This is a genomic window from Streptosporangium sp. NPDC023963 (assembly GCF_040639135.1).
Taxonomy (GTDB): domain Bacteria; phylum Actinomycetota; class Actinomycetes; order Streptosporangiales; family Streptosporangiaceae; genus Streptosporangium.
This window is the reverse complement of sequence record NZ_JBEZZK010000019.1, coordinates 57672-113583: the sequence shown is the minus strand read 5'-3', so window position 1 is coordinate 113583 and position 55912 is coordinate 57672. Positions and strand designations below refer to the sequence as shown.

Annotated in this window: 52 protein-coding genes, 5 tRNA genes and 1 pseudogene (2 of these 58 only partly in view); 24 read left to right on the top strand and 34 right to left on the bottom strand. The window is 69.3% G+C overall.

Annotated elements, in window-relative coordinates; genetic code table 11:
- On the top strand, positions 1–1189 hold the 3' portion of the coding sequence (locus AB0F88_RS37650) for a serine hydrolase domain-containing protein (RefSeq protein WP_362695634.1). Its footprint begins 41 nt before the window's first position; only the last 1189 of its 1230 coding nucleotides appear in the window; its start codon lies beyond the left edge, outside the window; the stop codon is at positions 1187–1189.
- Between the two features lie 73 nt (positions 1190–1262).
- Here AB0F88_RS37650 and AB0F88_RS37645 read toward each other — a convergent pair whose 3' ends face one another.
- The 3 genes from AB0F88_RS37645 to AB0F88_RS37635 form a co-directional block, all read right to left on the bottom strand.
- Positions 1263–2564 carry a ThuA domain-containing protein gene (locus AB0F88_RS37645; RefSeq protein ID WP_362695632.1) on the bottom strand — a complete coding sequence of 434 codons (1302 nt, stop codon included), beginning with the start codon at positions 2562–2564 and terminating at the stop codon, positions 1263–1265.
- A 192-nt stretch (positions 2565–2756) separates the two neighbouring features.
- Complete coding sequence (locus AB0F88_RS37640) at positions 2757–2909, bottom strand: hypothetical protein (protein ID WP_362695770.1); 153 nt, start codon at positions 2907–2909, stop codon at positions 2757–2759.
- 26 nt (positions 2910–2935) lie between these two features.
- On the bottom strand, positions 2936–5101 hold the full coding sequence (locus AB0F88_RS37635; RefSeq protein ID WP_362695630.1) for an ATP-dependent RecD-like DNA helicase: 2166 nt from the start codon (positions 5099–5101) through the stop codon (positions 2936–2938).
- Positions 5102–5750: 649 nt separating this feature from the next.
- On the opposite strand from AB0F88_RS37635, the gene AB0F88_RS37630 reads away from it, so the two are divergent.
- The 4 genes from AB0F88_RS37630 (at position 5751) to AB0F88_RS37615 (ending at position 10032) form a co-directional block, all read left to right on the top strand.
- Positions 5751–6176 (top strand): hypothetical protein, encoded by a 426-nt coding sequence (locus AB0F88_RS37630; protein WP_362695628.1) that lies wholly within the window; start codon positions 5751–5753, stop codon positions 6174–6176.
- 30 nt (positions 6177–6206) lie between these two features.
- On the top strand, positions 6207–7232 hold the full coding sequence (locus AB0F88_RS37625) for a LacI family DNA-binding transcriptional regulator (RefSeq protein WP_362695626.1): 1026 nt from the start codon (positions 6207–6209) through the stop codon (positions 7230–7232).
- Positions 7233–7466: 234 nt separating this feature from the next.
- The gene (locus AB0F88_RS37620; protein ID WP_362695624.1) at positions 7467–9353 is read left to right on the top strand and encodes a ricin-type beta-trefoil lectin domain protein; all 1887 of its coding nucleotides are present in this window, start codon (positions 7467–7469) and stop codon (positions 9351–9353) included.
- A gap of 211 nt (positions 9354–9564) precedes the next feature.
- Complete coding sequence (locus AB0F88_RS37615) at positions 9565–10032, top strand: hypothetical protein (RefSeq protein ID WP_362695622.1); 468 nt, start codon at positions 9565–9567, stop codon at positions 10030–10032.
- A gap of 161 nt (positions 10033–10193) precedes the next feature.
- Here AB0F88_RS37615 and AB0F88_RS37610 read toward each other — a convergent pair whose 3' ends face one another.
- Both AB0F88_RS37610 and AB0F88_RS37605 read right to left on the bottom strand, forming a co-directional pair.
- Positions 10194–10667 (bottom strand): hypothetical protein, encoded by a 474-nt coding sequence (locus AB0F88_RS37610; RefSeq protein ID WP_362695620.1) that lies wholly within the window; start codon positions 10665–10667, stop codon positions 10194–10196.
- Positions 10668–11093: 426 nt separating this feature from the next.
- Positions 11094–12611 carry an MDR family MFS transporter gene (locus tag AB0F88_RS37605; protein WP_362695618.1) on the bottom strand — a complete coding sequence of 506 codons (1518 nt, stop codon included), beginning with the start codon at positions 12609–12611 and terminating at the stop codon, positions 11094–11096.
- Positions 12612–13107: 496 nt separating this feature from the next.
- On the opposite strand from AB0F88_RS37605, the gene AB0F88_RS37600 reads away from it, so the two are divergent.
- Together AB0F88_RS37600 and AB0F88_RS37595 are read left to right on the top strand one after the other, a co-directional pair.
- The gene (locus AB0F88_RS37600; RefSeq protein WP_362695616.1) at positions 13108–15831 is read left to right on the top strand and encodes a LuxR family transcriptional regulator; all 2724 of its coding nucleotides are present in this window, start codon (positions 13108–13110) and stop codon (positions 15829–15831) included.
- A 110-nt stretch (positions 15832–15941) separates the two neighbouring features.
- On the top strand, positions 15942–16388 hold the full coding sequence (locus AB0F88_RS37595; RefSeq protein WP_362695614.1) for a VOC family protein: 447 nt from the start codon (positions 15942–15944) through the stop codon (positions 16386–16388).
- 169 nt (positions 16389–16557) lie between these two features.
- On the opposite strand, the gene AB0F88_RS37590 is transcribed toward AB0F88_RS37595, so the two are convergent.
- The 12 genes from AB0F88_RS37590 to AB0F88_RS37535 form a co-directional block, all read right to left on the bottom strand.
- A complete protein-coding gene (locus AB0F88_RS37590) occupies positions 16558–18165 on the bottom strand; it encodes a tannase/feruloyl esterase family alpha/beta hydrolase (RefSeq protein ID WP_362695612.1) in 1608 nt (535 codons plus the stop codon).
- A gap of 204 nt (positions 18166–18369) precedes the next feature.
- Positions 18370–19047, bottom strand: coding sequence for a response regulator transcription factor (locus AB0F88_RS37585; RefSeq protein ID WP_362695610.1), 678 nt, complete (start codon positions 19045–19047; stop codon positions 18370–18372).
- Positions 19044–20324: a sensor histidine kinase gene (locus AB0F88_RS37580; RefSeq protein ID WP_362695608.1), complete on the bottom strand. Its 1281-nt coding sequence runs from the start codon at positions 20322–20324 to the stop codon at positions 19044–19046. The genes AB0F88_RS37585 and AB0F88_RS37580 overlap by 4 nt, the downstream gene beginning before the upstream one ends.
- Before the next feature lie 74 nt (positions 20325–20398).
- A complete protein-coding gene (locus tag AB0F88_RS37575) occupies positions 20399–21184 on the bottom strand; it encodes an ABC transporter permease (RefSeq protein WP_362695606.1) in 786 nt (261 codons plus the stop codon).
- 58 nt (positions 21185–21242) lie between these two features.
- A complete protein-coding gene (locus AB0F88_RS37570) occupies positions 21243–22163 on the bottom strand; it encodes an ABC transporter ATP-binding protein (RefSeq protein ID WP_362695604.1) in 921 nt (306 codons plus the stop codon).
- Positions 22164–22728: 565 nt separating this feature from the next.
- Entirely contained in the window at positions 22729–24093 is a 1365-nt protein-coding gene (locus tag AB0F88_RS37565; RefSeq protein WP_362695602.1) for an acyltransferase, read from the bottom strand.
- A gap of 115 nt (positions 24094–24208) precedes the next feature.
- The gene (locus AB0F88_RS37560) at positions 24209–25822 is read right to left on the bottom strand and encodes an alpha/beta hydrolase (RefSeq protein ID WP_362695600.1); all 1614 of its coding nucleotides are present in this window, start codon (positions 25820–25822) and stop codon (positions 24209–24211) included.
- 101 nt (positions 25823–25923) lie between these two features.
- The gene (locus AB0F88_RS37555) at positions 25924–26301 is read right to left on the bottom strand and encodes a GntR family transcriptional regulator (RefSeq protein WP_362695598.1); all 378 of its coding nucleotides are present in this window, start codon (positions 26299–26301) and stop codon (positions 25924–25926) included.
- Positions 26301–27113 carry a hypothetical protein gene (locus AB0F88_RS37550; RefSeq protein WP_362695596.1) on the bottom strand — a complete coding sequence of 271 codons (813 nt, stop codon included), beginning with the start codon at positions 27111–27113 and terminating at the stop codon, positions 26301–26303. Before AB0F88_RS37550 ends, AB0F88_RS37555 begins: the two co-directional genes overlap by 1 nt.
- Positions 27114–27640: 527 nt before the next feature.
- A tRNA-Phe gene (locus AB0F88_RS37545) sits at positions 27641–27706 on the bottom strand.
- A gap of 301 nt (positions 27707–28007) precedes the next feature.
- Positions 28008–28415, bottom strand: coding sequence for a PIN domain-containing protein (locus AB0F88_RS37540; RefSeq protein WP_362695594.1), 408 nt, complete (start codon positions 28413–28415; stop codon positions 28008–28010).
- Positions 28400–28660: a type II toxin-antitoxin system prevent-host-death family antitoxin gene (locus AB0F88_RS37535; RefSeq protein ID WP_362695592.1), complete on the bottom strand. Its 261-nt coding sequence runs from the start codon at positions 28658–28660 to the stop codon at positions 28400–28402. Before AB0F88_RS37535 ends, AB0F88_RS37540 begins: the two co-directional genes overlap by 16 nt.
- A gap of 224 nt (positions 28661–28884) precedes the next feature.
- Here AB0F88_RS37535 and AB0F88_RS37530 point away from each other — a divergent pair, with 224 nt between their 5' ends.
- Positions 28885–29286 carry a PIN domain nuclease gene (locus AB0F88_RS37530; RefSeq protein WP_362695590.1) on the top strand — a complete coding sequence of 134 codons (402 nt, stop codon included), beginning with the start codon at positions 28885–28887 and terminating at the stop codon, positions 29284–29286.
- Positions 29287–29387: 101 nt separating this feature from the next.
- Here the strand turns inward: AB0F88_RS37530 and AB0F88_RS37525 are convergent, their stop codons facing one another.
- Positions 29388–30356 carry a helix-turn-helix domain-containing protein gene (locus AB0F88_RS37525; protein WP_362695588.1) on the bottom strand — a complete coding sequence of 323 codons (969 nt, stop codon included), beginning with the start codon at positions 30354–30356 and terminating at the stop codon, positions 29388–29390.
- Positions 30357–30635: 279 nt separating this feature from the next.
- Between AB0F88_RS37525 and AB0F88_RS37520 the strand changes: the two genes are divergently transcribed.
- Positions 30636–31079 carry a hypothetical protein gene (locus tag AB0F88_RS37520; RefSeq protein ID WP_362695586.1) on the top strand — a complete coding sequence of 148 codons (444 nt, stop codon included), beginning with the start codon at positions 30636–30638 and terminating at the stop codon, positions 31077–31079.
- Positions 31080–31233: 154 nt separating this feature from the next.
- Here AB0F88_RS37520 and AB0F88_RS37515 read toward each other — a convergent pair whose 3' ends face one another.
- Both AB0F88_RS37515 and AB0F88_RS37510 read right to left on the bottom strand, forming a co-directional pair.
- Entirely contained in the window at positions 31234–31437 is a 204-nt protein-coding gene (locus tag AB0F88_RS37515) for an ATP-binding protein (protein WP_362695584.1), read from the bottom strand.
- Positions 31438–31508: 71 nt separating this feature from the next.
- Positions 31509–32027 (bottom strand): annotated as a pseudogene (locus AB0F88_RS37510) (HAD family hydrolase); the annotation flags it as partial.
- Positions 32028–32100: 73 nt separating this feature from the next.
- Between AB0F88_RS37510 and AB0F88_RS37505 the strand changes: the two are divergent.
- The 6 genes from AB0F88_RS37505 (at position 32101) to AB0F88_RS37480 (ending at position 35305) form a co-directional block, all read left to right on the top strand.
- Entirely contained in the window at positions 32101–32511 is a 411-nt protein-coding gene (locus AB0F88_RS37505; protein WP_362695583.1) for a hypothetical protein, read from the top strand.
- 92 nt (positions 32512–32603) lie between these two features.
- The gene (locus tag AB0F88_RS37500) at positions 32604–33002 is read left to right on the top strand and encodes a hypothetical protein (RefSeq protein ID WP_362695582.1); all 399 of its coding nucleotides are present in this window, start codon (positions 32604–32606) and stop codon (positions 33000–33002) included.
- Positions 33002–33451, top strand: coding sequence for a nitroreductase/quinone reductase family protein (locus AB0F88_RS37495; protein ID WP_362695580.1), 450 nt, complete (start codon positions 33002–33004; stop codon positions 33449–33451). Before AB0F88_RS37500 ends, AB0F88_RS37495 begins: the two co-directional genes overlap by 1 nt.
- Positions 33448–34086: a TetR/AcrR family transcriptional regulator gene (locus AB0F88_RS37490; RefSeq protein ID WP_362695578.1), complete on the top strand. Its 639-nt coding sequence runs from the start codon at positions 33448–33450 to the stop codon at positions 34084–34086. Before AB0F88_RS37495 ends, AB0F88_RS37490 begins: the two co-directional genes overlap by 4 nt.
- Positions 34083–34523, top strand: coding sequence for a DUF1772 domain-containing protein (locus tag AB0F88_RS37485; RefSeq protein WP_362695576.1), 441 nt, complete (start codon positions 34083–34085; stop codon positions 34521–34523). The genes AB0F88_RS37490 and AB0F88_RS37485 overlap by 4 nt, the downstream gene beginning before the upstream one ends.
- A 104-nt stretch (positions 34524–34627) precedes the next feature.
- On the top strand, positions 34628–35305 hold the full coding sequence (locus AB0F88_RS37480; protein WP_362695575.1) for a hypothetical protein: 678 nt from the start codon (positions 34628–34630) through the stop codon (positions 35303–35305).
- A 365-nt stretch (positions 35306–35670) separates the two neighbouring features.
- On the opposite strand, the gene AB0F88_RS37475 is transcribed toward AB0F88_RS37480, so the two are convergent.
- The gene (locus tag AB0F88_RS37475) at positions 35671–35943 is read right to left on the bottom strand and encodes a hypothetical protein (protein WP_362695574.1); all 273 of its coding nucleotides are present in this window, start codon (positions 35941–35943) and stop codon (positions 35671–35673) included.
- A 210-nt stretch (positions 35944–36153) separates the two neighbouring features.
- Complete coding sequence (locus AB0F88_RS37470) at positions 36154–36558, bottom strand: ATP-binding protein (protein WP_362695573.1); 405 nt, start codon at positions 36556–36558, stop codon at positions 36154–36156.
- A 156-nt stretch (positions 36559–36714) separates the two neighbouring features.
- Here AB0F88_RS37470 and AB0F88_RS37465 point away from each other — a divergent pair, with 156 nt between their 5' ends.
- The 3 genes from AB0F88_RS37465 (at position 36715) to AB0F88_RS37455 (ending at position 38662) form a co-directional block, all read left to right on the top strand.
- On the top strand, positions 36715–37023 hold the full coding sequence (locus AB0F88_RS37465; protein ID WP_344920040.1) for an antibiotic biosynthesis monooxygenase: 309 nt from the start codon (positions 36715–36717) through the stop codon (positions 37021–37023).
- Positions 37020–38222, top strand: a complete 1203-nt coding sequence (locus AB0F88_RS37460; protein WP_362695570.1) for a helix-turn-helix domain-containing protein — start codon at positions 37020–37022, stop codon at positions 38220–38222. The genes AB0F88_RS37465 and AB0F88_RS37460 overlap by 4 nt, the downstream gene beginning before the upstream one ends.
- A gap of 158 nt (positions 38223–38380) precedes the next feature.
- A complete protein-coding gene (locus tag AB0F88_RS37455; RefSeq protein WP_362695568.1) occupies positions 38381–38662 on the top strand; it encodes a hypothetical protein in 282 nt (93 codons plus the stop codon).
- A gap of 111 nt (positions 38663–38773) precedes the next feature.
- Here the strand turns inward: AB0F88_RS37455 and AB0F88_RS37450 are convergent.
- The 4 genes from AB0F88_RS37450 to AB0F88_RS37435 form a co-directional block, all read right to left on the bottom strand.
- A tRNA-Phe gene (locus tag AB0F88_RS37450) sits at positions 38774–38847 on the bottom strand.
- 28 nt (positions 38848–38875) lie between these two features.
- Positions 38876–38950 (bottom strand) — tRNA-Asp (locus AB0F88_RS37445).
- Between the two features lie 103 nt (positions 38951–39053).
- Positions 39054–39126, bottom strand: a tRNA-Glu gene (locus tag AB0F88_RS37440).
- Positions 39127–39218: 92 nt separating this feature from the next.
- Entirely contained in the window at positions 39219–40721 is a 1503-nt protein-coding gene (locus tag AB0F88_RS37435) for a metallophosphoesterase (RefSeq protein WP_362695566.1), read from the bottom strand.
- Positions 40722–40755: 34 nt separating this feature from the next.
- On the opposite strand from AB0F88_RS37435, the gene AB0F88_RS37430 reads away from it, so the two are divergent.
- Both AB0F88_RS37430 and AB0F88_RS37425 read left to right on the top strand, forming a co-directional pair.
- Positions 40756–41106, top strand: a complete 351-nt coding sequence (locus tag AB0F88_RS37430) for a metallopeptidase family protein (protein WP_362695564.1) — start codon at positions 40756–40758, stop codon at positions 41104–41106.
- A gap of 168 nt (positions 41107–41274) precedes the next feature.
- Positions 41275–42570, top strand: a complete 1296-nt coding sequence (locus tag AB0F88_RS37425) for an MFS transporter (RefSeq protein ID WP_362695562.1) — start codon at positions 41275–41277, stop codon at positions 42568–42570.
- A gap of 1 nt (position 42571) precedes the next feature.
- On the opposite strand, the gene AB0F88_RS37420 is transcribed toward AB0F88_RS37425, so the two are convergent.
- Positions 42572–43030 carry a PspC domain-containing protein gene (locus AB0F88_RS37420; RefSeq protein ID WP_362695560.1) on the bottom strand — a complete coding sequence of 153 codons (459 nt, stop codon included), beginning with the start codon at positions 43028–43030 and terminating at the stop codon, positions 42572–42574.
- Positions 43031–43183: 153 nt separating this feature from the next.
- On the opposite strand from AB0F88_RS37420, the gene AB0F88_RS37415 reads away from it, so the two are divergent.
- Positions 43184–44341, top strand: coding sequence for an acyl-CoA dehydrogenase family protein (locus AB0F88_RS37415; protein ID WP_362695558.1), 1158 nt, complete (start codon positions 43184–43186; stop codon positions 44339–44341).
- Positions 44342–44349: 8 nt separating this feature from the next.
- Here the strand turns inward: AB0F88_RS37415 and AB0F88_RS37410 are convergent, their stop codons facing one another.
- Positions 44350–44973 (bottom strand): 3'-5' exonuclease, encoded by a 624-nt coding sequence (locus AB0F88_RS37410; protein ID WP_362695556.1) that lies wholly within the window; start codon positions 44971–44973, stop codon positions 44350–44352.
- Between the two features lie 116 nt (positions 44974–45089).
- Here AB0F88_RS37410 and AB0F88_RS37405 point away from each other — a divergent pair.
- Positions 45090–45162, top strand: a tRNA-Lys gene (locus AB0F88_RS37405).
- A 91-nt stretch (positions 45163–45253) separates the two neighbouring features.
- Here AB0F88_RS37405 and AB0F88_RS37400 read toward each other — a convergent pair.
- From AB0F88_RS37400 to AB0F88_RS37390, 3 genes are all read right to left on the bottom strand, one after another.
- Complete coding sequence (locus AB0F88_RS37400; RefSeq protein WP_362695768.1) at positions 45254–45613, bottom strand: tyrosine-type recombinase/integrase; 360 nt, start codon at positions 45611–45613, stop codon at positions 45254–45256.
- Positions 45613–46400, bottom strand: a protein-coding gene (locus AB0F88_RS37395) for an IS5 family transposase (protein ID WP_362695766.1) whose coding sequence is annotated in 2 segments (ribosomal slippage) — positions 45613–46067 and positions 46067–46400 — 789 coding nt in all. Because the reading frame shifts where the segments join, the coding sequence is not laid out codon by codon here. The genes AB0F88_RS37400 and AB0F88_RS37395 overlap by 1 nt, the downstream gene beginning before the upstream one ends.
- Before the next feature lie 254 nt (positions 46401–46654).
- Positions 46655–46912 carry a hypothetical protein gene (locus AB0F88_RS37390; protein WP_362695554.1) on the bottom strand — a complete coding sequence of 86 codons (258 nt, stop codon included), beginning with the start codon at positions 46910–46912 and terminating at the stop codon, positions 46655–46657.
- A gap of 494 nt (positions 46913–47406) precedes the next feature.
- Here AB0F88_RS37390 and AB0F88_RS37385 point away from each other — a divergent pair, with 494 nt between their 5' ends.
- Positions 47407–47763: an ATP-dependent metallopeptidase FtsH/Yme1/Tma family protein gene (locus AB0F88_RS37385; protein ID WP_362695552.1), complete on the top strand. Its 357-nt coding sequence runs from the start codon at positions 47407–47409 to the stop codon at positions 47761–47763.
- 257 nt (positions 47764–48020) lie between these two features.
- On the opposite strand, the gene AB0F88_RS37380 is transcribed toward AB0F88_RS37385, so the two are convergent.
- Positions 48021–48149 (bottom strand): hypothetical protein, encoded by a 129-nt coding sequence (locus AB0F88_RS37380; protein WP_362695550.1) that lies wholly within the window; start codon positions 48147–48149, stop codon positions 48021–48023.
- A gap of 238 nt (positions 48150–48387) precedes the next feature.
- On the opposite strand from AB0F88_RS37380, the gene AB0F88_RS37375 reads away from it, so the two are divergent.
- Positions 48388–48603: a hypothetical protein gene (locus tag AB0F88_RS37375; RefSeq protein ID WP_362695548.1), complete on the top strand. Its 216-nt coding sequence runs from the start codon at positions 48388–48390 to the stop codon at positions 48601–48603.
- Between the two features lie 74 nt (positions 48604–48677).
- Here AB0F88_RS37375 and AB0F88_RS37370 read toward each other — a convergent pair whose 3' ends face one another.
- Complete coding sequence (locus AB0F88_RS37370) at positions 48678–54899, bottom strand: RHS repeat-associated core domain-containing protein (protein WP_362695546.1); 6222 nt, start codon at positions 54897–54899, stop codon at positions 48678–48680.
- Positions 54900–54907: 8 nt separating this feature from the next.
- Positions 54908–55912, bottom strand: the 3' end of a protein-coding gene (locus AB0F88_RS37365) for a LamG domain-containing protein (protein ID WP_362695544.1). It continues 1647 nt past the right edge of the window; the window shows 1005 of its 2652 coding nt (coding positions 1648–2652); the start codon falls outside the window, past its right edge; it ends in the stop codon at positions 54908–54910.

The following is a 55912-nucleotide window of genomic DNA, read 5'->3' as shown; positions in this document are numbered from 1 at the left end:
CAGGCTGCGTGACGTGCTGGCGCGGCATGTCGAGTCCGGGAGGATTCCAGGGCTCGTCGCCCTGGTCGGCAGGGGCGGCGAGACCCACGTCGAGGCGATGGGGACGATGCGCCATGACGGTGGCGCGCCGATGCGCCGGGACACGATCTTCCGGATGGCCTCAACGTCGAAGCCGGTGGCGATGGCGGCGGCGATGGTCCTGCTCGACGAGTGCAGGTTGCGGCTGGACGACCTGGTGGAGCCGTGGCTGCCGGAACTCGCCGGCCGTCAGGTGCTGAAGCGGATCGACGGCCCGTTGGACGACACCGTGCCGGCGCGGCGGCCGATCACCGTACGGGACCTGCTGACCTCCACGTTCGGGCTCGGCATGGACATGACGGCGCTGGGCGCCCCGATCATGGGCGCGATCTTCGAGCAGGGGCTCACGCCCGATCTGCCCGAGCCGATGCCCGAGCCGGACGAGTGGATGCGCCGCCTCGGCACGCTCCCGCTGATGCACCAGCCCGGAGAGCGCTGGCAGTACCAGATCAGCCACGACGTGCTCGCCGTGCTCGTCGCCAGGGTCACGGGCCAGTCGTTCGAGACGTTCCTGCGTGAGCGCGTCTTCGATCCGCTGGGGATGAAGGACACCGGTTTCCACGTGCCCGCCCACAAGATCGGCCGGCTGCCGGACCTCTACGCCCCCGACCCTCGGACCGGAGAGTTCGTCGTGTGGGACGAGGCCGCGGGTGGACGATGGAGCCGGCCTCCGGCGTTCCAGGGCGGCGGCGGCGGGCTGGTCTCCACCGCCGACGACTACCACGCCTACTTCCGGATGCTGCTGAACGGCGGGACGCACGAAGGCGAACGGATCCTGTCCCGGTCCGCCGTCGAGCTGATGACCACCAACCGCCTCACGCCCGAGCAGCAGGCCGTCCGGCACGCCATGGCCGTCGACAACGTCCACGTGTCGTTCGGCCAGGGGCAGCACGGCGGCTGGGGCATGGGGATGGCGGTGCGCACCTACCGCGGCGACTACGCGCCCGTCGGCCAGTTCGGCTGGGACGGCGGAAGCGGCACCTCGACCTACGCCGACCCGCACAACCGGCTCACCGGAATCCTGCTCTCCCAGGTCGGGATGTCGGTCCCGGATCCGGCGCGGCTCATCCACGACTTCTGGACCACGCTCTACCAGGCGATCGACGACTGACAGCGAGCCCGCACCCCGTACGCCCGCCCCTCCCGACCGGCGGGAAGGGCGGGCGTACGGAACCTCGTGGCGGCTACGGCTGCTGGGAGATCCGGAACGACTGGGCGGCACCGCCGTTGCAGGTGCTCTGCACCAGCTGGACGCTGTCGGCCGTCGAGGAGCCTGGCACGCTCAGGCACTTGGCGCTGAGGCGGCTGACGAAGCGGTAGTGGCCGTCGCCCTCCGACACCGCCTGCCACTGCTGGTTGTTGCCCCCGCCGTACGCCCACAGCTGCAGGAGGGCGCCGTCGGCGCTGGAGACGTCCTTCACGTCGACGACCTGGGCGCTGTTGAGGCGGTTGTTGAGCCGCGCGAAGCCGCCGCTGGTCGGCTGGACCTGGAACTGCTGGGCGAGGGTTCCGTTGCAGGTGTACTGCTGGATCACGGTGCCGTTCGCCGAGGCGGCCGCGCGCGCGTCCACGCACTTGCCGCTGGCGCGGTTGGCGAGGCTGTACCACGCGGTCGGCGAGATGGTGTCCGTCGGGGGCGGGGTGCTCCCGCCGCCCAGCCACAGCAGGCCGTCGATGACGAACCGGTTCTGCACCTCGCTGGCGAACGTGGACGACAGCGGGGTGTTGTTGCTGTAGTTCATCGCGTTGTGGCCGAAGTTCGCGTACAGCATCTTGTAGTTCTTGTTGGTCCACATGAGCGGGTAGTAGCCGCTGTACCAGGTCTGGCTGGGGTCCGTGCCGACCGGGAAGCTCGACTGGTCGATGGACCCGAGGATCCTGATGTTCGGGTTGTTCCTCAGGTCGTTGGTCCAGCTGTACCACTCGCTGACCGACGAGGTGAAGGTGGCGGGCAGCCGCGCCGTGGAGGGGTGCGCCCCGCCCTCCGTGCGCATGGTCACCGAGGTGGGTCCCCAGGTGTTGGACCTGAACGCGCCGGTGCCGAGGAGCTCGTTGTGGTACCACGCCCAGCTCTGGGCGTCGGTGTTGAACGCGCTCACGTGGAAGCCCATCCACGCCCCGCCGTTACGCATGTACTGCTCGAACGCCGACCGCTGGGCGGCGTTCTGCGGCAGGTCGTCCAGGAAGAGCACCACCTGGTACTGCTGGAGGTTGCTCGCGTTCAGCTGGCTCCAGTTGTTGGTCGCCGTGTAGGAGAAGTTGTGCTGCGCGGCCAGCTGTGGGAACCAGCGGTTGGCCTCCTGGACGAAGTTGATGTGGGCCGCGTCCCACGTCCCGTTGTAGAAGGCGATCACTTTGAAACTCGGGGCGATCGACGCCCGCGCGTTTCCGCCGGCCGGAAGGGTGGTGAGGCCGAGCGCGAGAGCGAGCACGGCGAGTAACCGCACCCACGTCCGCGTCGAGTTGACCATGCTTTCCCTGGTCATGTGTGTTTCCTCTGTCTCGCGACGAACGACAAAGGCGAAGCCCGCCCCGCCCACGGGCATAACGGAGACCGGCGTTACCAACAACTTCGGCAAGCCGAGGACGGTTCTTGTCTGACTTAATTCAAGTTATGTGAAGAAAAAATGTCAAGAAGATCGCGGAGTCGGGAAACGCCCGTACGGGCGGCGTCCGCGTCAGCCGATGTCAGATGCGTCTCGCCGGTGTCCGCTCGACCGGCGCTCGCCATCGGTGTTCGATCGGCCGGTGTTCAGTCGGCCGGTGTTCAGTCGGCCGGTGTTCGATCGGCCGGTGTTCAGTCGGCCGGTGTTCGATCGGCCGGTGTTCAGTCGGCCGGTGTTCGATCGGCCGGTGTTCAGTCGGCGGCGGGGGCGGCCTCGTAGTGGAGGTCCGCGCCGAGGCTCAGCGCGAGCCTGCGGGCGAGCCCGGTGTTGCGGCGGTGGTCCAGCCTGCTGACGGCCATCTCCAGCGCCTTGCGCTCGCCGACGACGACCACCCACGACCGGGCCCGGGTGAGCAGGGTGTAGAGCAGCTTGCGGCGCAACATGACGCCCCCGGACTCGGTGACGAGCGGCGCGACCACGAAGGGATACTCGCTGCCCTGGGAGCGGTGGACGCTGATGGCGTACGTGTGGGTCAGCTCGTCGAGCTCGCCGAAGCCGTACTTCACGGTCTGCCCGTCGTCGGTGCGGATCTCGACGACCCGCTCCTCCGGGGTGATGGCGGTGACCGTACCGGTGTCGCCGTTGAAGACGCCCTTGTCGTAGTTGTTGCGGATCGGCATGACACGGTCGCCGACCCGGAACGCGGAGGCCCCCGACCAGTGCTCGGCGACCCCCTCGCGCGCCGGGTTGAGCCGCTCCTGGATCATGCGGCCGAGTTCGGCGGTTCCCGTCAGGCCCCTGCGCATCGGGCACAGGACCTGGACCTGGTCCGGGCTCACCCCCTGCTTGCGCGGGATCGCCACCGTCGCCAGGTGCATCACCCGCTCGGCGACCCGCTCGGGATCGTCGACCTCCTCGAACCAGAACCCTCCCCCGCCGGGGATCGCGGGCACCTCGCCCGCCCTGACCCGGCGGGCGGCCTGGATGATGCCGCTGCCCTCCGCCTGGCGGAAGACCTTGGTCAGGCGCATCCGCGCGATCGCCTCGACCCGCAGCAGGTCGGCCAGCACGCTGCCGGGGGCGATGCTGGGAAGCTGGTCGCTGTCGCCCACGATCAGCAGGTGGCTGCCGGGCGGGACGGCCGCGGTGAGCCGGGTGGCCAGGCTCAGGTCCAGCATGGACGCCTCGTCGACCACGATCAGGTCGGCCTGCGCGGGCGTCTGCTCGAACAGCGTGCCGCTGTCGGGATCAGGCTGGTGGGCCAGCATCCGGTGCACGGTCATCGCGGGCAGGCCGGTGAGCTCCGACAGGCGCTTGGCCGCCTTGCCGGTCGGCGCCGTGAGGGTCACCGTGCCGCCCATCGCCCGTACGGTCGCCGCGACGGTCTTGACGGTGTGGCTCTTCCCGCAGCCGGGACCGCCGGTGAGGATGGACACGGTGCTGGTCAGCGCCATGTTCACCGCCGCCCGCTGGTCCTCGTCCAGCCCGGGGTCCTCCTGGAACGGGCGCATGGGCAGCGTCGAGGCGGCCTCCCAGAGCCTGGTCAGCTGGGCGGTCAGCGTGAGCTCCCGGCTGTGCGTCTCCTTGAGATAGACCACGGCCGTTCCCCGGCCGTCCGGCGACGCCTCGACGACCACGCGGCGGTCGGCGACGAGCGCGTCGACCATCTGGCCGACGAGTTCGTGGTCCTGCTCGACGAGTTCCGCGGACTGGGCGATCAGCGCGACCAGCCGCACGTAGCAGTGCCCGTCGCGGCTCGCCGCCGTCTCCAGCCTGTCCAGGATCGCCGCCTTGACCCGCTGCGGGCTGTCCTCGGAGACCCCCGACCGCAGGGCGATCCTGTCGGCCGTGGCGAACGCGATGCCCCTGACCTTGCCGATGAGCCGGTACGGGTCGGAGGTGAGCACCTCTCCCGAGTCGGCACCGAAGACCTGGTAGATCTTCGCCGCGAGCAGCGGGCTGATCCCGAAGCCCTGCAGGACCACCATGAGCTCGGCGATCGCCTTCTGCTCCTCCCACGCGTCGGCGATCTGGGCCTGCCGCGCGGGGCCGATGTTGACGACCTCGGTGAGCCGTCGCGGCTCGGTGTCGATGACCGTCAGCGTCGCCTCGCCGAAGTGGCTCACGATGGCGTGGGCGAGCCTCGGCCCGATGCCGCGGATCAGGCCGGAGCCCAGATAGATGCGGATGGCCCGGACCGTGGCCGGCACCAGTCGCTCGCACGCGACGACCTCGAAGCGCCTGCCGTGACGCGGATGCTCGCCCCAGTCGCCGACGAGCCTGAGCGTCTCCCCCGGCTGGACCCCGCCCAGGGCCCGGCCGGAGGCGACGAAGCCGGGCATGCCCTCGGCGCTCATCCGCGCGATCGTGTACTCGTCCTCGCGGACGTACACCAGCTGCTCGACAGATGCCTCCACGGCAGAAAGCAACCCCTCCGTACTGGCCTCACCTCATCCTTCGCACATCAGACCAGCTCACCCGGTGTCCCCACAAGCCGTCGCGGCTCGCCCCCGGGCCGCCGTCGTGGCGTCCCGGGGGCGATGGGCGGTGCGGGCACACCGGGGTCGACGGATGTGACGTGCGGTCGGCGGCGCGGGCGAACCGCCGCCCGAGGTGCCGGCCGGGTCGCTACGCGCCCGGCCCGAGGTGCCTGCCGCCGTCGAGGCTCAGATCCCGCCGGCCGAGATACTCCCCATCTGGCCCGCCGGCCGCCAGGGCGGCCTGGGTCCCGGGCCGGGAGGCCGCGGACCCGGGTACGGAGGACGCACGCCCGGATACGGAGGACGCACGCCCGGATACGGGGGCCGCCAGCCCGGATACGGAGGACGCCAGCCCGGGTAACCACCTGGGTAGCCGCCCGGGTACGGAGGACGCCAGCCCGGGTACGGGGGCCGCCAGCCCGGATACGGGGGCCGCCAGCCCGGATACGGAGGATGCCACTGACCCGGGGGGTACGTGCCCGGGTAACCGCCGGGGTATCCGCCCGGATAGCCACCGGGGTAACCGCCCGGGTACCCCGACGCGGGCACGCAGTCGTACTGCGGGCACGGCGTGGTGAAGCACTGCTTGGGCGAGGGGACGCAGATGCGGCCCGGACCGCAGTTGACCGCCGCGCACGGCGATCCCGGGCTGCACGTACCGGCCGTCTGCGCGGCGGTGGCCGGCTGGGCCGCCGAAGCGGCCGGCGCCCTGTCCGCCCAGGCCGTGTTCGCGATGGCAGGCGACCCCGCCACCACGACCGCGGCCAGGACCGGGGCCAGTTTTCGAAGCATTTTTCCCCCAGATGTCATGATCGGTTCTGACTCTTCGACGATGCTTGCACCGGCCTTACCTGCTAACGGCAAACTGGATCCCAGCAAGTCGGATGGCTTGTCGAGAGTCGGTTGGCGACGCTGCCGCATCGATGGAATCGACAGTTTTCGCCCCTTTATGCGGCCCCCGATCCGGGGAGGACTCCTCGCCGCCGCCTCCTGCCGGCGCTGGTTATGCTGACGGCAGGGACACGGCTACCAGGGGGCGCACATGGCTCGGCCCGGGACGCGCGCGACCGTGCGCGACGTCGCGGCGGAGACGGGCCTGTCCATCGCCACCGTCTCGCGGGTCCTGAACGGGCAGGCCAATGTCGCCCCGCGCACCCGGGAGCTGGTGTTGCGGGCCATCGGCCGCCTCGGGGACCAGGCGCCCCGGCCGCGCGCCGGGCAGGAGGCGACGGCCGGCGGCACGATCTACGTGCGCTGCCCCTACCTGCTGACCGACTACTTCGGGCTCATCGTCTCCTCGGTCGGCGAGACCATCGAGCTGCACGGCGGCCAGATGATCCTGAGCACCGGGGAGTCCGCCCAGCACACCCCGGCGCTTTCCGGCCTGCCCGACCGCCCCGGCATCGCGGGCGCGATCCTGATCCTTCCCCCGGAGCCGGGCGAGGAGCTCGTACGGCTTCGCGACCGACGGTTCCCCTTCGTGGTGATCGACCCCAGGACACCGCCTCCCAAGGACATCGTGGCGGTGTCGGCCGCGCACTTCGCGGGCGCGCGCAGGCTGATGGCGCACGTGGTCGAGCTCGGTCACCGCCGGGTCGGCATCGTCGGCGGTCCGGTGAAGTGGCTGCCCAGCGAGGCCAGGCTGGCGGGATACACCGCGTCGCTGGCCGACGTCGGCGTCCTGCCGTCGGCCGAGCTGCTGCGCAGCGTGCGGGAACCCAACGCGGAGAACGGCTACCGCGCGGCCTGCGAGCTGCTGGACCTGCCCAAGCGGCCGACGGCGCTGGTCGCGTTCAACGACAAGATGGCGGTCGGCGCGCTGTGGGCGGCGGCCGAGCGCGGCCTGAACGTCCCCGGCGACCTGTCGGTCGCGGGGTTCGACGACCTCGACCTCGGCCGGGCGACCCTGCCGACGCTGACCACGGTGCGCCAGCCCCTGCAGGAGATGGGCCGGATGGCGGTCACGCTGCTGATGCGGCTGCTCAGCCGGCACACGCTGGAGGCCCTGCACGTCTCTCTGGGGACCGATGTGGTCGTCCGCGGCTCCACCGGTCCCGTCCCCCGTTGACGGCATTTGTTTCATTTGTTTCATAAATGGTGAGCCACCTGGATGCCGCACTAATCCCGGTATTCACAGACCTTGACAACCGATTTCCACGTGTGTTGTCCTGTCCTGCAACAGAAAAGTTTCTTATCTGTTACATCGGTTACAGCGACGGTTCCCGGGGCGACGCGTGTGCTCCGATGCGGACGTCCCGGTGCGTCGCGGGCCCAATCGCACCCCCCGAAAGGACCCCCTGCCGTGTTCCGACCACCTCGCCGGGCCCTCACCCTCGCCCTGGCCTGCGCCGCCGCCCTGTGGGCGACGGGACCCGTCGCCGCCACGCCCGCCCTGGCCGCCAACGAGCCCGTGAACATCTGGCTCACCACCACGTCCGACGCGGGCGGCCGGACCGTCACGCGGGGTCTTCAGCAGCAGTCCCCCATCGCCTTCGGCCCCGCAGGGGGCAGCGCCAACCACACCATCACCGTGAACGAGGGCACCACCTACCAGCAGTTCGAGGGCGGCGGAGCCTCGATCACCGACACCACCGCCTACCTGCTGCGCGGCGGCCCGATCAGCGCGGCCACCCGCGACGCCGTGATGCGCAGGCTCTTCCACCCCACCGACGGCATCGGCCTGTCGTTCGTACGCAACCCGATCGGCGCCTCCGACCTCTCGCGGCCCGGCAACGTCTCGCTCGACGACACCTGCTGCGACCTCAACGACTTCGGCGCAGGAGGGTACGACACCAACGTGCGCCTGCTCACCCAGCAGGCCAAGTCGCTCAACCCGGCCCTGCGCGTCAAGGGCGTGCCGTGGAGCGCCCCCGGCTGGATGAAGGACAACGGCCGGATGGACCAGATGGGCTGGCTCAAGTTCGAGCACTACCCCACGTACGCCCAGTACCTGGTGAAGTACGTCCAGAGCTACCAGAACGCCGGCGTCCCGGTCGACTACATCTCGGTGCAGAACGAGCCCAACTGCTGCCAGGCGGGCAACCCGACCGCGATGAACTATCCCGGCATGAGCTGGAACTCCTCCGGACTGGCCGAGTTCACCAAGAACCACGTCTACCCGGCCTTCCGCGCCGCCGGCATCACGACCAAGGTCCTCGTCCACGACTGGAACTACGGCGACTACGCCACCATGGGCGCCGGCGTGCTGAACGACGCGGCCGTGCGCAACGACCCCCTGTTCGGCGGCATCGCCTGGCACGGCTACTTCGGCGACCCTGCGGTCGGCACCCAGGTGCACAACCAGTATCCGGCCGTACGCCAGTTCAGCACCGAGCACTCGGGCGGCACCTGGATCGGCAACCAGCACAACGAGGACCTCGCCGACATCGTCAACTACGCCCGCAACTGGAGCGGCAGCCTCGTCAAGTGGAGCCTCGCCCTCAACCAGAACATGGGCCCGCACAACGGCGGCTGTGACGTCTGCACCGGCCTGGTCACCGTCCAGGAGGGCGGCCCCCGCGCCGGACAGGTCGACAACACCATCGAGTACTACACGACCGGCCACCTCACGAAGTTCGTCAGGCCCGGGGCGTTCCGGATCGACTCCACCGCCAACGCCACGATCCAGAACGTCGCCTGGCGCAACTCCGACGGCTCCAAGGCCCTGATCGCGCACAACCGCGGCACCTCGGCCCAGTCCGTCCGGGTCAACTGGGGCGGCCAGTCGTTCGTCTACTCGCTTCCGGCCCGCACCACCGCCACCTTCACCTGGTCCGGCACGCCGAGCGGCGACCCCGGCAACCCCGGTGGCGGCGCCATCACCGGCCTGGCCGGCAAGTGCATGGACGTCGCGGGCGCGAGCAGCGCCGACGGCACCGCCGTGCAGCTCTACTCCTGCAACGGCACCGCCGCCCAGCAGTGGACCCGCCCCGGCGACGGCACGCTCCGCGTGCTCGGCAAGTGCCTGGACGTCGTCGACAACGGCACGGCGAACGGCAGCCGGCTCCAGCTGTGGTCGTGCTTCGGCGGCCCCAACCAGCAGTGGACCTACAACCCCACCACCAGGGACCTGGTGAACCCCGCCGCGAACAAGTGCGTGGACGTCACGGGTAACACCAGCGCCGACGGCACCCGCCTCCAGCTGTGGGAATGCACCGGTGGCGCGAACCAGAAGTGGACGGTGTCCTGACCTGAGCGGAACACGGGCGCGAACCCTCCGGGCGGGGGTTCGCGCCCGTGGCCTTCCGGGGGCCTGCGAGCTCCGGACGCCCCCGGTTGCGGCGTTCTCGCCGCGGTGCGCCGACGCCGCCCCCTCGGCCTCCGCCGGCGGCCCACGACCCTTGACGTCAACTTTAAGCATCGCGGTGATTACCCACAGTGATTACGGTGCATGAGGTCACATGCCAATCAACCCTCAGCACCAACGGGAGCACCCCATGCACACCCGCACCACCGCAACGGCGCTGGCCGCCCTCGGCCTTCTCGCCGCCCTCACCACCGTCGGCGCGAGCACCGCCTCCGCCTCCACCTCCGCCCCGGCCCCCTGCGCGCGGGAGTATCTCGCGCTGATGAACGCCGAGGACGCCCTCACCAACGTCGAAGCCCTCCCCGAGGTCAAGGCCGCCCACGCGGCCCTGATGAAGGCCGGCGCCGCCGCCAACGTCGACCAGCTCTCCCAGAAGGCGGCTCTGCAGCAGCTCGGTGTCAAGGCACCGGGGCTGGACCCCGCCGCGAAGAAGATGGTGGAGGCCTACAACGCCGCCGGAGCCAAGTACGTGCAGGTGCGTGACGCGGCTCTCCTGAAGATCGCACCGCAGCGGCAGAACTCCAGGAACACGCTCAAGAAGTGCCTGAGCGCCCACTCCTGACCCTGGAGACGTGACGCGGCCGGAGTCCCCGATGCCACCGCCAGGACGGCACGCCTCCTGGTGATCGGGGACCCCGGCCGCGTCCGGCGCGGAGGACATCGCCGGCGCCTTCTCGGATTCACCTGTCGAACGCGGTGCGCGTCACGACGTCAGCGGGTGGTTCAGAAGGAGTCGTGGTGGTAGTTGCCCCAGTCGAAGGCGCCGGAGCGGCCTTCGCCGACGCGGACGCGGAAGCCGTCGAAGCCGCCCTTGGCGCTGTAGCTGAACTTCCACTCGTGGTGGCCGCCGGTGTTGAAGCGGCGATTGTGCCAGCCGCGGTCGTCGTGGTAGTAGAAATCGATGAAGGTGTTCTCCCGGTCGCGGTCGCGGTCCCAGGTCTTGATGTCGAAGTGGTAGCGGCCGTTGGAGTAGTACCAGTAGCCCTTGTAGTACGAGCGCTCGCCGCGCGACTCGCCACGGCCGAAGCTGGAGTAACCGGAGAACCAGTGCTTGGTGTACTGCGCCTGGGCGACCGAGGCCGCACCCGCCGTGCTCGCCGTGCTCGCGGTGGCGGCCTGGGCGGGGGCGGCGACGATACCGGCCGCCAGGGCGCCCGCCAGGGCCGTGCCGACAAGGATGCTGCGAAGCTTACGCATGAGGGATTTCCTTTGATCGAGGGTGTTCGGGAACAACCCGTGTGACCTGCGCCCGGTGCGCCTTTTCGGTGCCGCGCTCCGGACAGCACTGACATTAGGCAGAAGGAAAGTCCTGTTCTGCGTACAAACGCACACATAGCGCCGAGCGTGCACTACGACACACAAAAGCCCGGCTTCCCGCTGGATCGGGCACCTCGCCACAACCGGGCACCCTCCGGCGCACCGCCGCTCAGAGCCGCCGTTCAGAACCGGTGATCAGAGCCGCCGTTCAGAGCCGATGGTCAGAGCCGGTGGTCAGAGCCGGTGGTCGGGTGCGGTGAAGGTCAGGTGGGCGAGGTCAAGCGCCGCCGGGGTGGCCGTCACCGGAGAACTCTCCGGTGACGGCCACCCCGGCGAGGGAGGTCGCGGCGTCCCGTCCCACCGTCGTCAGACCGGCTGCTCCACCGGCCGGGTCTCCTCGGTCTGGTCGGTCTCGCCAGGCTTTCCGGCCTCGTCGGTCTCGTCGGTCTTGCCGGCGTTGTCCGCCCGGGCGGGCAGGAGCAGGGCGGCGACGACCACGGCCACGGACAGCGCCGCGCCGATGATGAAGGCCAGCCGCATGCCGTCGAGGTTGGCGAGCGTCTCCGTGACCCCCGCGGCTCTCAGGTTGTCGGTTCGCGCGCTCATCACGGTGATCACGAGAGCGATACCGACGGCCCCGGCGACCTGTTGCAGCGTGCTCAGGATCGAGCTGGCGTGGGAGTAGAGCGGCGGCGGGACCGCTCCGAGCCCGAGGGTGAACACCGGGGTGAAGACCGCGGCCAGCCCCACCATCAGCAACGCGTGCAGACCGAGAAGCTGCCAGAACGGCATGGTCATCGTGACCTGGGTGAAGCCGACGAGCGCGAGCGTGATCCCGATCGAGCCGGGGATGACCAGAACCCGGCCACCGAACCGGTCGAACAGGCGGCCGACGGTCGGACTGAGCAGCCCCATCGCGAGGCCGCCCGGCATCACGAGGAGCCCGGTCTGCAGGGCGCTGAGCCCGCGGACGTTCTGCAGATACAGCGGCAGCAGGATCATCGAGCCGAACATCGACATGAAGGCCACCGCCATCAGGATCAGCGCGACCGTGTAGGTGCGGTAGCGCAGGGTGCGCAGATCCAGCAGCGGCACGCCGCGCTTCTGCAGCGACAGCTGGCGGAAGACGAAGACGGCGATGGCGACCAGCCCGGCCACCACGATCGCGACGGCGACGCGGGCGTCACCGCTCTCGAACCGGCTCAGCCCGTAGACCAGGCCGCCGAAGCCGCCGCCCGCGGTCACCACGCTCAGCCAGTCGACGGTGCTGAACCGCGGCTCTCCGACGTTCTTGAGCTGCTTCAGGCCGCCCCAGGTGATCAGGGCGGCGATGGGGAGCACCACGGCGAACAGCATTCGCCAGGACCCGAACTGGAGGATCACCCCCGAGACCGCCGGGCCCATGGCGGGCGCGACCGAGATGGCCAGGGAGACGCTGCCCATCACCCGCCCTCGGTCGCCCTCGGGCACCACCTGCATCAGCGTGGTCATCAGCAGCGGCATCATCACGGCCGTCCCGGCCGCCTGGATGATGCGAGCGCCCAGCAGCACCCCGAACGACGGCGCGACGGCGGCCAGCAACGTACCGAGCAGGAACAGGCCCATCGCGGTGGTGTAAGCGCCGCGGGTGGAGACCCGCTGCAGGAACCACCCGGTGATCGGGATGACAACGGCCATGGTCAGCAGGAAGGCGGTCGAGAGCCACTGCGCGGTCTGCTCGGTGATGTGCAGCGCGCTCATCACCTGCGGGATCCCGTTGATCAGGATCGTCTCGTTGAGGATGACCACGAATGTGGCGAGCACCAGCAGCCGGATCACAGCCGGGGTGCGACCTGGGGCGGCTGTCGCGGGCTTGGCGGGTGAGTCGAGCTGTGGGCTGTGCACGGAACCTCGATCGGGTTGTCGGACGTGGTGCATGGTCATCGCCGGCGTTACGGCGTCGGGTCTCACGAGAAGTCGTGGTCTGCAAAGAATGACCGACACCACCGACAAAACTCATCGCCCGCCCTCAGCATTCCGGCGGGAGAAGTGAAATGTCACCCGGTTTTCACCGGGGACGACATCTCCAGATCACGCCCAGGAACACCCGAATTGCCCTGTGACCTGCGCGGACGCCTCGCGCACCGGCCGTCCCGAGGACCGGGCCATGGTGACGAACACCACGAACCGGAAAGGTCGTCGATCCCTGGTTCGTACGTCTCGGCGGAGCGCCGGCAGGGCTCGGCACGCCGCCCACATGATCGCCGAGACTCCGCGTCGCTGTCCGAACCTCCATGGTCCTCCGGCACGCCGGCCCGGTGTTTCGGCACGTCACGGAGTTCGGTGCCACTTGTCCGCCGCGGAATCAGGCGTGTTGTAGCCTCCCCGGCAGGGGGGTTACGTGCCGATCAACACCAGGACTTCCGCGCTGCGGGGGCGGCGACGCGAGCAGGAGGCGCTCGACCGGCTGCTGCGTGACGTCCGCGCCGGGCGGAGCCGGGTGCTGGTGCTGCGCGGCGAGGCCGGAGTGGGCAAGACCGCCCTGCTGGACTACCTCGCCGAGGCCGCGTCGGCCGGCCAGGTGGCCCGCGCGGCAGGGGTGGAGCAGGAGACCGAGATCGCCTACTCCGCGCTCCAGCAACTCTGCGCGCCGCTGCTGGGCCATCTCGACCGGCTGCCCGGGCCGCAGCGGGACGCGCTCGCCACCGGATTCGGCCTCAGCGCCGGTGATCCGCCGGACACGTTGCTCGTCGGGCTCGCCGTGCTCGGGCTGTTCGCCGAGGCCGCGTCGGAGCGGCCGCTGGTCTGCGCGGTGGACGACGTGCAGTGGATGGACCGGATGTCGGAGGTGATCCTCACCTTCGTCGCCCGCCGGCTGGACTCCGAGTCGGTCGCCCTGGTCTTCGCGGCGCGCGGCCCGGGCGACGAGCGGATCCTCGGAGGGCTGCCGGAACTGCGCGTCGAGGGTCTTCCCGACGCGGACGCGCGGGCGCTGCTGGACTCCGTACTGCCCGGGCCGGTCGACGCCCGCGTACGCGACCGGATCGTCGCCGAGACCCGCGGCAACCCGCTGGCCCTGCTCGAACTGCCGCGCGACCTCACGCCGGCGGAACTGGCGTTCGGGTTCGGCGGGCACAGCACGACGCCACTGGTGAGCCGGGTCGAGGAGGGCTTCCAGCGGCGCATCGCCGCGTTGCCGCCGGACACCCGCACGCTGCTGCTCACCGCCGCCGTCGAACCGGTCGGCGACGTGCCGCTGCTGTGGCGCGCGCTCGAACGGCTGGACGTCGGGACGGATGCCGCGGCACCCGCGGCGGCCGCGGGCCTGGTCGAGATCGGGACCCGGGTCCGGTTCCGGCATCCGCTGGTCCGCTCGGCCGGCCGGCGCTCCGCCGAGCCCGCCGAGCTGCGCGCGGTGCACCGGGCGCTCGCCGAGGTGACCGATCCCGAGCAGGAGCCCGACCGCCGTGCCTGGCACCGGGCGCACGCCGCGCTGGGACCGGACGAGGAGGTCGCCGGCGAGCTGGAGCGGTCGGCCGGCCGGGCGATGACCCGTGGCGGCCGGGCGGCGGCCGCGGCCTTCCTGGAGCGCGCGGCGGAGCTCACCCCCGATCCGGCGAGGCGCGCCGGGCGCGTCCTGGCCGCCGCGACGGCCCGGTTCGCCGCCGGAGCCCTCGCCGAGGTGCCGGACCTGCTGGCCGCCGCCGAACTCGGCCCGCTGGATCCGGTGCAGCGGGCCGGAGTGGAACGGCTGCGCGCCAGGGTCGCGTTCGCGCTCAACGCCGGGCGGGCGGCCGTGCCGCCGCTGCTCTCGGCCGCACGCCGCCTGGAGGCGCTGGACCCCGCCGCGGCCCGGGAGACCTACCTGGCGGCGATCGGCGCGGCCGTGAACGCGGGGTCGCTCGGCGGTGGCGACCTGCGCCGGGCGGCAGAGGCCGCCCGCGGCGTTCCCGCGGGCGAGGAGCCGGCCGGGCTGCTCCTCGCGGGGCTGACGGCGTGGATCCTGGAGGGGCACGCGGCGGCGGTGCCGCTGTTCACCCGCGTCCTGGCCGCCGGCATCCCGGCCAACGACCTGGACCTGGTCTGGCTGAACGGGATGGTCATGCACGAGGTGTGGGACGACGTGGCGTTTCTCACCGGGACCGAGCGGGCCGTCGGTCACGCCCGCGAGACCGGCGCGCTGTCCCTCCTGCCGAGCGCGCTGACCTTCCGCGCCACCGCGCTGATCTACGCCGGCCGCTTCACCGACGCGTCGGACCTGATCGACGAGGCCGAGGCCCTCGGGAACGCCACCGGCTCGTCCCCGCATCCGGCCACCGCGGTCATCCTGGCCGCGCACCGCGGACGCGAGGAGCCGGCGCTGGAACTCAACGAGGCGCTGGTCGGGAACGCCGAGGCGGGCGGCCTGGGATGGTTGCTCGCCGTCGCCGGATACAGCAGGGCGGTGCTGTTCAACGGGCTCGGCCAGTACCCGGCGGCGCTGAGGGCGGCCCTCGAGGCGGCTCGGCACGAAGACCCCGCCGTCCTGCAGTGGACGCTCGGCGAGCTGGTCGAGGCCGCCGCCCGCGCCGGGGCGGACGCCGTCGCGGTCGAGGCGCGTGACCGCCTCGCCGCCCGGACGCGTGCCGTCGACACGAACTGGGCACGCGGCGCCCAGGCTCTCGCGGACGCGCTCGCGGTCCCGGCCGGGCCGGTCGAGAAGCACTACCGGGAGGCGATCGAGCGTTTGGCCGCGACGCGGCTCGGCCTGCAGGCCGCCCGGGCCCGGCTGCTCTACGGTGAGTGGCTGCGGCGGGAGAACCGGCGGGCCGACGCCCGGACGCAGCTGCGGCTCGCCCACGAGGCGTTCACCACGATCGGTGCGGACGGTTTCGCCGAGCGGGCCGGCCGGGAACTGGCCGCCACCGGCGAGACGGTGCGCAAGCGGACCCCGGGCGCGCGGGAGGAGCTCACCCCCCAGGAGGCGCAGATCGCGCGTCTGGCCGTGGCGGGGCGCACCAACCCGGAGATCGGCGCCGTGCTGTTCCTCAGTCCGCGCACCGTCGAATGGCACCTGCGCAAAGTCTTCACCAAGCTCGGCATCGGCTCCCGCCGCGAGCTGGCCTCCGCCCTGCGCGACAGGTGATCCCAGGGCCGCCACCAGGGTGTCACCCTGGGGCGAACGCCCTGCTCCGCACATGATTGTGAATGCCGGATGCCGAACGGCACCGCCGTGACCGTGGAGGAGTGGGGACAATGGTGGACTACCAGCTTGAGGTGATCGTGCTGCCGGTGGCCGACGTCGGCCGGGCCAAGGAGTTCTACAGGCGGATCGGTTTCCGCGAGGACATCGACTACGTCGCCGATCAGGACTTCCGGGTCGTGCACTTCACCCCGCCGGGCTCCCACTGCTCGATCATCGTGGGCAAGGGCATCGGTACCGCGGCGCCCGGGTCGGTGGAGAACGTTCACCTGATCGTGCGTGACATCGAGGAGGCCCGGGCCGACCTGGTCGACCGCGGCGTCGAGGTCAGCGAGATCTTCCACGACGAGGGCGGCGTCTTCCACCACGCGGGCACCGAGAAGCGGGTTCCCGGTTTCTACCCCGGCCGCCCCTCGTACGGCTCGTTCGCCTCGTTCAGCGATCCCGACGGCAACGGCTTCCTGCTGCAGGAGGTCACCGAGCGCCTCCCCGGCCGCTGAGGCCGGGCCGTGGACGCGCCGGCCGGGTGACGGCGAGGGCCAGTCGACGCGCCGGGCCCTCCCCCGCCGGGCCGGGCGGCGTCGCCGCGGGCGTGGACGAGTCCGGTGGGCGGGTACAGGGCGGCGGCCCCGGCGGGAGTGCCGGGGCCGCCGCGTCGTTCGGACGAGGTCAGGCGGTGACGCAGCGGTAGTTCGCGGCCGAGGCCGTGTCACCGTGGCCGGTGTAGCGGGCCACCATCGGGTAGCGGCAGACGTCGCGCGTGACGGTCTCGCCGCCGGCGCCGGGGGCCGAGGCGGCGAGGGTGGCCGGAGCCTGACCCTTCTCCACCCAGTTGACCAGCGCGCCCAGGTCGTCGGTCGGGTACGGGCCGGGGCCGCCGAAGCAGTGGTTCACACCGGGCAGCAGGAACAGGCGGTAGAAGTCGTCGACCCGCCTGTCTCCGCCGAGGGCCCGGTTGACTCGCTCGCGGTAGGCGATCGTGCCCTGGGTGGGGACCAGCTCGTCGTTCTGGCCGTGCCAGCTCAGCAGCTTGCCTCCGGCCTTCGCGAACGCCGACAGGTTCGGGTCGTCGGTGCCGATGACGTCGTTGAACCGCAGCTGCGACGCGCGGAAGATCTGCTCGAACGACGCGTAGGTGAGCTTCGTGGTGTCGAACGACGGGTTCCGCTTCACGAAGTACTTGACCCAGCTGTCGGCGACGGTGAACGGCGTGCCGGGAGTGGCCAGGGCGTCGAGGCTCGCGCCCTTGTTCGGCCCGTACCAGAGCCTCCGGCCGGAGGAGGAGACCGGTCCGGCCCAGATCCTGCGCACCGCGTCGGCGGTGGCGCGGGAGATCGTGATCTCCTTCCCGTTACAGTCGATCTTGGTGCCGGCCAGCCGCCGGGCGTCCCAGTCGCATTTCCGCGGGTCGTCGATGATGCCGTCCTTGACCCCGTCGAGGGAGTCGCATGCCTTGACCGCTGCGGTGTTGAACGCCGTCAGTTCACACGGGGTCGGCGCGACCTTCTCCTCGTTGAAGACGGCCTGCGACCAGAGCGTGGCGACCGCGAACCGGTCCCAGCTGAGCGCCGGCGCCTTGGCCAGGATCCCGTCGAAGTCCGTCGGGTGGTCCTGGGCCTCCGCGTACCCCTGGCGGCCGCCGGTCGAGCAGCCGTTCCAGTACGAGTAACTCACGGACCGGTCGTAGAACCTCTTCGCCACGTCCTTGCCGATGACGGCCATGTCGTGCAGCGAGCGGGAGGCGAAGTTCTTCAGCAGCGGGGTGTCGACCTTACCGGCCGGGGTGAGCGCCCAGCCGCTGACGTCGAGCGGGTTCGCGCCGACACCGGCGTCGGTGGCCGCGGCGACGTACCCGGCCTTCACCGCGCCGGCCAGCGAAGAGCCGTTGAAGTCACCGGCGAGGTAGGCGCTGCCGCCGAGCGCCTGGAACCTCCCGGTCCAGTCCTTCCTGTCCTGGGGCAGCAGGATCTTGATGTTGACGTGGTCGTTCGCGCCCGGGTGGCTCACCGTGACGGTGACGTCACACCAGGCCGGCACGTCGGTGAGCGTCTCCTCCTGGGGGTGCAGCGGAGGAGCGGCGGGGAACGTGACGGTTCCGCCGGCGTTGGCGACCGCCTTCACCGACTCCACCTTGGTGCCGGAGGGCGCGGAGACGGGAACGGCGGCACAGGTCGCGGCCACGGGGCCGCTGTCGCGGGAGACGGCGTCGGCGGCCGTCGGCGCCAGCGCCGTCACCGCCGATACCGCCGCCATCAGGACGATCAAGCGTCGTTTCATGCCCGACACCCTCACGTGAGACCCGCGGGCCTCGCCCCAGGGAGACACCCTGGGGCGCCCCCTGGCCGGGACGCGAGGGGGAAACCGGCTATGAGCCTGGTCACATGGATGGGTCAGAGGTCGGCGTCCCTACCGCCGACGGGCTTGACGAAGCGGCTCACTCCTTCACCGTCGTCCTTCGGAGAGGGCTTCCAGCCATCCCTGTCAGAGCGGGTCCCGCGTTTCGGGGGTGAGCAGTCGCCGGTTGAACGCCTCGGTGACGGCGGCGGCGCGGTCCCCCACGCCGAGCTTGGCGTAGATGTTCAGCAGGTGGCTCTTGACCGTGGCCTCGGTGATGAACAGCCGGGCGGCCGCCTCACGGTTGGTGTTCCCGGCCGCCACGAGTTCGAGGACCTCGAGCTCCCGCCGGCTGAGCAGTTGCGGGGCGGGTGTCCTGACCCGGTTCATCAGCCGGGCGGCCACCGAGGGAGACAGGACGCTCTCACCCTTGGCGGCGGCCCGCGCACCGCGCAGCAGGTCCTCCCGGGGAGAGTCCTTGAGCAGGTAGCCGGTCGCGCCCGCCTCGATCGCCGGCAGTACGTGGGTGTCGGTGTCGTAGGTGGTCAGAACCAGCACGCGCGCGGTGACGCCGAGCCTGCTCAGCTCGGTGATCGCGGCCAGCCCGTCCATGCCCGGCATGCGCAGGTCCATCAGGATCACGTCGGGCCGGAGCTCCTTGGCGAGCCGCACGACCGCGGCGCCGTCCCCGGCCTCGCCCAGCACCTCGAATCCGGGCGCGGAGGCGAACATGCTGCTCAGCCCGTCCCTGACGATGGGATGGTCGTCCGCGATCAGCAGCCGGATCGGGGTCTCGGCTGCCGGCTCGGCCGTGCGATCGGTCATGTGTGGCTCCCGGCCGGCAGGATGGGGATGCAGGCCGAGATCCCGGTGCCGGCGCCGGGCTCGGACTCGATCCGCAGGCTCCCGGACAGCCCTTCGACGCGCTGCCGCATGATGGTCAGGCCGAACCCGCCACCGGGGGACGGCGGCCGCGGCGCGCCGTTCCCGACCGTGCCCGCTTCGAGACCCGAGGGTTCGAAGCCCCTGCCGTCGTCGCGCACGTCCAACGCCACCTCGTGTTCCAGGTAGGACAGCGTCACTCCGACCCTGGTCGCGCGCGCGTGCTTGGCCACGTTGGCCAGCGCCTCCTGTGCCGTGCGCAGCAGCGCGAACTCGGCCTCCGGTGTCATCGGCCGCACCGTTCCGGTCGTCGTGACCTGGACGGCGAGCCCGTGCAACCTCGACCACCGGTCGGCGACGTCGGCGAGCGCGTCGCTCAGGCGCGCGGTTTCCAGCGGCTCGGGCCGCAGCGCGTCGACCGAACGCCGGGCCTCGGCCAGGCTCTCCCTCGCCAGCGTCTTGACGGCGGAGAAGGGCCGGCGCCACGGCGCCGGGACCTCGTGCATCTGCTCGGCCGCCTGGAGCTGCGCGATGATGCCGGTGAGCCCCTGCGCCAGGGTGTCGTGGATCTCGCGGGCCATCCGCCGGCGCTCGTCGAGCACGCCCGCCTCCCTGGCCTGAGCGAGCAGCTGGGCGTGCAGGCCGGCGTTCTCGGCGAGCGACGCCTCCAGCAGCCGGTTCGTCCGGCTCAGCTCTTCGAGGGTCTGCTCGCGCCGCTCCTCCTCCTTCTCGGCGAGCCGCAGGACCCAGGCGCAGCCGCACATCATGGCGATGTTGAAGGCGACGATGGTCACGTGCATCGCCAGGCCGAGCGCGTCCGCCTTGGGGACGCCGGACGCCTGCGCCGTACCGGCCAGGACCGCCGTGGCGGCCACGCCCAGCAGCCGCCACGGCCAGCGCAGGACCGTGAAGGAGTAGATGTAGGCGGCAGGGGTGAAGAGCCCGAAAACGGGGTGACGGATCACCAGGACCGCGGTGATCACGAGCAGCCCCGCGATGAACACCCCCATGACCCGTGGCCGGTCCCACCAGCCGGGACGCAGGGTGAACATGCCGAGCATCCACGCGGCCGCCAGCCCGCACAGGCCGAGGTCGATGAGCGGGGAGCCGCCCGCCCAGTCCTCCACGATCATCAGGATCACGACGAGGAGCACCAGCAGCGCGTACGGCACCACGTTGACCAGAAGGAACGGCGGCTGTCGCGAAATCTTCCTGCTCAAGATTCTCTCTCCCCGCGAGATTCTATTCCCGGCGTCCATTGCGGGCATCCACTCCCGGCGTCTACTCCCGGCGTCTACTCCCAGCGGAACCAGCGGACCGCGACGAACGCGCACACCACCGCGTAGGCCGCCAGGGTCAACAGCGGCGCGGCGGACGGAAAGTGACCCAGGTACGCGTCCTGGAACGCCCCCATGCCCGCCCCGAGCGGGGTGTAGGGGGCGATGTCCCGCAGCAGCGGCGGCATCTGCGAGATCGGCACCCAGAGTCCGGCGAAGAACATCAGCGGGAAGAACAGGACCGTGCCGATCGCCGTGGCCGGGCCGCGCCCGGGCGCGAGCGCGGTGATCAGCAGGCCGATCGCGAGCAGCGCGGCCGCCGCGAGCAGCCAGGCGAGGGTGAAACCGGGAAGGTGCTCCGGCAGGCCGACGCCGAAGCCGAATTCGGCGACCGCGAGGAACAGGACCATCGCGACGACCGCGATGGCGAAGTTGGCCACGAGCTGGGCGGCGAGCACGCGGGCCGGGCCGACCGGCGTGGTCCGCATGCGCCGCAGCACGCCGTTCTCCCGGTACCCCGCGAGCGTGGTCGGCAGGGAGGCCGTGGCCAGGATGGCCAGATTGAACAGGATCAGAACAGGGACGTAGAGGTCGAAGTACGTCAGGCCGCCGCCGGCCTCCACGGGCTCCCGCAGATCGGAGACGCTGCCGAGGATGATCAATAGGACCAGCGGGAAGCCGATACCCCAGAGGGGGGCGACCTTGTCACGGACGCACAACGTGCTCTCGGCCTTGATGAGCCGCCACGTCGCGGAACCTCGCTCGGCGGTGACGGGGGATACGGCGGTGCGCGGGGATGGCATGGGTATGAGGTCCTCTCTCTGTGATTCGTTACCGGGGGCCGGGTCTCTCTGTGATCCGTTACCGGGGGCCGGATTCGAGGCGCTTGCCGGTCAGCTGGACGAACGCGTCCTCCAGGCTCGCCTGCTCGACGCGCAGCCGTTCGGCCACGATCTGGTTGCGGGCCAGTACGGCGGTGACGGCGTTGAGCGCGTCGCTGTTGCCGTTGACGATGACCAGCTCGCCCCGGCGGGTGACGCTGGAGACTTCGGGCAGGCTCGTCAGCAGCTCGTCGTCCATCTGCCTGGACGGGCGGAACTGGATCCGCTGCTCGATACGGGCCCGCTCGGCCAGGCCGGCCGGGGTGTCCACCATGACGACGCGGCCCGCGTCGATCAGCGCGAGCCGGTCGCACAGCCGCTCGGCCTCCTCCATGAAGTGGGTGACCAGCACGATCGTCACCCCGCGGGAGCGCACGTCCTCGATCAGATCCCAGGTGTCGCGCCGTGCCTGCGGGTCGAGACCGGTGGTGAGCTCGTCGAGGATCGCCATCTGAGGGCTGCCGACGAGTGCCAGCGCGATGGAAAGCCGCTGCTTCTGGCCGCCGGACAGCTTGGCGTACCTGGTCTTCGCCTTGTCCGCCAGGCCGAGACCGTCCAGCAGCGCGCGCCAGTCGGCGGGCTGGGGGTAGAAGGAGCTGTAGAGCTCCAGGGCCTCGGCGACCTGTAGCCGCTCGGGGAGGTGGCCGGCCTGCAACTGGACGCCGAGCCGCCGGGTCAGCTCGGCGTGGTCCCGGCGGGGATCGAGCCCGAGTACCTCGATCTCGCCCCGGTCCGGCACGCGGAGTCCCTCGATGCACTCCACGGTCGTCGTCTTGCCGGCACCGTTCGGGCCGAGGATTCCGAAGATCTCACCCTCCTGGACGGTGAGCGAGACGTCCTCGACGGCGACCTTGTCCTCATAGCGCTTGTGGAGGTTGCGTACCTCTATGACTGGCGGCATGTGCGTGTCCTCTCGGCCTCAGGTCCGTCAGCGGCTGGCTATGTCCACCCTTCTACGGCGGCACTCGTTCGAACATTGACCGGTGGACGGGACCTGGCCGCCGTTCGGCGGGGAGATCGGACCCACCGGGTGGTGGTCGCCATCCACCGATCGGCTGATCGCGACCCGGACGAGCGGAACGGGGACACCGGCGGGACCTGCCTCCCCGAAGGTGACGAAGGACCGGGATTCCTCATGCCGGCGGCGTCGGAGGACGGTCTTCTCCGGTCCACGGCGACGCGAATACGCTGGGTTCGTGCCGCCGTGTCTCGGCCTCAGCGTCGAGGCTCCGGACGACCTGTCGGAGACGCTCAGGCAGGCCGAACAGCTCGTGGAACGGCTACGGCAACAGTTCTCCGCCCCGGCCGGACTCGCGGGAGTAGAACTGCCTCCGGCCACAGACCGCTCCGAATGGCACGAAGAAGGCCTCGTGCTGCTTCGCACGGGTGAACTCCCCGCACCTTGATCCGGGCGACACCCACCATCCGATCGGCGGGGAGGGGCGGCTCCAGGATGCCCGCCCCGATCACTCCTGCGCCGGACGCGAATATCGCCGGCGGACGAGACCCAGGAGGGCGACACCGCCGAAGTAGGCGACCAGCACCCTCACGGGCAGGCCCACCGGCCCGTGGTAGCCCAGGCCGGCCAGAGCGAGGGCCAGAAGCCCGGCGAGCACGGCCCCGACCCCGGCGATCGTCAGTGCGGTGGGCCACACGCCTTTCACCGTACCCACGGGATCGGCCCGCGGCCCCGTACGATGCTCGAAACGCCCGAACACCGCGACGAGAAGGGCGAGAACCAGCGCCAGGCAGGCGAGCCATGGAACGCGCAGGAGCAACCAGAGCGCCGACCCGGGCGTGGCGTCGGGCATCACCGCCGTTCCGTGGAGCACCAGGACGCCGATCACGACGGCGGTCATGTGCCAGAGGAAAAGCGTCATGATCACCAGGTTGACCGCCACGACGACGGTCCACGGGCCCGGCCGTCGCAGCCACCGGTTCCCCCGGTCACGCGTCCACAGGGCGATTCCCGTCTGCGTGACGGCCAGAGCCAGAAGGGCCAGCGTAGGCGGGGAGGTGTTCCGTATCTCCTCCCCGCCGAACCCCACCATGCTGACCGGATAGGGGCCGACCACCGTGAGCAGCACGAGGGCGACGAACCCGGCCGCCGCCATCGGTAGAGCCACGCTCCGCCGGGACGGCAGGTGCCCGTCCTGCCAGGCGAAACCGAGTTGATGCACGGCCAGCCAGGCGAGCAGGAAATTCGCCTGGCCCACGTAGGGAACGGTCAGTACCAGACGGGCCAGGTCGCCCCCGCCGACCAGGACCGCCAGGATGATCGGCACGGCCAGGCCCGCACGCCGGTGCAAGGCGTACATCGGCGGGGTGAGGACCGTCACGGCGATGTAGGCGACCAGGAACCACAACGGGATCGAGGCCAGCCAGACCGCCACGCCGATCAGGTCGGGCTCGGCACCCAGAACCCCGGCCGTCAGAGCCGCCACCGCCAGCCCGCCCAGCAGCATCGTCGTCGGGCGCAGAAGCCGAGCGGTCCGGCCCAGCACCCAGCCCGTGGCATTGCCGCCTCGCCTGAGATGGGAGGTGAAGGACGTGGCGTTCGCGAAGCCGCCCACCAGGAAGAACAGCGGCATCACCTGGAACAGCCACGTCAGCGGATGGGTCCACGAGGCGAGCTGGAGGATGCTCGCGCCCTGGAAGCCCCTGCCGTCGCGGGTCACATAGATCGCCAGCCAGTGCCCGACGACGACCGCCGTGATCGCGACGGCGCGCAGCAGGTCGACATGGCGCTCCCGCTGCGGCGGTGTTCGCTCGGCCAGTTGCCGCACCTGCCGCGTCATCCGATGAACGACCCGGACAAGGTGCGCTGCCATGTCACCGACGCTCGACATGATGAGAACGTTCCTCCATCCACGTCATATCAAGCGGCTTCTCGTCCATGAGGATCGATGCGATCCACCGGCACACGCCAGTCCGCGGGCAACGGCCCTACAGCGGTCCCACGGAAGGGATGTACGGCGAGGGGGTGGAGCGGGCGTCGGCGCCGGCCGGTGACGGAGCCGGGCAGAGGCGGTCCCGCCCGGGCAGTGCCCCGGTGGCCAGGAAGACGACCATCGCCTCGTCGGCGCAGCTGCCCAGCCCGACGACGCCGTGGCCGCCCTGGTCGACCGTGATCATGACGGCTCGCCGTCCGAGCGCGGCGCGCAGGCCGCGGGCGCTCACCAGGGACGTGGAGGGATCACGGGTGTTCTGCAGGATCAGCACGTTGCGCGGCCCGTGACCGGTCACCGTCACCGGCGGCTCCACCGGCCGGCTGTGCCACGCCGCGCACGGCCAGAGGTTCGAGGGCATGCCCGCCGTCACCGGCCACGCCCGCCGGTCGGCCGTGACCTGCCGGGCGTGCAGCGCCACGCTGCGCGGCCAGGCCGCGTCATCGCAGACCACCGCGTAGAGCGCGGCGACGTGGTTGTCCGCCGGTACCTCCGCCGTCCCGGTGCCACCGCCGCCGGCCCTGCCGAAAGAGCCCGGCCGGTCCGGTCGCGCCAGGACGGCGGGGTCCAAAGGGGATCCCGAGGTGGCGGCCGCGATCTCCCGCCAGAATTCGGCGATGGAGGGGAAGAAGCCGTCGAAGTAGAGTCCCGATCGAGTGATCTCGCGCAGGGCGTTGCCGTCGAGCACGGGGTTGTCCGGGTATACCAGGGGCTTTCGGTCCAGGGCCACGATCAGCCGGTCGTAGGTGCGCCGCACCTCGTCCGGCGTCGCGCCGAGGTGGTAGACGGCGTCCCGCTCGGCCGCGAAGGCGAGAAGGTCGGGCAGACGCACCGCGACCGCCTCGTTCCAGGTCCGCCACATGTCCCGCCATGCCAGGCCCGGATCGACGGCGCTGTCCATCACGATCCGATCGCCCCGTCCGGGGAACAACGAGAGGTAGACGGCTCCCAGGTAGGTGCCGTAGGAGAGGCCGAAGTAGGACAGTTTCGGCTCACCGAGCGCGGCTCGGATGCGGTCCATGTCCCGGGCCGTGTTGGCCGTGGTGATGAACGGAAGCAGGTCGCCGGAATGCTCGGCGCACGCGGCCGCGGTGTCTCGCGCGAAGGCGACGTTGCGCTCGATGCCGCCGTCCGGCGCGGGGTAGGGCAGCAGCAGCGTGAACTGCTCCATGAGATCGAGGCCACAGGTGACCGGGGCGCTGTGGCCGATCCCCCGCGGATCGAAGCCGATCAGGTCGTACTGGTTCAGGACCTCGGGCGGCAGTACGACCGCCAGCCTGCTGGGCAGGTCCAGGCCGCTCCCGCCCGGGCCGCCCGGGTTGGACAGCAGGATCCCGCGACGCGACCCCGGTTGCGCCGTGCCGATCCGGGAGATCGCGATCTCGATGCTCCGCCCGCGCGGGGCGCGGTAGTCCAGCGGCACCCGCACGGTCGCGCACCGCTGGCGTGGGTCGCGCGTTATGCCGCCGGGCGCCGTCGGCGGGCACTCGCCCCAGGCCGGAGCCGCTGCCCCGGCTTCGGCCACCGCCGGCTCCGGCGTGCCGATCCGGGCCTCGGCCGACATGGGCGCGACTGCCGCCACGGTGGCCACCATCGCCGCGGCGATGAACACGGTCAGATGTGATCGCAGACTTAATCGCACTGGTACCCCTTTTTTCGATAGGAACAGACGCTTTCTCGATGACTGTGAAATCGGCACCGCCGGGTCCGCGGTCACGACGAGGCCGGTGCCGTTGCGCCGTATGTCAGAGCCGCCTGCACGATGCGGATCGCCTCGCCCGTGTCGATGCCGACGCTGGCGATCACGGCCGCGTAGTCGGCGGCGGCCCGGAGGGCCCGCTCCCGGCCCTCCTCGCCGGCGGCCGACACGAACGAGCCCGCCCGCCCGCGCGTCTCGATCAGCCCTGCCTCCTCCAGCTCCCGGTAGGCCCGGCCGACCGTGTTGACGGCCAGGCCGAGGTCGGCCGCGAGATGGCGGATGGTCGGCAGCCGGGCGCCCACGGCCAGCGTGCGGTCCTGGATCTGCCGGGCGAACTGGGCCCGCAGCTGCTCGAACGGCGGCACCGGCGAGGCCGCGTCGATGACGATCATCAGGCGTCCACGACCCGCCGGGCCACCGCCGCGCTCAACGGCGTCCTGGCACGGAGCATGATGCCCGCGACCGGGCACAGGATCAGGTAGGCGACCGCGGCGGCGCCCCACCAGCCGGGCGCGGAGCCGAACAGCAGCACCATGGGCAGCGACAGGTACACGCTCGGCATGGTGAGCTCGCGAGCGTCCTCGACGCGCATGATGACGTCAACGGTCAGCGACTCCTCGTCCTCCGCCACGACCGGGCGCCGCAGCAGGTGGCGCAGCTGCATGACGAGGATGGCCGTCGCGCCGAGCAGGCCGATCAGCAGGACGACGGCCAGCTGCCGCACGATGGGGTCGGGAACGGCCAGGGCGCTGCCGGCCAGCGCCATCGCACCGGCGAACATGGCGACCGCGAAGACGGCGTACGACCGGCCGAGCACCACCCGCCAGCCGGGCTGGATCGGATGGGCCACCCTGCGCGACAGCGTCGCGCCCGCCCGCTGGTCGACGCGTCGCACCCACCCGTCGAGCAGCGACTGTGCCAGCAGCAGCCCGGCCACCAGCGCGGCCAGGGCCAGCCGCGACGGTGAGTTGTGCGGCGGGACGTCGCCGAAGGCGGAAGCGGCGGCCAGCCCGCTCGCGATGATCAGCACGGTCGGGATGACATGAGCGACGAGGCGGGCGCGTCTCCGGACCGCCAGCCGCCTGGCCAGCAGCGGGGTCGGGCGGGCGTCGGCCAGGCCGTGCCGGGCCAGCCACTTGCCCGCCAGTCGCAGATCGGCCGCAGGCGCCGGCGGGTCGGCGTCCGGTAGCGGTTCGCGGGTCATAGCGCCTCCTTTGTCGCAAGCTTTGTATCAAGATGATGCGTCATACCTTGCGACAAAGTCAACGCCCCGTCGGCTCTCGTCGTCCCGGTGGTGCAAGCCCCGACTCGGCGACGGCCGTCGCCGCGGACCGAACCGCGCCGGGATCGCCGGAGGCTTTGACGTACCCCTGGTCCCGTAGAGGCGGTGGTCTGTCCCGAGCCTGGTGGAAGCGGTGACGTACCCCTGGTCCCGTAGAGGTGGTGGTCTGTCCCGAGCCTGGTGGAGGCGGTGATGTACTCCGGCTTTCGTGGAGTCGCTTTGTTGACGTGACGGGGCAGGATCCAGCTTTTTCCTGGACTGCCGGCCCGATCAGGGTCACCCCGCCGCGCCCGGTTGCGTCCACGGAGGTGGTGTACGAGTTTTCCCAGGTAGTGGGCATGGCGCCGTGAAATGAGGACGGCCATCGCGTGATCCTTCAGGTTGCTAAACCAAGATCGAAAAAGCCCCGAACGATAATCGCTCGGGGCGTTTGTGCTGCTCAGTCGCTGTGGTCAGGGGCGGGGTCGAACCGCCGACCCTCCGCTTTTCAGGCGGAGCGATCACCCTGCTCCGCTCGACGGACACGAGGTCAGAAGGCTGTGGACGGCTGTCGCCGTGTGCTCGCGGTGGCCGACGTTGTCGTCGGCCTTACATTCCTCAGCCGACGTCCGAGGCTTGAGGCATTCCGGGAATCCTCGATGTCGACACCGATCCCCGCCGCCGGCCATGGAAAAGGCCACGTCCACGCACAACCGTCGCCGACCCCGCGCCTTCCTCCTTCGCAACCCACACGGAGAAGCCGACGTTCCTACCACTGACGAGCTTGATGAGGCAGTTGACCACGGTGAACGTTACCGTCAAGATCGCCGTCGGCGTTCAGCGGGGAACGACCTGCGCCCGGACTCCGGGCAAGTCGTCGAACGCGGCGGACGAATCCATCGTGATCACGATTCTGGCGGTGGCGGCCGCCGTCGCGGCGATCAGCAAGTCGTACGCTCCCCGCGTCTTTCCCGACCGGCGCACATGCGCCATGAGACGAGCGTGGACCCTGGCGACGTCCGCCGTGTACTCCTCGACTGGAATCAACGCCAGAACCTCGTCCACAAAAGCCTGTCGCCCTGGGCGGCGCGCCTCATCCGCCAGCTCCACGCCGACGAGCAGCTCGGCCACGGTGATCGCGGCGACCGCCACATCGTCGGCATCCCCGATCACCGCGTCCACGGAGGCCTTGCCCCGCTCCGCCGCGATCAGTACGCCGGTGTCCAGGATCAGGCGTCGGGCCACGTATTCCTCATCTCGTCGTCGACGGCCTCCCGGGCCGCTGCGACATCGGCCTCGAAATCGGCGTCCAGCGTCCCCGCGGCCCTGGCCAGGAAGGCTTTGACCATACGTCCCGGCGCCGCGGGCGCGGGACCGATCACCGCGATCCGCTTACCCCCCCGAGTGACCACGATCGTCTCCCCTCGCTCCGCCTCATCCAGAACGACCGCGAAGCTTCGAGATGCCTCAGTGGCAGTCATCACCTTCATGAAATCAGACTATCTGATTTTCAACGGGGACTCGTTGATCGTTCTTACCGGCCATCGAGCCCCCTGAGTCACAGACGAAAAGATACGGTCAACGCCGCTCTACGAGAGATCGTTGATCGACGCAAGCGGGCGGCGGCCGTCGCTCGCATGCGGGAGATGGTGACTGAAGGTGAGATCGACTTCTCCGCCCTCGACAAGGGTGACAGTGCACACCAGGCTGTGGCGTGACAGAGCGCTATCTCATCGATACCAGCGCCTTGGTCCGCTTCTATCGCGGCCAGGTCGGAACAGAATGGGACCAGACGGTCTCTGCCGGGCTCGTCGGCATCTGTGAGCCGGTCAGGCAGGAATATCTCCGAGCCGTCGGCGACCGACCGGCCTTCTATGAAGCAGGAAATCTGCTCAATGAGACCTTCCCGTACTACGTCGTCCCCGAATCGGCCTGGGACGAGACGAGCGAGTTGCAACGCGAACTCGCCGACAAGGGGTGGCACCAGAGTGCCTCCCCGGTCGATCTCCTCATGGCCGTAACGGCTCGGCACCACAAGCTCACCGTGCTGCATGCCGACGCCGGCTTCGACACCGTCTCCCGCCTGACCGGACAACCGGTGCGCCGAATCAACTGACGCACCAACAGGAGATCTTCAGGGATTCTTGAGCACGTCTTGCCCGGTCAGGCCAATCGGCGCCGGCGACGTCGAACACCCGCAGGTGCCGCTTGCGACCATCACACAGAGGAGCGGGGGTGGTTCTGGTCGCGCCAGGCCCGAGGCGAGATTCCGTATGCCTGTTTGAACACCTTGCTGAAGTGGGTCGCGTCCACGAAGCCCCAACTCCGTCCTATTGCTGCGATTGTCCGCAGTCGGCCGTTCGGGCCAGCCAATTCTCGCCTGCATTCGGCCAAGCGGCGTGTGCGGATCCAGACTCCGAGGCTGATGCCCGAGCGGAACAACACAGCGTAGAGATGACGCACGGAGATGCCGTGTGCAGCGGCGATCCGTGCCGCCGACAGATCGGGATCAGCCAGGTGCGCCCGGACGTAATGAGTGATCCGCAGGCTGAGTGTCGCCTCCAACGGTGCTCTGGTCAGGCTGGAGTTACCGTGCTGGGACGCCAAGACGGCACGGAGCAGTTCGATGCTGGGTTCCACGACGGAGTCGGCGTGCACGCCCTGGCGCATTTCGTCGCTGGCGGCCAGTTGGGAGAAATATGTGAAGGCGAGGCGCGCAATGGGGTTGTCGGATCCCAGGGAGACCGCGGTGACGTCTCGTAACAACCGCTCGGGGAGCGCGAGTGCCGCGCGGGGGAAACGGAAGAAGTGGTGGTCGACTCCCTCATCGAAGAGAAGTGTGTAGGAAGCGGTCGATTCGTAGACGGCGAAGTCTCCCGGCCTCAACAGGCATTGGCGACCGTTCTGCACCACCAGGCTGGTGCCCGTCATCTGAAGACCGAGGAAGACGGCCGGCTCCTTGTCCTCCCGGGCCAGCCGCTCCGTCCGACGGACAGTGACCGCGGTCGCCCGCGCCGAACAGATCCTGAGGGGCCCGACGGCGCCAAGCCCTATACGAACGGAGATGTCCTCAGCCGGGGGACGGTGATCGATATCGACCGCCACCATGGATTCCCACACCGCGTGCCGGAGCACTTCCTCCCGGTCCTGCGCCGGCATGAACGCGGTGTCCAGGACCACGCTCATGAGGCAGACCTCCGTCTGCATCGATCGTGAAGCCGGCCTGACAACGCCTCGGCCCGTTCCCCCACAAGCCCCCCCTCGACACGGACGGTTCCTGACATCAGTTTGGCAGGATTCTCTCTCGCTGTGCTACGGCTTCGACGGGCATGCGCAGGGCTCTCTCCTGATGCGAAGGCGACTTGTGGCGGTGCAGTACTGACAAATCTCCCTGCACGAATGACAAAGCCCGAAGCCCACGATGACCCTAAGGTCCATGGGCGAGGCCAGAGAAAGAGGAGTCACATGTTCCGCACTACCGGCGTGTTGGTCGCCGCGGCGCTTTGCGCGTCGATCGCCATCACCCCGTCGCCCGCGTCCGCAGCAAGCGATTGGAAGTGCTACGGCACCCAGGTCAAGCGCTGCACCACCGTCTGGTGGGACCAGACCGCCGAGACCTTCCGAGCGCGGGCGAAAATCACCGACGTCGTCGGCGGCGGCAGCTATCAGGTCAAGGTCACCAACGTGAAGCTTCTGCGCACCAGCGGCAGTGATTGGGTGACGGTACGCTCCGCGCAGGATCGCGACGGCTGGCATGGCACCGAGGACTTGGCCGGCACGGCCACCGTCGGCACGTGTGACTTTCCACGGCAGAGTTACAGCGTGGTGGCGACTTTCAGTTGGAAGGGTGCGTCCTCCGGCGAGAAGACCTGGCGTCCCAACCAAGCGTGGGGCCATCTCTGCGACTGACCGCCGACGCGTCCGTCCCACACTGGCCGGCGCGAGCGGACACGCCGTTATCCAGTTGAGCGGCCAGGTTTCTCCTGGCCGATGGCTGTCGGAATTCCTGGTGTGGTCACCGGAAACCCCCGGTGCGCGGCCAGGCTGATTTCCTGGTGGACGGTCACGTAACCGGAATCACGCCGCGTCCGGACAGTGCCTCAGCGAGGCGGTGGGAGTCACTGCTGGTCTCGACCGGATGAGCGTGATGCATCAACCGGTCGGCGGTCTCGGTGGCCAGCGTCTTCGGCATGATCGTGTCGAACCCGGACGGATGAATGTCGCTGGTCACCGCGACCGACCGGCGCTCATATGCGGCATCGACCACCCGATAGAACGCCTACGCGGTCTCATGTCCGATCGGTTGCCGACGTGTGCTCGCGGTGGCCGATGTTGTCGTCATGCCTGTCCCCCGCTGATGTCGGCGACGAGGTTGTCACCGACCATCCACCCCCCGCCTTCGAGAGTCATACCGCAGCGTTGAGCCGCGACCTCGAACAGACCGATGTCGGGCTTACGGATGCCTTCCAGCCCTGAGAGCGCGTAAGCGTCAACGGCCTCGGCCAGTCCCGTCCGCTGGATCTTGCCGAGCTGGTTGTCCGCGGTGCCGTTGGTGACGATCGCCACCTTCCAGCCCGACGCGCGGAGCCGAGACAACCCGTCCATCACCTCGGGTCGACAGTGAACGAGGTACGGCATGTGTTGGCGGTAGCGATTCCACAACTCGTCGACCGGCTCGGGCAAGGTGAAGCGGTCACGGACCTTGGTGAAGAAAACCTCGCGGTGCGGGTAGCCGGCTCGATCCAGAGCGATCAGCCAATCAATCGCCTCACGGTCTAAGTCGTGTTCCTCGGCGAACTTTCCCGCCCATACCTGAAACGCCTCATCCAAGTTGACGAGCGTGTTGTCCAGGTCGAAGAGCGCGAGCCTCTGTCAGGTCTCATGATCTGCGTGACAGATCGTGCTCAGGACGTGTGTGACACTTCGCCGAGTGCTGGCGGAGTTGAGTGTGGTCGAGCAGCGGTATCGGGTCGTGCCGGCGGTGTTGGCCGGCGGTTCGGTGACCGAGGTCGCGCCCGGAGTGCCGGCGCGGGGCCACGAAGGCAGCGACGAGGGCGCGTGGGTGGCCGGGCGATCGACGATCACGGTGCAGCGCCGCACCAGTTCCTGCGGGGTGATCGTGGTCGCCCGCCAGAGCGTCTCGCTCGGTCGCCTGCGTGCCGGCCAGGTCGTCACCGTGCACGTCAGTGACAGCGCGCTCACCATCGACCTGGACGAAGGCCCGCGCACGGTGCATCGCACCACCGACCTACCGGCCTCCGGGGAGGATCGGACCGGGTTTTGGCGCCAGGAACGCGATCTTGACGATGATTCGGTGACGGCAGGCACTTGCCCTGGTTGAGGGCCATGGCCGACTCGGCCACGGGCCCGCGCTGCAGAAGTATGCTAACGTGCGTTACTATAACGATCGTTAACCTACTTGGAGGGGGAGCAGTGCTGGATCAACTGGGACGGGCGCTCGCCGCGGAGGACGCCACTGCCGTGTCCGTGGTGCTGGCCGAGGACGTCACCTTGCGGGTCGCGGTACACGACGAGCCGATCGAGGGGGTCGGTGCCGCGTCTCACGTCATCGGGGCTGTGCTCGACGGGGTGCTGCACGACATCGAGGTGTCGGCGACCATCGCCGGCGTCGGCGACACCTCGGTTCTGATGTTCAGCGCCCAGGTCGCGGGCCACCCCGGCCGGGCCGACGGGCTGCTCGTCGCCCGCCAGGACCGGGACGAGCGGATCTCGGATCTCACGGTATTCGTCCGGCCGCTCGCGGCGTTGCAAGCGCTGGCCGACGAGATGGGGCGGCGGCTGGGCGTGCCGCGCCCAGGGGGTGTCGTCTGATGGCCACCCCATCGCTGCGCAACTGGATCCCGGCCGCGATCCTGTCCTCGCCGCTGCACCCGGTGATGAGCCGGAGGAGTCTCCTGCTGAGCTTCACCGGGCGCCGCAGCGGCGTCCGCTACGCCACCCCCGTCAACTACCTCCAACGTGACCGCGAGCTGCTGATCACCACGAAGGGGGGGTGGTGGCGCAACTTCGACGGTGGGGCGCCGGTGGAGCTGCGGCTGCGGGGCCGCCGGGTCGCGGCGACGGCCGAGGCGGTGCGCGAGCCCGCTGTTGTGGCCGAGGCGCTCACCGCACTCGTGCGTGACCACCGCGCGTACGGGCGCTGGGCGCGGGTCCGGGTCGGCGCGGACGGCACCCCGGACACCGCGGACGTACACGCGGCTATCACGAGCGGCCGGGTTCTGATCCGCGTGCTGCTGGACGACGAGGCCGTCACCCCATGACCGCAACGCACCGCAGGCGCCGTGGCACCGGGCACGAGCTGCGTGAAGTGGTGGTCCGGGTGGCCGCCGACCTGCTGGCGCAGCTCGGCGACGCCGACGCGCTCACCATGCGGGCCGTCGCCGCCGCCGCAGGCGTCACCGCACCCTCGGTGTACCGGCACTTCCCGGACAAGGAGGCGTTGCTGCGTGTTGTCATCGCCGAGCGGTTCGCCGAGTTCACCGAGCAGCTCGAAAGCGCCGCCGTGTCCGCCGCCGGCGACCCCGTCGCGCGGCTCGAGGCGATCGCCAGGGCGTACGTCCGGAGCGGTCTGGAGCAGCCGGGGCATTACCGGGTGCTGTTCAGCGCCATGAACGCGGGCCCGGCCGGGCTGGGGCTCGAACCCGGCGCTGCGCATCCCGGCGCGGCCTCCTACAAGGTACTGGTCGACGCGGTCAGCGCGTGCCTGTCGCCCGCCCGCCACGGTGCGGCTTTCGTGCTGGCCACAGAGTTGTGGGCTTCCCTGCACGGCGCCATCGACCTGCGCATCACCAAACCCGACATGCCCTGGCCCGAGCCCGATGCGCTGATCGAGACGGCGTTGACCGCCGTGCGGGCCGCGTCGTCGCCCGGGCCCCTACCCGCGGAGTCGCCGTGAACCTGCTCGTCTTCGTCACGCTGGCCGTCACCGGTTTCGTCGCCTGTTCCGAGTTCGGCTCCTATGCCTTCGTCCATCCTGTGCTGCGCCACCTGCCCGGCACCGAACGCATCGCCGTCGAGAAGGGCCTGCTCAAGACGTTCGGGCGGGTCATGCCGGTCGGGATGACGCTGTGCGTGGTGCTCGCGGTGGCCGTCGCGATCGAGGGCAGCGGGCCCGGGTGGCTCGCCTGGTCCGCGGTGGTCGCGTTCGCCGTCGCGGTGGGGTTCACCGTCGCCGTCAACGTCCCGATCAACATCGCCACCGGACGCTGGGATCCGGCGAACCCGCCCGCCGGATGGGAACGGACCCGCCGCCGCTGGGAGTTCTTCCAGGGCGTGCGCTCCTGGCTGCTGCTGATCGGTTTCGTCCTGGTCTGCGCGGCAGGCACCGCCTGATCAGCGCGCGGCGGCTGCCAGCACCACAGCCCGTTGTCCCGACATGTGGCAATTCAGAGCATGCGCTCGTCCCTACCACGTCAAACGTGAATACGGAGTCAGTCATGCACTTCTCTCGAATCACCGGCATCGCCGCCCTCGGCTTCGCCATCACGATCGTCCTCGCCAACGCGATCATGGTGCCCGCCGGTCTGCCGCTCACCGGTGCCGAGATCGGCGAGGTCACCGCGTTCTTCGGCACCGAGGGCGAGGTCGTCGCCGTCGCGTCCGCGCTCACTCCCTCCGCCTGGCTACTGGCCACCTTGTTCGGCGCGGGCGCGGTCTCCGCGCTACGGCGCTTCGAACGCGGCCGGGGCGAAGCGTGGTCACTGTTCGGTTTCACCGGCCTGGCACTGCAGAACGCCACCTTCGCCGCGGTCATCGCGATTCGCCTCGTGCTCACGTCGACGGCCGCGCGCGACAGCGCCACAGCCGGGGGACTGTGGGCCCTGCACGACGCGCTGTTCACCCTCAACGGCACCTTCCTGGCACTCGCCCTCATCGGCCTGTCCGTCGCCGGCCTGCGCGCCGGTCTCATCCGGCCGTGGCACGGCACCCTGGGGCTGTCATCGGCCACGCTGCTGTTCGGCTCGGCCACCCTCACCCCCCTGGTCATCGACCACACCGGCCCCCTCGGTCTCCTTGGCCTCGTCGGCTGGCTGATGTGGGTTGCCTGGATCATCGCGTACGGCATCACCCTGATCCGCCTGAACCCGGCCTCGTTGTCGCACGAGGTGAGCTGACCAGTCGTGGAGGGCCCTCCACGACAGAGCCTGAGGGGCCAGGAGGACAGGGCAATCATCAATACCCGTGGATCGAACGAGCCCGACCATTGGTCTCGCTGAGCGAATCCGGGGAGCACGACGTTCAGAGGGTGCCGAGCATCCGTACGGTGCCCCACTGCACCGCTCACCCCAGCTTCGTCGCCGGGCGACGCTTAGGTCCGCAACGTCAAAGCTGCCCGGCCCCGCAAGGCCTCCCATGTTTTCTAGATCACCCGTTGTCCATGTCCTGGGACGGATCCGTCAGGCATCTCATGGGACTAGACAGTAGGCGAACTCCGATGGCCTTGAACGCATAGTGGCTCACGATGGCCTCACCCAGCACTTCACAGGTTGTCGCTGAACGGGCCGCCGTGGTCGCGGGTCAAACCGGCGAACACCAGGGCTACCTCGATCTCGCCGATACGCCGTGGACCCAGGCCCCAGATCTGATCGAGCTGGCCTGTGCGTAACAGCATGATCACGTCCGCGACCGTGTCGGGACGGTCGAACGGAGCTCCGCCTGCTTGCGTGAGCGGGTTGTAGGCCCTGGCGGACAGCACGGGCTTGAGGCACTCGATCGAGCAGGCCGGTGTGATCGCGTGAGGGGTACGGGTCATCGCCGCGGTTGAGGTCTGGTCAGAGGGCGGCGTGACTGGAAGCGCTCGACGCGGGTGGCGAGTTCCTCGGCGGTGTCGGCGGTGAGTGTGGTCGTACGGCCCTGAAGAGCGAACCACCGGTACGCGAAGGGGTTGTAGAGGAACGCCCAGGCGGGGAATCGCTCGCGGAGAGCGCGTAGCGCCGGGGGCGTGGTGCTGGGGGCGCGGTGCTCATGGAGCGGGCGGGGGTCGCTCGACCCAGACCGTTCGGCCGGCGGCGTCGCCCTTGACTCCCCATGCGCTGGTGAGAGCGGTCACGAGGTAGAGCCCTCGTCCGCCTTCGCGGTTGGGGGTGGGGAGGCCGAACGCGGCGGGGCCGCCCTGGTCGGCGATCTCTATGTAGGCGGTGCCGTCGGGGTGGCGCTTGACGGTCACGGTGAAGAGTCCGCTCGGCTGTCCCATGCGGGTGTGCTCGACGGCGTTGGTCGCCAGTTCGCTGGCGATGAGTTCGGCTTCCGGGTGGTCGGGGAGGTGAGCCTTCACGAAGCGGCGGGCCGCTCGCACCTGTTCCTTCTTTCCCAGGAAGGTGCGGTGCCATCTTCCGGCGCCTTCACAGCTGTCTGAGGGTGGGGTCATCGTCGGCTCACCTCGCGATCAAGCAGGTCAGGGGCAACTCACCATATGACTGATACTTAAAGTACGAGTACAGTACTTATAGTGCAAGCTACTTGGAGTACTTGCACCGCACAATAAGTACTGATCTCGTAGAGGCTCCGACGAAGGAGGACACCCATGTTCGGTCTGATGGTCCGATTCACCTGCAAGGACGAGGCAACCGCCGAGGCGTTCGATCAGCTGGTCGGGGAGACCATCGAGAAGATCCGCGACGGTGAGCCGGGAACGCTGGTGTACGCATCACACCGGGTCGACGGGCAGCCGCTCCAGCGGATCTTCTACGAGCTCTACCGGGACCGCGCGGCCTTCGACACCCACGAGGAGCAGGAGCACACCCGGCGGTTCCTGGCTGCCCGGGAAGCACTGCTGGCCTCGACCGAGGTCGACTGGCTGACCCTCCAGACCGGTAAGGGAACGGCGGGGTGAGCACCGAGTACCAGAGAGCCCTGGGGCGGCGCATCGCCCAGGAACGCAAGCGGCGCGGCCTGTCACAGCCGGAGCTGGCGCGACTGGTCGATCGGTCGGTGGCGTGGATCTCGCAGGTGGAGCGCGGGGTTCGCAAGGTCGATCGCATGTCGGTCCTGGAGAAGGTCTCCGAGGCCCTCGACATCCCGCTGTCGGAGCTGGCCGCAGAGGCGCCCGTGGTCGCCGCCTCCGCTGAGGAGATCCCGGGGACGGCCGGTCTGCGCCTGGTGCTGTCGGGAGCTCACTCCCTGCGCGCCATGCTGCACTCGGCACCCGTCCCAGCCACGTCGGAGATCAAGCCGCGTGTCGATCGAGCCTGGGAGCTGACACACGAGAGCCGGTATGTGGAGCTGGCCGACCTGCTGCGCGGCCTGATACCCGCGCTGGAGACCGCCGCTCGATCGGCTCCCGAGGAGCGGCGGGCGGAGCTGTTCGAGCTGCTCGCGGTGACCTATCAGGCGTGCTCGGCGGCGCTCGCCAAGCTCGGCGAGCCCGAGGCCGCGTGGATCGCCGCCGATCGGGCGATCGTCGCCGCGGAGCGGGCGGGTAACCCGCTGATGATGGCGGCCGGCGCTTTCCAGCTCGGCTTCGTCTTCCTGGGCGCGCGTCACTTCGACCAGGCGGAGGAGACGGCCCGCACAGCCGCCGAGGCTCTGTGGTTCATGGTCGACGAGGACAAGCCCGAGGCCATGTCGCTGTGGGGTGGACTTACCCTGCAGCGGGCCGTGGCCGCTTCCCGGCTGAACGAGGCGGACACCGCGTACCAGCACCTGGCGCGGGCTCGTGAGGTCGCGGAGCGGCTGAAAGAGGGGCGCAACGACTACAACACCGAGTTCGGGCCGGCCAACGTCGCGCTGCACGAGGTGGCGGTGGCGGTCGAGCTGGGAGACGCCGGTCACGCGCTTCGGGTCGGGACGGCGGTCGACACCTCGCCGCTTTCGAGTGAGCGGCGCGCTCGGCTCCAGATAGACCTCGCTCGCGCGCACGCCCAGCGCCGCCAGGTCGAAGAGGCCGTATCCGCACTGCTGGAGGCCGAGGCCATCACACCGGAGCAGATACGGAACCACCGAATCACCTACCAACTTGTGTCCGATTTGCTGACCATGCAGGACCCACCCTCGTCTGAGCTGCGGGAACTTGCGGACCGAGTTGGAGTGTAGAAAAAGTACGTGCACTCTTCTGGAGGGGTTACAGGAACGCCTGGGACATCCGTTCCGGGCGTTCACTGTTGCATGAGCCGGGCCCTTACGTCCTCTGGGAGGAGGGGAAGGTAGTCATATCCAAGATCATCCAACTCTGTGCGCACCCATTGAGCCCCATGATCATCAGGCTCAAGCTTCCGCAAGTGGAATCTCAGACTCTCAACCGCTCGCCGCTCTCGCTCCCGATCACTTCCCGGCCTGAAGTCGCCCGGAAGGTTGTGGCAGATGTCGGCGATCATCCTTATGCGGTCGATGCGGCTGAGCGGGCTACTGAACTCCTCACCATCCTGCAACTCCCGGCGCACGATGTGCGTCGTGGCGCGTATCTCGATGAACCCTCGGCCCATCAGATAGCGCACCGCGGTCTGAGCCGACGGATGCGCCTGCCGACGTCGTAGGAGCCGCCAGCCCATTACTCGCTCCCTCAATGAAAAGCGCGCTGTCGTCAAGCACAACAAAAAGCGCCCCGGCCATAAGTGGCTCGGGGCGTTTGTGCTGCTCAGTTGCTGTGGTCAGGGGCGGGGTCGAACCGCCGACCTTCCGCTTTTCAGGCGGACGCTCGTACCGACTGAGCTACCTGACCTCGGTGGTGGATCGAACACCTACCAGAGCGGTCCTGACGGGACTTGAACCCGCGACCTCCACCTTGACAGGGTGGCGAGCACTCCAAACTGCTCTACAGGACCTTGCTTCCGGGGCTTTTGTCCCGGTCTTTCTTGCCTTGCTTAGCCTACCAGTTTTCCGGAGGTCTTCGACCTGCCGTTTCCCTGGCGAGCCTTCGCTCGGCCGTGCCCCCAACGGGATTCGAACCCGTGTCGCCGCCTTGAAAGGGCGGTGTCCTAGGCCACTAGACGATGGGGGCTCGAGACTCTCATCTCGTTCCGTCGCCGTCTTCCGCTGGAGACCTCTGAAGCATAGGGGACTTTTGCCCCCGATGCCAAAGCGGTTTGCGGCCTACGGCGTCGGTGTGACGGTGATCGACCCCGTTGGAGACGGGGCGATCGTCGGCACAGGAGAAATTGTACGGCCAGGGTCGGTCTCAACGTGACGCTGGATCTGAACCGACTGCTCACCGAGCCCTCCCAGGGTGATGTCGTCCCAGGCCCGCAGGCGATGCGTGTTGGCGTCGAAGTACAGAACGGAGGCCGCGACGGGGGTGGGTTCGTCGTGTTCGAGGGCCCGCAGACCCGCTCCGCCCGTGGATCCCTGGACCAGGAGGCGGGTGCCCGAGGGCAGCAACTCGGTGGATCTCTCGTGGGAGTGACCGGTGAGGACCATCGGGACCGCGCCGGAGAACCCCTTGGCGATCGTCGGGTCGTGGACGGCGACCAGATCGACCTGCTTGGGCAGCTTCGCCAGCTCGGCGGCGCGCGAGCGGCCGAGGGCGCCGAGCGATTCGAGGTTGGAGTCGACGGGGACGGACTTGTCCGGGGTGAACCGGGGGTCGCCCATGCCGTAGATGCGCAGTCCCGCCACGGTCTTGGTCTCGTTGTCGAGGACGACCGCGCCCTTCTGCCTGGCCACGGCCCGCTGGGTGGTCATGGAGTCGTGGTTGCCCCTGACGAAGACGTACGGGACGCCGAAGGTGCCGATCTCCTCGGTGAACCTGTCCTCGGGTCCGGTGCCATGGTCGGTCAGGTCGCCGGTGTCGATGATCGCGTCGATCTTGAACTGGGTGGTGACCGAGCGGATGAGGTTCCAGGCGATGGGGCTGAGATGGATGTCGGAGACGTGCAGCACCCGGATGGAGGTGGGGTCGGCGTCGTAGACCGGCAGGGCGGAGACGACGTCGTAGAGCTGGGAGACGTTGTTGACGAGCTTGGCGAGCTGGACCCGGTAGGACTCGAACCTGGTCACGATCGACTCGGCGTCGCCGACGAGGGACGGCGCGCCGGCCAGCAGGCCGGTGTACTTGGGCTCCACCACGGAGTCGGGCCGGAAGGTCAGGGCGATGGCGGCGCCCGTACCGGCGATCGCGAGGGTGATGCCCATCAGGCCCGCCAGGGCCGGTCCCGGCCGGCGGAAGACGATCAGGGACGTGATCAGGGCACCCACCAGGCCGCAGAGCGCGGCGCGCAGGATCAGCGTCCTGACTCCGGTGCCCAGTTCCTCCTCCAGGAGCGCGGGGAGCCGGTCGGCGGAGAATCGCGGGTCGTCCAGGAATCCGCGGGCCCGGTCGGGGTTGATGTTCTCCAGGGTCACGCGGAGGCTGACCGGGGCGTCGTGGGTGTCGAACAGAAGTGTGCCGAAAGGGTGAGCGTCCACGACGGTCTCCCCCGCCCACGAGGGCTCCGCCGACATGCCGAGCTCCACCGGGCCGACGTTGGCCCGTACGGCCCCGCCAAGCATGATGCCGAGCCACGCGCCGGCCAGGGCGACGGCGGCGACGACCAGGCCACGGGCGATTCGCCCGGTGGCGACACGACGGGCTCCCTGGGTCCAATCAGCGAATTTCATGCGCCTCCATCTCTACCCGGGATCACGGGGCAGAATGACGGGTGTGATCGAGATCTCGCGGGAGAAGTTCGAAGAGCTCGTGGCCGAAGCTCTGGACACCATTCCCCCCGAGCTGACGAAAGTCATGGACAACGTGGTGCTCGTCGTCGTCGACGATCCCCCCGAACCGGATCTTCTAGGTCTCTACACGGGTATCCCGCTCACCGAGCGGGGCGAGTGGTACGCAGGAGTGCTACCCGACCGGATCGAGATCTACCGCAACCCGATCTGCTCCATCTGCGAGACCGAGGAGCAGGTCGTCGAAGAGGTGCAGATAACCGTCGTCCATGAGATCGCCCACCATTTCGGCATCGATGATGACCGGTTGCACGAGCTGGGCTGGTAAGTAACCCCGCACGGCATGTCAAAGACCTCCTTTCCGGAATGTCGCCGCTTATCATTACAGTTTGCATGCGCTTGATTGCTTTCGGTTGCGCAGCGGCCCTGCAGCAGGCACCGTAGGTTACACAGTGAACACCCACAGTCAGTGTGCCTGCGAGCTCAGCGGAGTCCTATGGCGGCGACCAAGTCCGGCCGACTACCCGGGCGGCATCGCCGTCCGGCGGAACGCCAAGCGACCTACGGCGAGGTCATCGCCATCAGGGAGTTCCGCGCGCTCTGGCTCGGCCAGGGGCTTTCCCTCCTCGGCGACCAGCTCTCACGGGTGGCGCTGTCCGTCCTGGTCTTCGAACGGACGGACTCGCCCCTGGCGACGGCGTCGGTCTATGCCCTGACCTACCTGCCGCCGATCATCGGCGGACCGCTTCTCGCGGGGCTCGCCGACCGCCACGCCCGCCGGCGCATCATGATCGCCTGCGACCTGCTCCGGGCCCTCCTGGTCGCGCTCATGGCGATTCCCGGGGTCTCGTTCGCCGCACTGTGCGTGCTGGTCTTCTGCGTCGTGCTGCTCAGCGCGCCGTTCTCCGCGGCGCGGGCGGCCCTGCTGCCGGAGTTGCTGGAGGGCGACCGCTACGTGGCGGGTTCCGCCCTGCAGAACATGACCAACCAGGGCGCGCAGATGCTGGGCTTCGCCATCGGAGGCTTCCTGATCATGGGAATGGGGCCGTACCGCGCGCTGGCGCTGGACGCGGCCACCTTCCTGGCCTCCGCGCTCATCATCGTCTCGGGGGTACGGCGGCGTCCCGCCCCCATCCCCGCCGACGAGAACCGGCCGTCGATGTGGACCATGACCCGCGCCGGCGCCAGGCTTGTCTTCGGCGACCCCCGGCTGCGCACGCTGGTGCTCTTCGCCTGGCTCTGTGGCTTCTACGTGCTGCCCGAGGGGATCGCGACCCCGTACGCCGACGAGCTGACCGGGAATCCCCAGGAGCTCTCACTGGTCACCGGCCTGCTGATGGGCGCCATGCCCACCGGCACCGTCGTCGGCGCGTTCCTGTACAGCCGCTACGTCAGCCCATCGAACCGGCTGCGGTCGATGGGCTGGATGGCGATGCTGACCTGCGCGCCGCTGATCCTGTGCGCCGCGCAGCCACCGCTTCCTGTGGTGCTGCTGCTGTGGTTCGTCTCCGGCCTGGGCGGGGCCTACCAGCTCGCGGCCAACGCCGCCTTCGTGCAGTGCGTCCCCGCCGAGCAGCGGGGACAGGCCTTCGGCCTGGTCCAGTCGGGCCTGCTGGCCTCCCAGGGCATCGGCATCCTGATCGGCGGGGCCGCGGCCGACCGGCTGGGCCCCGAGACGGTGGTCGCACTGGCCGGCGCGACCGGTCTTGCCCTGGCGGCCGCGCTGGCCGTGCTCTGGAGGGGTTCCCGCAGGGAGATCATCGAGAGGGTTCGCGCGGAGGCGACCTCCTGACTCACACCTGGGGGCGGGTGTCGTCGTCCTGCCGCGGCGCCGTGCCGTACGGGGTCTGGGGAGCGACGGGCGGGGCGGGCGGGAAGGTGGTCTCGTGGGTGGGGTACTCCGGAGCCGGCTGGTGCGGCGCGCGGTGCTGGTCGGCGACCTTGTTGGTGGCCTTGGCCCAGCCCTGCTCGGCCTTGGCCCTGGCGTCCACCCAGATCGGGTTGTCCTTGTTTTTGTCGATCACGTCCTGCAGGACCGACCTGTCCTTGTTCTCGTCGGGCAGGAGCACCCAGCCGATCGCGTAGACCGCCACACCGAGGCCACCGAAGAAGGTGGCGATGGCGAGGGCGGCGCGGATGATGTTGGGGTCCACCCCGATGTAGCGTCCGAGACCGGAGGCCACACCCGCGATGATGCGCCCGTCTCTGGTCCGCTGGAGCTTCTTGACGCCGGCGAAGTCGTTTTCGTTCATATCCTCAGACTGCCCGAGAGGGGACCTTCCTCACATCGGGATTCCCCCTGGCACGACCCTGACATACACCCCGCCCCTGTCCGAACACGACCCTGACCCACGTCCCCACCGCACCGGTAATACCCTGACAGGGCCGAAGAGAGAGGGAATCTCATGGACGATCTCCTGCGCATCGACGACACGCTCTCCGAGGAGCAGCGCCTCATCCGCGACACCGTGCGGGACCTCGTCGCGGACCGGATCCTTCCCCACGTCGGCGACTGGTTCGAGAAGGCCGTCTTCCCCGCCCGCGAGCTCGCCCCGGCACTCGGCTCGCTCGGTGTGCTGGGCATGCACCTGGAGGGGTACGGCTGCGCGGGCCTCGACTCCGTCTCGTACGGCGTGGCCTGCCGCGAGCTGGAGGCGGGAGACTCCGGGCTGCGGTCGTTCGTGTCCGTGCAGGGCTCGCTCGCGATGTTCCCGATCTGGAAGTACGGCTCCGCGGAGCAGAAGGACGAGTGGCTCCCCCGGATGGCCGCGGGCGAGGCGATCGGCTGCTTCGGGCTGACCGAGCCCGACCAGGGCTCCGACCCGGCGGGCATGCGCACCCACGCCAAGCAGGACCCCTCGGGCGACTGGATCCTCAACGGCTCCAAGATGTGGATCACCAACGGCTCCATCGCCGACGTCGCCGTGGTCTGGGCGCAGACCGAGGACGGCGTCCGCGGCTTCGTGGTGCCCACGGACACCCCGGGCTTCACCGCCCCGGAGATCCACCGGAAGATGTCCCTGCGGGCCTCGGTGACCTCGTCGCTGTACTTCGACGACGTCCGGCTGCCCGCCTCCGCCGTACTGCCCGAGGTGCGCGGCCTGAAGGGCCCGCTGTCGTGCCTGTCGGAGGCCCGTTTCGGCATCGTGTGGGGTGTGGTGGGCGCCGCCCGCGCCTGCCTGGAGTCGGCCGTCGACTACTCCACCTCCCGCGTCCAGTTCGGCAGGCCCATCGGCGGCTTCCAGCTCACCCAGGAGAAACTCGCCTGGATGTACGTCGGTCTGGGACAGTCGCAGCTCACCGCCCTCCACCTGGGCCGCCTCAAGGACGCGGGAACCCTCACCCCGCGCCAGATCAGCTTCGGCAAGCTCGCCAACGTCCGCGCCGCCCTGGACATCGCCCGCCAGGCACGCTCCGTCCTGGGCGGCAACGGCATCACGCTGGAGTATCCGGTGATCCGGCACATGAACAACCTGGAGAGCGTCCTGACGTACGAGGGGACCGAGGAGATCCACACGCTCGTGCTCGGCGAGGCCCTGACCGGCATCCCCGCCTACCGCTGATCTCCCGCCTACCGGCGGCGAGGGTGCCGCTGGGGCAGCCCGGAGGGACGCCATTCGGGGGCGCGGGCGGCCCTGTCGAGCTCCTCCTCCCAGGAGACGCCCGTACGCAGGTAGAAGCGGAGCAGCTCGGCGCCGGCGCGGGCGTCGGCCAGCGCGGCGTGCGCGCCGAGGAGCGGGATGCCGGCGCGCTCGCAGCACGCGGCGAGCGTCCATCTGCCGTCGGGGAGGAAGGCGGGCGCCAGCCGCTGCGTGCACAGGGTCTCGGTCACCCACTCGCTGCCGGGGAGGCTCCGCAGGAAGCGCAGGTCGAAGGAGGCGTTGTGGGCCACCAGGACCCGGCCGGCGACCCGCCGCCAGATGTCGTCCAGCAGTTCCTCGATCACCGGAGCGCCCTGGACCATCGCGCTGGTGATGCCGTGGACGTGGACGGCCCCGGTGCCGCGCCGGGGGTCGACCAGCGAGTGCCACTCGTCGATGATCTCGCCCCGCGCGTCCAGCGAGACGAGCGCGATCTCGCAGATCCGGTCGCCCCTCGACGGGGAGAAACCTGTGGTCTCCACGTCGACCACGACATACCCTGGGCGCGTGGAGACGGGAGAGGTGAAGGCGGGCTCAAGCCCCGAGCTCGTCATGCCTGTCACTCTAGGAGCCGTTCCCTCCCCCCACCGGCCGTTCCGCAAACAGATGACCATGAATGGGCCTGGCGACGGACGTTAGTGGACACTATCCTCGGTACGCTGTCACCTGCGGGGCGTTAGCTCAATGGTTAGAGCTGCGGACTTTTAATCCGTAGGTTCTGGGTTCGAGTCCCAGGCGCCCTACCCAAACGACCTGGGCAGACTCCCCATTTCCTGTTCGGGAAGTCTGCCCAGGGTTGCAATAAGGGTTGCAACGGTCGCCCTCAGGTTGCCGTCAGTCGTCCCACAGCGCCCGTCCCGTCCGGCCCGCCGCCTCGATCGCCAGCGTCTCCGTGATGTGGGTGTACCGCTTGGTCGTGGTGAGCTGGGAGTGTCCGAGGACCGCCTGAATTACCCGGATGTCCACGCCTTGTTCGAGCAGGAGCGTTGCGGCCATGTGGCGCGCGCCGTGAACGCGGGCATCCTTGTCGATCTCGGCGAGCTGCAGCAGCTGCTTCCAGTCGTCCCAGTCGTCCCCGGCATCGATCGGGTTTCCGTCCGGCGTGCACCAGACGAGATCCCACTCTTGCCACCTGTCCCCCGCCGCTTCCCGTTCGAGCCTCTGAGCCTCCTTGTGGAGCTTGAGGAGAGCGATCAGTGGTTGAGGCAGCGCCAGCAGATGATGGCGGAGGCCAGAATCATGAAGGCTTCGTGGATGTCGTCGCGGATCTCCCAGCGGATGCGTAACCGGCGAAACCAGTGCAGCAGGGCGAGCGTCTGCTCCACCACCCACCAATGCACACCCAGGCCTGAGCCGTGCGCAGCGCCTCGGCGGGCAATGATCGGCTCGATTCTCTTCTCCCGCAGCTGACGGCGGTAGCGGTCGTGATCATAGGCGCGGTCGGCATACACCGTTTTAGGACGGCGACGGGGCTTGCCGACCTTGCCGCGGACCGGCGGGATCGCCTCGATCAGAGGCATGAGCTGCAGAATGTCGTTGCGGTTGCCGCCGCCGAGGCTGACCGCCAGCAGGATGCCGTTCCCGTCGGTGATCACATGGTGTTTCGAGCCGGTCTTGCCTCGATCGACCGGGATCGGGCCGGTTTTGGGCCGCCCTTGAGTGCTCGTACATGAGAGCTGTCGACCACCGCCTTGGACCAATCCAGCCGGTCAGCGGCATGCAACTCGGCCAGCAGCAGCTCATGGAGCTGGTTCCAAACGCCGACCTGGTGCCAATCGCGCAGTCGTCTCCAGCAGGTCATCCCCGAGCCGAACCCCAGTTCCTGGGGCAGGAACTCCCATGGGATCGCGGTGTAGAGCACGAACAAGATCCCGCACAGTGCTTTGCGGTCATCGATCCGCTTGCGCCCGGGGTTGCGGTAGCGGCGTTCGATCGTCGGAAGCAACGGCTCGATGCGTTGCCAGAGCCCATCGGGCACGATCCATGGTGGCTGCTCGCCCTTCCTCACATCCGGTTCAACGACCGATCATGTTTCCGGACTCGGCCGACCTCATTCTGTTAGGAGTTCTTATGGGTATCAAGCGGCGGCGCGCCGCGCCGCCGCACCCGGCCCTCTGCCGCCCGCCGACCGGGCGTGCGGAGTGGGCGCCGATCCCGTCCGGCGGCGACCCGGGCCGTAGCCGTACCGCGCGCCCGCCATACCCAGCTAACGCGCCGACCACCGACCCGCCGCCGCTACACGTCGTCAGTTCCTTCTGCTTCACGCCGTCGAGCCGCTCGCTCCTCCGCCTCTCGCTTCTGTGCTGCTCTCTCCGCCGCCACACGCTCCCGCAACTCCGCATCCGCCACATCGCGCTGCGGAACCTGACTCCGACGATCGTGCGTGAGCGCCAGCCTTATCGCCGCATAAATCACCAAGAACAGCACCGCCATCGAGAACAACCACGAAAGCACTGCCCACAGCCACACAAACAGCTCTCTCAACTTGCCCACCCGCCCCTTTCCTCAGCATCCGATCATTATTTCGATCAAGCCTGCCCGCTCCATCCCCATACCGTCTATTGCCTCCGGCGGGGGCTTCTGGCTCCGGGATGATCGCCAGAGGCAGGGGCCAGGTTCGTAAATGGTAGGGGCCGGCTCTTCCCATCGCCGTCGTCCCAGGGCAAGCCGAGCAGACCGGGGCCAGGAGGGTGGGACGACGGGACGGGAAGATCCAGCGGGAGAGGTGTGTGCGTCCGCACGGGGTTCTCAAGCCGTGCCACTCGCGTGCCAGTACGGCCGGGGAACAAGGGGGAATCACGGGGACTCATGGACAGGGTGAGACCGCCTCTGACCAGCGCCGCAGCAGTTCAGGGAGCCGTGTACCGAAATCTTCCAAACTGGTGATGTCCTACTGCGATTGGGACTGCTCTCATGGCGGCCGTGTCCATTTATGGAAATAAACCCAAGACCTTCAAGCGCAGCGCCTGGACTGACATGCTGTAGGCATGATCGAGAAGCAGTCCGCGCCACCCCACCAATACCAGAAGAAAGCTTCGCGGTTCAAGACGTTCATCGTGTGCTCCATCACTGCAAGCTTGGTGCTCACCGGCGGCCTGTTCTTGCTTAATCGTGACGATTCTCAGCGGACAGACATGTCCACCGTGCTCAACCAGCTCCGTTCGGGCAAGGTCTCGACCGCCAAGCTCATCGAAGCCGAGCGGAGAATCGAGATCACTACGATGGACAAGAAGCACTTTCACTCTTATTGGAGCGAGGTCGGCGATCAAGGCTCAGAGCTTGCCGACGAGCTCCAAAAGGCCGAGCTTCCGGACGGCTACACGGTCGAGGTTCCCAAGCGCTGAGGGTGGTTCTCACCGCTGGGTGCCGCCGGCTATCAGGGTTGCATTTCGGGTTGCAATACAGGAGCGTTCAGAACCGTTCAGGATGGACCGCACAGGCCCCCTGACCTGCATTGAACCGCCTGGAATAGCCCGAGGTCGATCTTTTAATCCGTAGGTTCAGGGTTCGAATCCCTGGCGCCCTACCTATCTGACCTGCGACTTTACCTGTTTCGGTAGTCGGCGGATCACGGCGTGAGTCACTGTGGGGCACATGTGAGTCACATCTGCGCCGGGTCCTTGGTGGTTCGGGCCGTTTTGCGGGCGGCGGACATCACCAGCTGGGCGGTCTTCCGGGCGCTGCCGTGATAGAGCTGCAGCAGTACCGATGTGTAGATGTCGGCGGTCACCACGATGCTGGCGTGCCCAAGCACAGTGCGTGGACTTCCCTCCGAACCCGTAGAGGCCCTTGGAACATGCAGCCCCGCACGGCTGAGCGGTTCGTCAGGCGGACGGGAAACAAGCGTTGGCCGGTGCCATGTCGCCGGCCCGGGTCTCCGAACGGGTGGGATCCCGCGAGCTTGCGACCGCCCCTTCGAGACCCGGACCGATCGGCTGGGCAAGCTCGGCGCCTGCCTCGCGCAGCTGGTGGCGCAGCGACGCGAGTCCCCGACCGGCGACCTGATCGGCGCGCTGGTGCAGGCGTACGACGATCAGGACAGCCTGTCGGAGGAGGAGCTGATCGGCTTCCTGATGACCCTGCTGGCCGCCGGATACGAGACCACGGCCAGCCAGATCGCCAAATCCAGCGAGACGACGATCACCACGGCGACGAGAATGGCCACGGCGGGTCGATGCACGTGAAGTCAACGGCGCTGTTCGACGGCTTAAGCCAGAACGGGCACCCCGGAGGATGCCCGTTCCGTGTCATCGGCCGGTCATCCCGGGTACTCCTCCCAGTTCGGGACCGTGGTCAACCCCACGCCGGAGACCGTTGAGGCGTCGCGGTATTCGGCACCTGCGTAGATACCGTCTATGTAGTAGACATTCCGGAAATACGCCTCCTTCAGGACGGGGTAGAAGTAGGCGACACCGGACTTGCCCTTCACGGGAAGCGGGACCGTCGTCGTGTGGCCCACGGTGATGGCTTTCACCATGGTCGTTGATGATGTGTTGTTTTCGGTATACATGAAGTTGGGGGTCCCGACCATGAACCCTTGGTCCCAGCCGTTTGCCTCCGCGACCGAGTTCAGCTCGCTGGTCGTATAGGCGGGCGTGACGGTCTCCAGGTCGTATGGGGGCGGCCCGTCCGGGAGGTTGAAGGGTGTGCCCAGGGATATCGGCGTGTCGGTCCTGTTCACCCCTTTCCTGCCGAATTCGAAGACGGATGTCGATGTGTAGCTGTGATAGTCCTGCGGATACTTGGCCGAGCAGTAGGAGGTGTCTCCGGAGGTGAACGTCAGGCACACGTTCAGCTGGTGCTGCAGCCGCTCCTGTTCCGCCACCTTGGCCTTCCAGCGGGCAGCATCGGCGGCCGCCGCGGACCTGCAGGCCGAATCGCACTCCTTGTAGCCCTTCCCCAGATCGGTTTTCGTGTTGTTGAGCCCCAGCTTGTCCGCGCAACGGTCCGGGGTCCCCGTGCAGCCGTTGGTAGAACCGGCACCCCCTGACGAGCTAGAAGAGCCGGATGAACCGCCGCCTCCCCCGCCGCAGTCGTCCTCGGCGCAGGACCGCAGGCCGGTCGGGTCGGTCATGGTGGCGGGGTTGTTGTTGCTGTAGGCGTAGCCGTGCATCTGCTGCGGGTCGTTGACATCGATGATCGGGTCGACGCTGATGAACGCGCCGATCAGGGGGTCGTACTCGCGGGCCCCGATGTGGGTCAGGCCGCTGGGGTCATTGGTGCCGTTGACGAAACCTTTGTCGCCCGCCCAAGAGCCGGGGGCCGTGCCGCGCAGGCCGCCGAAGGGGAGGGTGCGGCGGCGGGAAACGCTCAGGTCCGTGGACTTGATGTTGGCCTCGCCGGTGTTGTGGTGGTCCTGGACGGTCCAGGACAGGGTGCTCGACGTGCGGACCGCGACCGTGGTGCCCAGGTGGTTGTAGTAGCGGGTGCCGGTCACCGTGGTGCCGGTTCTGCGCAGTTCCAGGCCGGCGGGCAGGTAGAGCGTCGTTCCGCCGGGGTCGCGGCGGACCAGCCGGCTGCCTTCCGTGTCGTACAGGTAGGTCGTGCTCTGACCGCCCTGCGAGGAGGTGCCGAGGTGGCCCTCCTTGTCCCAGGTCATCGTGGTCGTAACGCCGTTGGTGGTGCGGCTGGTGGTGTTACCGGCCGCGTCGTACGCGAAGGAGTCGGACCCGGTGGCCGCGCCGGACTTGTCGACGCGGGTGACCGTGTGCGGCTTGCTTCCCGCGGCCCCGCCCTGCGCGGGCTGGACGTAGTCGCGGCCGGTGTCCGGCGTCCCGTGCCAGGTCTCGGTGTCCCGGCTGCCGGTGGAGGTGTAGGTGTAGGAGTGCCAGTATTTCGCGGGGCCGCCCAGCCCGGCCGTGGACCGCGCGGCGGCGCAGTCTCCGGTGGACGGGCTCCACGCCTCGACGATCCGGCGGAGGTAGTCCGTCGTGTAGCACTGGTAGTCGGCGGCCTGACCCCCGTTGGGGGTGTCGGCGATCCGGGTCAGGTTGCCCACGTCGTCGTAGCGGTAGCCGAAGTCGGCCACCTCGTTCTTGAGTTCGGGCACCACCGAGACGTTCGTGGTGCGGCCGGTGGGCTCGTCGATGGTGAAGGTCTGCCAGACGCGCTTGCCCTCCACACCGAGGATGCGCTGAATCGCCTGGCCGAGCTGGTTGTAGACGACGTCGTTGACGTACATCTGGGAGCCGCTCAGGTAGGTGGGGGCGCCGACCGCGTTGTAGCCGAGGCTGAGCGTCTCGGCGGGCAGGCCGCCGACCGCCGGTGTGGTCGTGGTGGCGATCTGGCCGTCCTGCTTGTAGGCGGCGGTGAAGGCGTAGGTCCCGGCCAGCGTGCCTTCGGCTGCGGGGATGGTGACCTTCGTGTCGGTCGGGCGGCCGCCCTTGTCGTAGGCGGTCACCTCGGTGACGTACTGGCTGGTGCCGTCGTGGCGGATGGACTTCGCGGCTTTGCCGACGCCGCCCGTGGCCGTGTCGTAGGTCCACTCGGAGCGCGGCGCGCCGGTCACCGAGCCGTCCCGCAGACTGGTCTTACGGCCCAGGATGTCGTAGGTGTACGCCAGGGTGACGCCCCGGGCGTCCTTGACGGTGACGACCTGACCGGCGGCGTCGTAGGTGGACTCGCTGACGCCCTTGTCCGGGTCGGCCGTCTTGATCCTGCGGCGGCGCTGGTCGTAGGTGTTCTGCCACTTGTTGCCGGCGGGGTCGGTCACGGTGGCCAGGTCACCGGCGTCGGTGTAGGTGTAGCCGATGGTGTCGTAGGCCGTCGCCGAGCTGTACTGGCGCAGTTGGACGGTGCGCCCGCGGGCGTCGGTGATGGTCTGGGTCTTGGTGCCGCCGGCCGGGGGCACGACGGTGGTCCGGTCGCCGCCGTACGTGGTGACGCTCTTCCACTTGGGCGCCCCGTTGGCCACAAGGGTGGTCTCGGTGATCCGGCCGGCGCCGTCGTACCGGTTCTGGGTGACCGAGGGGATCGTCACGGTCGGGGCGACCAGCGTCGTCCCGGGGAGGCTCCCGTCGTGGTAGTACGGCGCGGAGGTCCAGGCCACCAGGCCGCGGGTGTCACGGACGGAGTCGGCGATCAACCGGCCGCCGCCGACCGTCTGGGTCTGGGTCTGCCGCTCGCGGAGCAGGCCGTCGTAGAGGGTGATCGAGGTCAGGTACTTGTCGGTGCCGGTCGGCAGCAGCTTCCTGGTGGTGACGGCGGCGGGGGCGTTCGCGCGGAGCAGGTAGGAGAAGGTCAGGTTCGCGCCCAGGGCGCGGTCGCGGTCGGGGAGCCAAGCAGCGGTGAGGCGGCCGATGCCGTCGTAGACCAGATCGGTCCTGGCGTTGTTGGGCGCCTCCATGGTCTTCGGCTGGTTCCAGGCGATGTCCATGGTCGTGGTGGTGGCGTGCCCGGCCGGGTTGGTCGTACGGACCGAGGTGACCGGGCCCGCCTTCGCGGGGGTGTAGGCGGTCGTGGTGGTCCGGCCGAGCGCGTCGGAGCTGGAGACCGTGCGGCCGTTGGCGTCGTAGGCGGTGGTCCCGGTCACCACCCATTGCGGGGTGGTGCCCGACCAGGAGCCGACCTCGTCCGTCTTCACCACCAGGCCCCGGATGGGCGCGGTGCCGAAGGGTTTGGCGGGGTCGTCGAAGTAGCTGCGGGTCATGGACAGCACGTCGCCGGGCACTGCGGGAGTGGCCGTGCAGGCGACCCCGTAGGTGTTGACGGCGGACACCCTGTCGCGCATCCAGAGGCCGTCGTTGATCAGGTAGGTGCTCTTGGTGCACTGGTCGTCCGCCGCGGTGGCCTCGTCGCCGAGGTCGTTCACCTCGACCGGCAGGTTGTCGGCGTTGACCTTGGTCTCGGCGCGGGTCCACCGGGTGGTGCCGTTCCAGGTCAGATGGGTGCGGCTGTACGTGGTCGCGTCGTGCGTCCGGTACGCCTTGAGGGGCCCGCCCTGGACGTTGACGCCGGTCTGGGCGTAGGAGGGCTCGACCAGGGACCCGCTCAGCCAGACACCGTCCGGCCCGTCATGGGTGATCTGCTCGCGGAGCTTGCCGGACAGCGCCTCGTGATCCTCGATCGCCTTGGAGTGCGGGTCGCCGGTACCGTCCAGCGAGTCCTTCACCCAGACGTCGCGGGTGCCGGTCAGCTGCTTGTCGCCGTCCATGCCGCGGAAGTAGCGGTACTCGGTGGCCGACTGCGGGCCGCTCTCCACGCCGGTGCGCACCCGCACCCGGCCGTAGCCGCGCCACTGGCCCCAGGTGCGTTTCTTCTCCTCGATCAGCTCCGAGTCGTCGTAGTGCCAGGCGGGGGCGTCCAGGTAGTCGTAGTTGGTCTGCTCGTGGGTGAAGCCTCCGGTGTTGTCGTAGACGTCCACGCGGTCGACGACGTACTTGTGGAACCAGTCGAGGGTCGGTTCGGTGTCGTCGGGGGAGTAGTACTGCGGCATGCAGCGTTTGCCGTTGGTGTGCGGGATCGGCAGGCTCGACCGGGTGCAGTCGCCGGGGAGGTAGGTGACGGCGATCTGGGCGCCCGACTCGGTGGTGATCGAGACGATCCGGAACCGGTTGAGCGCGGTGCGCCTGTCGGCGGGACCGTCCACCCGGTTGGGGAAGGGATCGGCGCCGGGCGAGAACACGATCTCCGGGTAGGTCTCGGTGGCTCCGCCCTTGATGCCCGAACCGGACCGGGTGATCCCTTCCAGCCACATCGGCACGCCTTCGCCCTGGCTGGATCCGGCGTTGAGGTAAGAGTGGCGGAGTGTCCAGGTCTCGACCGTGCGGTACTGCCCGGCGTCCCATACCTGGGCACGGATCGCGCTCAGTCGCTTTTGGGTCCAGAAAGTGGGCGCGAGCTGCTCGGTGCACCGCGCGCCCGACTGGCAGTACTGATCCCACGGGACGTCCGGCCAGGACGCGGGGACCGCCTTCTGGGCCGTGTCGAAGCAGGTCGCTCCGGGCAGGCAGCGGTCGGCCACGTCGAAGAGGACCTGGGCGGCGGGCTGGGCCTGGTCGGTCCGGGAGCCGTACTCGATCTTGGAGAGCCAGCCGCCCCGGTCGTAGGCGGTGCGCTTGTCCGGGTCGTTCTCGCGGCCGTACGCGCCGGGCTCCCGCCCGTACGACAGGGTCATCGTGTTGCCGTGCGGGTCCACCACCTTGTCGAGGTTCCACCGCCACGCCTGGGTGCGCCGGGAACCGGCGAAGTCACCGGAGGCGTAGCCGGGCTCGCCCGGGTGGTTGCCGTACACCTGGGTGGTCCAGGTGGACTGGGCGGCTGCGCGGTTGCCGAAGAAGTACTGGACGCCGTCGAGCGTGGTCACCTTCCAGTACTCGCCATCCTGGTCGCCGTTGCCGACGGAGGTGTCCTTGATCAGCTCGATCTTGGAGCCGTCGTCGGAGACGCCCTTCCAGCGCCCGCCGCCGACGTCGATCAGCTCGGTGCCTCGGCCGTTCAGCGACATGGTCGCGTTGGCCTTCCACCAGCACTGGTCACCGGTCTTGTTCCCGGCGTTGTTCGGGTTCTTCTCGTCGACCGCCTCGGTGTCCTTGGCGCAGGACTGGTACGTACGCTCGACGAACCCGGGCCACAGATCCCACCCGTCGCCGATCCACGAGCCCTGCGTGTTGGTCCCCCCGGTCCGGCCGTCCACCGCCTGCGAGGAGTACGCCAGCGCCAGCGACGGCACCGGCCCGCCCACGCCGGGCGGCATCCGCAGCGGGTAGGACCAGGCGAAGCCGCCGGTCTGCTGCGACACCTGCCAGGTGGCGGCGGGCGACAGCGAGGTGGCCGTGTAGTCGCCGTTGCCGCCGGAGGCATCGGCGGTCGCGGCCAGCAGCATCGGCTCGCCGCCGGCGGGGAGCATGACGTCGGCGGCGAGAGAGCGAGAGGCCAACTCGTTCCTGGAGTTCACCGGTCTGGCGGCGTCCAGGCCGCAGCCCTTGGTGCCCGGCGCGATCAGCGCGCAGGGCGGCAGTTCGACCAGACGGAGCCGGGAGGCCCAGTCGCCTCCGTAGGCGGAGGCGAAGCCCGAGTAGTCGACGGAGACGGAGACGGTATCCGAACCGGTGTCCGTGCCGGTGCTCGCGACACTGTCCGTCGCGACTCCGTCCGCCCGCGACACGCTGAGGAGCACCCCGGAGACGCCGGCCTTCGCCGTCGTCGCACGGTCGTGCACTCGCACCCCGACCTTGTCCACCCGGGCGGCGGCCACCGGGCCGACCCACACCGGCGAGACGGCTGCCCGGACCGGCTTCCGCCCGGTGGCCGCCAGGTCCACCACGGTGGTGGTGGGTGCGGGCCAGGACACGTCAGGGGCACCCACCCTGGGCGGCTCGGCGACCTTCGGGGCGGTGCCGCCCTTCAGGTCCTTGACCGGAATGTTCAGCACGTCCGTGGGGACGGGCGGACTCCACTGGGGTGCGGCGGCCAGCGACTCCGCGCCCATGAGCGGGAACGTGACCATTAAGGCAGTGGTTATCGCCAGGACTCGTTTCATGCCTGCTCCTACGCCTGTGATCCGTCGGAGTTGATCTCGCCCTGGGTGAGGGCGCGCTGGTAGGCGGCCACGCGGTCGATCGCGCCCGGCCAGAACTGCGCCGCGGCGCCCGACTGCTTCGCCCGGCCGACCGCCCAGCCGTTGTTTGCCGACCAGCCGCCGGTGTACGACACCAGGTCGGTGCCGTCGAAGTTGTCGCCGTTCACGTAGAGGCGGAGCTTGCCGCCGGCCTGATCGTGGACCCCGGCGAGGTGCACCCAGCCGGTGCCGACGGACTCGGTCGAGCAGGCCCTGCTCTCGGCGCCCTCGTCCCCGGCCGTCATCGTGAAGCACCAGGCGGGGTCGGTGACCGCGTCAGCGTTCAGGTCAAGGTCGGTCCGGTACTGGAGGCGGAACCCCGAGCCGGTGGGGCCGTCGGCCGACACGGCGGTGACCGGGCCGGACACCGTCGTGCTCGTCAGCTTCACCCAGGCGGTCACGGTGAAGGCGGTCTTCGAGTCGAGCACCGGAGTGGTCGTGGTCCACGCGGTGCCGCCGTTCAGCGCGGCCGCGTTGGTGCCGGCCCGCCCGGCCGTGCGGGCCGCCGTCCCGGCGACGGTGAGCGGACGGTCGGCCGGGACCGAGGCCGCCGTGCCGCCGCTGGCCTCGTCGAAGCCCCAGGCCCAGGATTTGGTGACGGCCGGTCGCACCAGGAACTCGTAGGTGACCGCGCTCGCGGTCGTGTTCCCCGCCGCGTCGGCGGCCTTCACGGTCAGGACGTTCGGCCCCTCCCGGTCGGGCGTCAGGGTGCCGGTCCAGGAGCCACCGGGCGCGTCGAACCAGCCCTTGTTCACGCCGTTGAGAGTGAACTCGACCTTCGAGGCGCCCGACGCGCCGGCGGCGAATGCCCCCGCTACGCCGACCCCGCCGCTCCAGATGCCCGAAGACTTGGGCGGGTACGCGGTCGAGGACACCGTCAGATCGGTCGGCGGCGTCGTGTCCACCGTGAAGTCGAACCATGCGGAGTAGGCGCC

What these genes read in the sequence shown, in the direction of transcription:
- AB0F88_RS37595 (WP_362695614.1), top strand. Translation starts at nt 15,942, where the DNA reads ATGGTGGACTACCAGCTTGAGGTGATCGTGCTGCCGGTGGCCGACGTC.
- AB0F88_RS37590 (WP_362695612.1), bottom strand. Translation starts at nt 18,165, where the DNA reads ATGAAACGACGCTTGATCGTCCTGATGGCGGCGGTATCGGCGGTGACG.
- AB0F88_RS37565 (WP_362695602.1), bottom strand. Translation starts at nt 24,093, where the DNA reads ATGGCAGCGCACCTTGTCCGGGTCGTTCATCGGATGACGCGGCAGGTG.
- AB0F88_RS37430 (WP_362695564.1), top strand. Translation starts at nt 40,756, where the DNA reads ATGACGGGTGTGATCGAGATCTCGCGGGAGAAGTTCGAAGAGCTCGTG.
- AB0F88_RS37535 (WP_362695592.1), bottom strand. Translation starts at nt 28,660, where the DNA reads ATGAAGGTGATGACTGCCACTGAGGCATCTCGAAGCTTCGCGGTCGTT.
- AB0F88_RS37455 (WP_362695568.1), top strand. Translation starts at nt 38,381, where the DNA reads ATGATCATCAGGCTCAAGCTTCCGCAAGTGGAATCTCAGACTCTCAAC.
- AB0F88_RS37470 (WP_362695573.1), bottom strand. Translation starts at nt 36,558, where the DNA reads ATGACCCCACCCTCAGACAGCTGTGAAGGCGCCGGAAGATGGCACCGC.
- AB0F88_RS37550 (WP_362695596.1), bottom strand. Translation starts at nt 27,113, where the DNA reads ATGACCCGCGAACCGCTACCGGACGCCGACCCGCCGGCGCCTGCGGCC.
- AB0F88_RS37465 (WP_344920040.1), top strand. Translation starts at nt 36,715, where the DNA reads ATGTTCGGTCTGATGGTCCGATTCACCTGCAAGGACGAGGCAACCGCC.
- AB0F88_RS37615 (WP_362695622.1), top strand. Translation starts at nt 9,565, where the DNA reads ATGCCAATCAACCCTCAGCACCAACGGGAGCACCCCATGCACACCCGC.
- AB0F88_RS37370 (WP_362695546.1), bottom strand. Translation starts at nt 54,899, where the DNA reads ATGAAACGAGTCCTGGCGATAACCACTGCCTTAATGGTCACGTTCCCG.
- AB0F88_RS37625 (WP_362695626.1), top strand. Translation starts at nt 6,207, where the DNA reads ATGGCTCGGCCCGGGACGCGCGCGACCGTGCGCGACGTCGCGGCGGAG.
- AB0F88_RS37420 (WP_362695560.1), bottom strand. Translation starts at nt 43,030, where the DNA reads ATGAACGAAAACGACTTCGCCGGCGTCAAGAAGCTCCAGCGGACCAGA.
- AB0F88_RS37475 (WP_362695574.1), bottom strand. Translation starts at nt 35,943, where the DNA reads ATGACCCGTACCCCTCACGCGATCACACCGGCCTGCTCGATCGAGTGC.
- AB0F88_RS37555 (WP_362695598.1), bottom strand. Translation starts at nt 26,301, where the DNA reads ATGATCGTCATCGACGCGGCCTCGCCGGTGCCGCCGTTCGAGCAGCTG.
- AB0F88_RS37525 (WP_362695588.1), bottom strand. Translation starts at nt 30,356, where the DNA reads ATGAGCGTGGTCCTGGACACCGCGTTCATGCCGGCGCAGGACCGGGAG.
- AB0F88_RS37385 (WP_362695552.1), top strand. Translation starts at nt 47,407, where the DNA reads ATGATCGAGAAGCAGTCCGCGCCACCCCACCAATACCAGAAGAAAGCT.
- AB0F88_RS37425 (WP_362695562.1), top strand. Translation starts at nt 41,275, where the DNA reads ATGGCGGCGACCAAGTCCGGCCGACTACCCGGGCGGCATCGCCGTCCG.
- AB0F88_RS37520 (WP_362695586.1), top strand. Translation starts at nt 30,636, where the DNA reads ATGTTCCGCACTACCGGCGTGTTGGTCGCCGCGGCGCTTTGCGCGTCG.
- AB0F88_RS37570 (WP_362695604.1), bottom strand. Translation starts at nt 22,163, where the DNA reads ATGCCGCCAGTCATAGAGGTACGCAACCTCCACAAGCGCTATGAGGAC.
- AB0F88_RS37435 (WP_362695566.1), bottom strand. Translation starts at nt 40,721, where the DNA reads ATGAAATTCGCTGATTGGACCCAGGGAGCCCGTCGTGTCGCCACCGGG.
- AB0F88_RS37480 (WP_362695575.1), top strand. Translation starts at nt 34,628, where the DNA reads ATGCACTTCTCTCGAATCACCGGCATCGCCGCCCTCGGCTTCGCCATC.
- AB0F88_RS37610 (WP_362695620.1), bottom strand. Translation starts at nt 10,667, where the DNA reads ATGCGTAAGCTTCGCAGCATCCTTGTCGGCACGGCCCTGGCGGGCGCC.
- AB0F88_RS37495 (WP_362695580.1), top strand. Translation starts at nt 33,002, where the DNA reads ATGGCCACCCCATCGCTGCGCAACTGGATCCCGGCCGCGATCCTGTCC.
- AB0F88_RS37490 (WP_362695578.1), top strand. Translation starts at nt 33,448, where the DNA reads ATGACCGCAACGCACCGCAGGCGCCGTGGCACCGGGCACGAGCTGCGT.
- AB0F88_RS37585 (WP_362695610.1), bottom strand. Translation starts at nt 19,047, where the DNA reads ATGACCGATCGCACGGCCGAGCCGGCAGCCGAGACCCCGATCCGGCTG.
- AB0F88_RS37415 (WP_362695558.1), top strand. Translation starts at nt 43,184, where the DNA reads ATGGACGATCTCCTGCGCATCGACGACACGCTCTCCGAGGAGCAGCGC.
- AB0F88_RS37575 (WP_362695606.1), bottom strand. Translation starts at nt 21,184, where the DNA reads ATGCCATCCCCGCGCACCGCCGTATCCCCCGTCACCGCCGAGCGAGGT.
- AB0F88_RS37410 (WP_362695556.1), bottom strand. Translation starts at nt 44,973, where the DNA reads ATGACGAGCTCGGGGCTTGAGCCCGCCTTCACCTCTCCCGTCTCCACG.
- AB0F88_RS37645 (WP_362695632.1), bottom strand. Translation starts at nt 2,564, where the DNA reads ATGACCAGGGAAAGCATGGTCAACTCGACGCGGACGTGGGTGCGGTTA.